This is a genomic window from Marinomonas transparens, assembly GCF_016463975.1.
In the GTDB taxonomy this organism is placed as follows: domain Bacteria; phylum Pseudomonadota; class Gammaproteobacteria; order Pseudomonadales; family Marinomonadaceae; genus Marinomonas; species Marinomonas transparens.
In genome coordinates this window covers 399,873-445,986 of the sequence record NZ_JAEMNX010000002.1, presented here as the reverse complement: position 1 = coordinate 445,986, position 46,114 = coordinate 399,873, and the positions used below count along the sequence as shown (strand labels likewise).

Here is a 46,114-nt window from a genome sequence, read left to right as displayed (position 1 = left end):
TTGCTCGTGAGGCTTGACCATATAACACCAAAGTGGTTTTTACTGGAGATTGTTCCAGACAATCCCAGCACTTCCTCCATCCATGGAGGTCGAGACATATAGAATTTACGAGAGAAACTGGTTTAACCTTGGTTATTGTTATTTCAAAAAAGAATTGTTAAAGATCCAAGCAACGTATTGGCGTGTTTTGGTTAACAGAGCAAAAAAGCTCATACCAGAACAATACGCAAAAAGAATTGCTTGACGATCATAGAGACGTTGAACCACCTGATCCCATCCCGAACTCAGAAGTGAAAAGCGTCATCGCCGATGGTAGTGTGGGAGATCCCATGTGAGAGTAGGTCGTCGTCAAGCTTTAAAATGAAAAGAGCCCCATCCTGCGAAGCAGGGTGGGGTTTTTTCGTTTTGGAACCACGATACCTAACTCTACACTACTTTTGGATCCATGTGATTACAGCATGTTCCGAAGGAACCAGTGGAAGACATCCGAAGTACCGCAAGGGTAGAAACCGATGCGATCCCATCTTCCTACATCTTGTCATTCAATTCGCTTACGCCTGTTTCGCAAGCTCAACGCGTCGGCGCGAATCAAATGCCAATGGTATATACATTACATTATCCAATGGACTCAGAAGTGACCCTTTATTCGCCGCTGGCGCTCGCCATCTCCGGTGGTAATCCCACAAGGGGATAAGCATAGGTCGTCGTTAAGTTTTATATTAAGAAAGCCCTGATAGCTATGCTGTCAGGGCTTTTTTTCGTTTGGAGGAAATTAATAAGTGCTCAATAAGCGACATATTGATGGTTTTATTAAAGGGCTAACAGCTTTTAGTTTGGTAAAGGGATAGAGCTGGCGTGTTTTATGCGATTTAAGACAACAGTCGAGGTTAGGTCTCTAACGCAAGGTAGGCTGGATAGGGAGTTGCTTAGGAATTCGGATAAAGAGGGGAGATCTTGGCTAATGACCCTTAACCAGTAGTCGGCATCTCCTGTCACTGAGTAGCATTCTAAAATGGTCGGTATGTTGGCAATGGCATTTTGAAATTCACCTCCTGAATCTTTTATGCTTTTATCCAATATGACACTAACAAAGGCGGTGACTTGATAGCCGAGTTCATTAGCATTTAACTGTGTTAAATACGCTTCGATCAGGTTGTTTTGTTCTAGTCTCTGAAGGCGTCTTGAGCATTGCGAAGGGGATAGGCTTACTTGTTCTGATAAAGCAACGTTGGAGAGTCTTGCGTTCGTTTGAAGCGCACGAAGCAGGCGCCAGTCATAACTGTCTAGTTCAATATTGTTCATTCGAGGTTCCTTATTAGCCCATCTTTGTGTGCTGTTTTTTCTTATATTGATAAGCTGATTTCGCTAGACCATTTAGAATAAGGAGTTTTTTAAAGTAAACAAGTTCAAATGCATCATATTTGCTTAAAATTAGACATTTGTTTGCATGATTTCTCTTTTTAGGGCATTTTTTATTTGATGAATTGTCTTTGGGGCTGATGATGTGCAAAAACCGTTAGAGAGTTACTTCTAACGGTTTTTTGGTTTATTAACTATGCGTATTTGTTTTATTACTTGGGTAGGTTTTCATTTAGCCAAGCGATTGCCTCTGGATAGGGGGCTGGCAGTGTTAGTTCTGCTAAGGCGCTTTTTAATGCCGCTAAATCAGCTGAGCAAAAGTTTAGGTGTCCTACTTTTCGGCCTGTACGGACTTCTTTTTGATACCAATATAGCTCGAGGCCTTTTATTTTTAACCATTGATAGTCTAGATCTACACCAATTAAGTTTACCATCATGCTTTGGCTTTTAATTTCTGCTGGCGCCAATGGTAACCCTGTGACTGCACGTACATGGTTTTCGAATTGACAAGTACTGGCGCCAGCTTGTGTCCAGTGGCCGCTGTTATGGACTCTTGGAGCCAGTTCGTTAATTAGTAAGTCGTTACCAACGCGGAAGCACTCCATCGCCATGACGCCAACATAGTCCAGAGCGTCCATGAGCTTTCCTAGCATCTCTTCTGCTTTACTCTGATATTGATCTAAACGTGCTAAAGGAGAAATGGACGCGTAGAGGATGCCGTTAATGTGTAGGTTAAGGGTCAGTGGGTAAAAATATTTCTGCCCATCTTTACCTCGGACGCCGACTAGGGAAATTTCTTCATCAAAGTTGATGGCTTGTTCGGCAATGGCATGGCCTTTCCAGTCTGTTGGGATTTCTGTGTTTTCTGCTTGCTTAAGCCAATATTGGCCTTTTCCATCATAGCCGCCTCTACGTCTTTTCATCAGGATACGAGGGCCAAGGGTTTGATAGGCCTTCGCGGCGGTAGAATTTTCTTCTACTGGAAACCAAGGGGCTGTAGCAAGGTCAAGACGATCTAACCACTGCTTTTGTGTAAGGCGATCAGCGAGTTGTGGAAAAGTTGACAAATTAACAAAGTTAGCATGTGTAGCTAGTTGTTTTGTTGCTGCGGTTTCTGGCCATTCTTCACGCTCTGCGGTAACGATATCATCTGCTTGGAGTGGAAGTTCTTCAGTCGTCTCGATGTCAACAGGACGAACATCCAAACCAAGAGGTGTGCCTGCTTGCTTGAGCATTGCGCCTAACTGCCCGGCGCCAAGGACCCATAGAGTTGACATTAGGCCTCCCTAGGGTCTGGATTAGCAAGTACTGTATCAGTTTGTTTCGCGCGAAAGGCTTCTATTCTTTTGGCGAGTTCTGGGTCTGAGTTGGCCAAAATCTGACAAGCTAATAAACCAGCATTAAAAGCGCCAGCGGTACCAATGGCGAGTGTGCCAACGGCAACGCCTTTTGGCATTTGAGCGATGGACAGTAAGCTGTCCATACCATTAAGTGCTTTGCTTTGTACTGGTACACCCAGCACAGGAAGGCGTGTATGAGCAGCGACCATTCCAGGTAAATGAGCAGCGCCACCAGCGCCACCAATAATGACTTGAAAGCCTTTCTCAACAGCACTTTCTGAAAACTCAGCTAGCTTTATTGGTGTTCTATGTGCAGAAACGACTTCTACATGGTAACTAACGCCAAGAATATCCATGATTTCGGCGGCATTTTCCATTGTCGACCAATCGCTTTTTGATCCCATAATAAGGGCAACTTTTGCAGACAAAACACTTCTCCTGTTGATGGTGTTCAGTTCAACGTATTGCATGGAGCATGGTACGTCGAAATACTAAATTTAATAGCCTGAGATAAATAATAGCGAGCGTTTTTATGGACGCGTCAAGTGGGCGCTAATATAGCCGATTTTGAGTGAAATCGCGAGTATTGTACGGGGTGTTTGAGGTGTCAGGAAAAAGAAAAGAGCGACTAAAGTCGCTCTTGAAGGTATTTTTCGTAATCAGGTATTCGTCTTTCAAACTCACTATCAAATAGCGGAGAAGTAATAAGAAAGTTTGCTGAAGATACGCTACAGGCAATGGGAATATTCCATACCGCCGCGACTCTCAATAAAGCTTTAATATCTGGATCATGGGGCATGGGTTCGAAAGGATCCCAAAAGAAGATCAAAACGTCTATTTTGCCTTCAGCGATGAGCCCACCGAGTTGCTGATCGCCACCTAAAGGGCCGCTAATAAGCGCATTAATTTCTACGCCGAGCTCTTTTTTAAGTAGGTTGCCTGTTGTTCCTGTCGCCATGAGCTCATGAGGAATGAGTTTTTCCTTATGATTACGAGCCCACTTAGTGAGTTCGCTTTTCATATTGTCATGAGCAACCAAAGCGATTCGCTTTTTGGCAGCCATAGTGACCAGTTTAGTTTGCAATATTGAATCCTCTAGGTGGATACTATTATATGATATCGCCAACTTTAACCACTTTCATGCTATTGGTTGTGCCATAGCTCACAAGATGGTCGCCTTTGGTAACAATAACCAAGTCACCATCTTTTATATAGCCAAGTGTTTTCACGCGATCCACTAAGCCTGTGAAGATGTTATCGACATTAAACTCTTGTGAAGAGAAGCTTACTGCCGTCACACCACGGTATAGCGCCGTTTTATTTAGTGTTGCTTGGTTTGGTGATAAAGCATAAATAGGTAAGCCAGAGCTGATGCGAGACATTAGCAAAGGTGTCGTGCCAGACTCAGTTAGGCTGATGATGGCTTTTACCCCCTCAAGGTGATTAGCCGCGTACATAGCCGACATAGCGATTGCTTCATCGATATTAGTGAAGGTGACATCAACACGGTGTTTTGAGCGTTTGATAGCAGGCTGTTTTTCGGCCCCTAAACAAACACGATTCATGGTGTGAATGACTTCTTCAGGATAAGCACCTGCTGCTGTTTCCGCTGACAACATAACAGCATCTGTGCCGTCTAGTACGGCATTGGCTACGTCAAATACTTCGGCACGTGTTGGCATCGCGCTGGTGATCATGGTTTCCATCATCTGAGTCGCGGTGATAACTGGGCGATTCAGTTGGCGACAACGTTTGATCATATGTTTTTGAACACCAATCAATTCAGCATCACCGATTTCAACACCTAGATCGCCACGGGCAACCATAACGGCATCAGACGCTAAAATAATGGCATCTAGTGTTTCGTTATCCGCAACGGCTTCAGCGCGTTCAACTTTTGAAACAATACCAGCTTTTAGTCCTGCTGCTTCAGCAAGCGCACGGGCTTCATGTAGATCATCAGCGCTGCGAGGGAAAGAAACGGCAAGGTAATCTGCTTGCAAAGCCGCGGCGGTTTTAATGTCTTCTTTGTCTTTTTCAGTTAGTGCTGCCGCGGAAAGGCCGCCGCCTTGACGGTTGATACCTTTATTGTTTGATAGATCACCACCAACAATAACCTTGGTGATGACTTCCATGCCTTTTACTTCGAGCACTTCAAGTACCACGCGACCATCGTCGAGGAGTAATATATTGCCGGGCTCAGAGTCGGCAGCAAGTTGTGGATAATCGATACCAACGCGGGTTTCATCACCATTGTTTTTATCAAAATCAACATCAAGAATGAAGGTTGCGCCGTCTTCTAGTTGAACTTTGGTATTTTTAAAACGAGCGATACGAATCTTAGGTCCCTGTAGGTCCCCAAGAATCGCCACGTGGCAATTGTTCTTTTTGGCCATGGCTCGAACCACATTCGCACGATCAATATGATCTTCTGGTTGACCATGAGAAAAATTCAGTCGAAAGACATTTGCACCAGCAAGAATCAGTTTTTCGATCATTTCTGGTGAGCTAGAAGCTGGGCCTAAAGTGGCAACAATTTTAGTTCTACGAGTCATTTTATTTACCAAAGATTAAAAAGCTTGAAGTGAAGTATATGAAACGACGAAGGCTGCGTCAGCAGCCTTCGAATATTCTGATTATTTCGCACTCATTAATGCGATGGTGTTATCGAGCATTCTGTTTGAGAAGCCCCACTCATTGTCATACCAAGCCATCACTTTTACCAATTTGCCTTGAACGCGAGTCTGTGTCGCATCGAAGTTTGAAGTGTAAGTGCTATGGTTAAAGTCAGAAGAGACAAGTGGATCATGGTTGACGTGCAATACTTCGGCAAGTACTGGGTCAGCTTTAATCGCATCTTCTATAATTTTGTTTACTTCTTCTGTGGTTGTTTCGCGAGGTGCTAAGAAAGTTAAATCAACCAAAGAAACATTGATCGTAGGTACACGTACTGCCATACCATCAAATTTACCAACTAACTCAGGAACGACTAGACCAACGGCTGCTGCTGCACCAGTTTTACTTGGAATCATATTCATCGCGGCTGCACGAGCACGATATAAGTCTTCATGGTAAACGTCAGAGAGGCGTTGATCGTTTGTGTAAGCATGGATGGTTGTCATTAAGCCGCTTTCAATACCTAGTTTGTCGCTTAATGGTTTAGCGATAGGCGCTAAGCAGTTAGTAGTACACGAAGCGTTAGAGATAACCGTCATAGCAGAAGTTAAAACATCTTGGTTAACACCGTAAACAACAGTGGCGTCTACTTCTTTGCCTGGGGCTGAGATGATGACCTTTTTAGCACCGGCTTTAATATGAGCGCTTGCCGTTTCTTTAGTCGTAAAGAACCCAGTACATTCATACACCACATCGACACCTAGTTCTGCCCAAGGAAGGTCGGCTGGGTTACGTTCAGAGAAGGTGCGGATTTTGTCTTGGTTGATATACAGTGCTTCGTCATCAAAAGTGACCTCTTCACCGAAACGACCATGAACAGTGTCATATTTAGTTAGATGAGCGTTGGTTTTGGAGTCACCAAGGTCGTTAATTGCGACCACTTGAATTTGATCGCGCTTCCCGGACTCGTATAAAGCTCTAAGGGTGTTGCGTCCAATGCGTCCATAACCGTTTATCGCTACCTTAATAGTCATACTCACCTCTAAGTCGTGTGTAAATTACAATATGCTCCATCATATAGAGCATTGCATCAATTAGTACAGTGCTAGTAAAAATACTACATAAGCATTTTTTGTAGCAAGAATTAGTATAAAGCTTATCTGATAATGCTTATTTTTTGATCATTAAATAAGCATTACTCGATGTTACCGTTAATAATGTTACATAGAGTCGGTCTATTCTAACTAAAAAAACAAGTTTGAGGGGTGGTTTTGTAAAAAAATTACGAAAAAAATGAAATATTTGATTTTTATTCGTTTTTCATGGATTAAAATGGATATAAATGTAGTAATATTACATAAATTTATTTCATGCCAGCTGTGATAGCAGTTGTGTAAAGCGGAGTTAAGTATGAATCCGATAGTAGTCAAAGTAACGAACGATATTATTGAGCGTAGTAAAACCTTACGCCAACAATACTTAAAAGATATGAAAAAGGCTCAAGAGCAGGGGCCTCATCGTGGAAAATTGTCCTGTGGTAACTTGGCCCATGGTTTTGCGGCCTGTACACCACAAGAAAAGCAAAAACTGACCTTAATGGAAGAAGCGAATATTGGCATCGTATCCTCTTATAATGATATGTTGTCTGCCCATCAGCCTTATGATGATTACCCCGCTCAAATTCGTGCAGCCGTTGAAGAAATGGGCTCTATCGCGCAATTTGCTGGCGGTGTTCCTGCGATGTGCGATGGTGTGACGCAGGGTCAAGATGGCATGGAGTTAAGCCTATTTAGTCGCGACAACATTGCTCAAGGTGCCGCGATTGCCTTGTCTCATAATATGTTTGATGCTGCCGTTTATCTTGGCATCTGTGACAAAATTGTCCCTGGCTTATTGATTGCCGCGTTGCGCTTTGGTCACTTACCCGCTTTATTTATTCCGGCAGGCCCAATGCAATCAGGCATTAGTAATGCAGCAAAGTCTGCTGTTCGACAGCGTTATGCGCAAGGTCAAGCATCACGAGACGAGTTGCTTGAAGCTGAGTCGGCTTCTTATCACAGTGCAGGCACTTGTACCTTCTATGGTACGGCCAACTCTAATCAGCTGTTGGTTGAGATGATGGGGCTTCAATTACCCGGTTCGTCTTTTGTTAATCCAACTGATCCATTACGTGCGGCATTAACAAAACATGCCTCTCAGTTGTCTACCAAGATTACCGCTTTAGGTCGAGACTACCGCCCACTTTACGACATTGTTGATGAACGCAGCATAGTGAATTCTATTGTTGGTTTGTTAGCGACAGGCGGTTCGACCAATCATACGATGCACATAGTCGCTTATGCACGAGCAGCTGGCATTATTGTGAATTGGGATGACTTTGCCGTGTTGTCTAAAGTTGTGCCCTTGATGACTCGTATTTACCCTAATGGACAAGCAGATATTAACCACTTCCATGCTGCTGGCGGTATGGCCTTTTTAGTGAATCAGCTACTTAAGGGCGGATTGCTTCACGAGGATGTGAATACCATAGTAGGTAAGGGGTTGTCTCATTACACCAAGGAACCTTTCCTTGATGGTGATAAAGTTGTGTGGCGCGACGGTCCGACTGACAGCTTAGATTTAGATGTAGTACGACCGATTGAAAACCCTTTCAGCGCAGAAGGTGGTTTATCTCTTCTAAAAGGTAATCTTGGTCGTTCTGTTATTAAGGTTTCAGCAGTCGCCGAAGAAAACCGTATTGTGGAGGCTCCAGCGGTTATTTTTCATAGTCAAAATGCTTTGGCAGAGGCTATTTCTAGTGGTGAGTTAAAACGTGACTGTGTGGCTGTAGTGCGTTTCCAAGGCCCAAAAGCACTAGGAATGCCAGAACTTCATAAATTGACACCTTATTTGGTTAACCTGCAGGATCAAGGTTATAAGGTAGCCTTAGTGACCGATGGTCGAATGTCTGGTGCATCGGGCAAAGTTCCCGCTGCTATTCATTTAACCCCAGAAGCCTTTGCTGGCGGTTTGATCGCTAAGATTAGGGAGGGGGATTTGATCCGTCTTGATGCTAATGAAGGAAGCTTGTCTGTGCTGGTATCTGATGAGGAGCTGGCGAATCGTGAAGCGGCAGAACAGGATTTGGGTAACTCTCACCAAGGTATGGGGCGTGAATTATTTAGCGCTCAACGAATGCTAGTGAGTGGCGCTGAACAAGGTGCTTGTAGTTTATTTAATGATTAAACTTTTCTCTGAATGCTAACGTTTGTTAGTAAATGGTGTTTAGGGGCTTATTTTAAGCCCTATTTTTTTGCCTGTGGTTTAGCTTTTCTTAAGGCCATTCATAAAAAAACCGGATCATTTTGAAATGATCCGGTTTTTTTTCAGCTCCTAAACTTATTTCTTTTCAACCTTTGGTAGGCGAGTGTCTTGTACGCTGAGTTTTAGCTTCTTAAGGTGAGCATTGAACTCAGGGCCACGTTTAAGTAAAACTCCCGTTGCTAATGCATCAATTAAGGTCAAGTAAACGATACGGGAGCTCATCGGAGTGTAGATGTCTGTGTCTTCTGTTTCTTCGATAGGAAGAACAATGGAGCAATGTTCTGTCAAGGGTGAACCAGGGTTCGTGATACCGATAACAGAAGCGCCAGCTTCACGAGCCACACGGGCCGTCTCGATGAGAGGTAAGGTTCTACCTGTGTAAGAAATCACAACAACAGCATCACCTGGGTGAGTTCCTGCTGCTGCCATTCTTTGTACTAAGATGTCTGTATAGGCGACAACAGGCATATTTAAACGGAAAAATTTATGATGGGCGTCTTTGGCGACAGGGCCAGATGCACCTAAACCATAAAACTCAATGCGACGAGCTTGAGCCAGTACATCGACAGCGCGACTGATCAAGGCTTCTGGTAAGATTTCTTGTGCTCGAGTTAAGTTGCTCTTTGCCGCTTCAAAAATCTTTGCTGTTACAGCGCCCGGTGCATCGTCTGGTTCAACGTTGAGGTTAACGTAGGGCGTACCAGTCGCTAAGCTTTGCGCTAACGACACTTTAAAATCAGGAAAACCACTACCGATCAGACTGCGACAAAAGCGATTCACTGTTGGTTCACTTACTTCAGCTCTTGCAGCAAGTTTGGCAATGCTTGAGTGAATGGTCGTTTTGGGGTCGGCAAGAATGGCTTCAGCGACTTTACGTTCGGACTTGCTGAGAGTGCTTAGCCTCTCTTGGATTTTACGAATGATGTCTTCGTGTTTATTCATTGATCTGCTTCAATCTATTGACTCGGATGATTCTGTTGTTCATTCTGACAGCCACTTTAGGTTCTGGCAATAAAATCATTAAAAATGACGTGTTTAACCAAGTATTTCGACAAAATGGCTGGTATTTTACCTAACTTAAGTCAAATTAAAGTAACTCCTTTTGATGAGGGCTTTTCAAATAAAGTTTATTTGCTGAGTTGGGAGAAAGCGCCTCGTTTAGTTCTGCGTGTTCCCTTTATTGATTGCCGTGCGTTTTATATTCGTCGTGATAGTGAACTCAAAGCATTACAAGGTGCCGCTGCTATTGGACTTTCTCCTCCTATGCTTTGGTGTGATGATGAGGGCGCTTTTGCTTGTCAGTATGTCTCTCAACCTTCCCTTGATTGGTCTGTTCTTCATACTGAACAAAGCATTAGACAAATTGCCCAAGCACTACAAAAAGCCCATACATTGCCCTTGGTAGATACACACTTTTCTGTTTTTGATGTAATCCAACATTATCTGCAAGGGATTCAAAAGAAGTCGCCTGAGAACTCTGCTTTTTATCAAGAGTGGCAATACCTTATTGAGCTGTTTCAAACTTTAACGCCGCCACCTCAACTTTTACCTGCTGTGCTTTGTCATAATGATATTAATCCGAAAAATATTTTAATGGATGAAGACAAGCTTTGGCTGATTGATTGGGAATATGTTGGGGTAGGTGATCCTTTGTTTGACCTTGCTGTGGTAGTGAAATCGCATAATCTTGATGAAGAACAAACGATTCAACTGCTTACTCTTTATGATGAAGGCTTGCCACTAAAAGCATCGTTATTAGTGTTAGAGACTTATGTGAAAGCCTATGCATTGCGGGAAATGGCGTGGCTATTACAGAAGCATTTATTAACGCCTGATGATGCTTTGTCCCTAGAGTATTATTACGAGTTTAAAGCCGCTCCTAAGTTAAATTCTTTTCTTATGAGTGAAAGTGGTCGATGAAAACAGTATTAGGTTAGGTGATGATGAATTTAGCGACTGATTGGCGTGAATTATTGGCGGATGAATTTGAGAAAGACTACATGCTTTCTTTGCAGGCCTTTTTGGACGACGCAAACAGCCAACAAAAGATTATATACCCTCAACCAGACGATTATTTTACGGCTCTGAATAGCACACCCTTTAATAAGGTAAAAGTAGTGATTCTTGGACAAGACCCTTATCACGGTGAAGGTCAGGCCCACGGTTTATCTTTTTCAGTAAAACCGGGGGTAAAAGTGCCGCCATCTTTAGTCAATATCTATAAAGAGTTGGAAGCTGACCTTGGTATCTCTCCCGTTCAACATGGCTTTTTGAAGTCATGGGCCGAGCAGGGAGTACTGCTGTTAAACAGTGTCTTAACGGTAGAGGCAGGCAATGCTGGGTCTCATCAGAAGAAAGGCTGGGAACTTTTTACCGATAGAATCATCGAACTTATTAACCAAGAACATGATGGTATTGTCTTTATGCTTTGGGGGGCTTATGCACAAAAGAAAGGTCGTCATATTGACCGTGAAAAACATTGTGTATTAGAAAGTGTTCACCCTTCCCCTTTGTCTGTTTATCGTGGTTTCTTTGGTTGTCGACATTTTTCTCAGGCGAATAGCTATCTTGAAAGCAACGGAAAAACACCAATCAATTGGAAATTAGAACCGTTATTAGAAACGAATGAACAAATTGAGTTGCTGCTTTAGTCACTGATGACGAAGCGAATCAGATAATAATGGCGTTTAAGCAAGCGTTATTGTTTTAGTCCTTAGTAACTTCTAGCCTATAGGGCAACGGGAGTAGGCTTATTTCTTTGTCATCTAATACAAAGTGAGTTGCGTCGTCTGGTTCTACATTCAAAATGACTTGAGCCACATAGGTATCCTGAACATACGCGACATTAAACACCTGCCCAATGCTTTTTCCTGCTTCGTTTAACAAGGCTTTTGAGTGGTCAAGATCTCCTTGCCAAGAGAAGAGAGCTAGCTGCTTTTTTGACTTTCCACGGTATTGCATGCGTGCAACGATTTCTTGTCCTGTATAACAACCTTTAGTGAAACTGATGCCACCCGTACGTTGCATATTTAGCCATTGTGGCAAGGTTTCTTCGCTCTGTTCTGATGTAATAAGAGGTCGAGCAGTGAGCAGTGATAAGACATCAGCTGATTTTGTATTTACTTCATCAATAGTATTTGAACTTGTCGCTTGAATAACCCAGCTTTGCTTACTTGGGAAGTCAGATATTTCAACCACTATGGCGCCGTTTTCTGTGTAAGAGGGTAGTATTTCGCTTAATGAGTCTGGTGTGGTTTCGTTGGCGGCTTGAAAATGGCTATAAATTTGAACGTCTTGAGTGGCATCGACGAGTTCCGTTTTAAAGAAAACGGCATATTTCTTCAGGTGGAGCAGCGTTTTTTCGACTAGATTTTTATCCATCAACATAAGAAGGTTTTCACCTTCTTGGAGCAGAAAAAAATTAGTAACGATACGGCCTTTTATGTTGCAAATGGCGCCATATAGGCTTTGTGAATCGGAAAGTTGCGTGATGTTGCAAGTTGTTTGTCCTTGAAGCAGCTTTTTCGCATCTGTGCCTGTAATCTGTAATACACCAATGTGTTTTTGCTGTGCGATGACGCCGTCTTGTAAAAGCTCAGAGGTAAGTGTCGATAGCGAATTCATAGGGTATTTCCAGACAAATCAAATTTGAGTAAAGAGTGCTAGATAGATATCTAGATGGTATTGATTTTGTGATTTTCAATGCTCGTTAAGGATCATAGCTTGTTTTCTTTTAGTGGTACTCAGTTTAAAGCCTATAGAGTTTAATGAGAAATTAACCCTTCAATATGTACATTGCTCTGGGAGCGAAAATCTCTAGGCGTCACTCCTTTGAGTTCGTGAAAACGACGATTAAAGTTGGCGACGTTATTGAATCCAACCTGAAAGCATATGGCAGAAATTTGTTGATCGGTTTCTGTTAATAGGCTGCAAGCACGACTAATACGTACACGGTTAACGAATTCAATAAAACGGTTTCCTGTCGCTTTTTTGAAAAAACGTGAAAAGTGACTGTCAGACATACTGATTAAATTCGCGGCACTTGAAAGGGTAATATCTTGGCCATAGTTTTGCGTTACATAATCCACCACGGTATTTATTTTTCGTTGTAGTGTATCGCTAGATTTGAGATCAATTTGTACTGTTGAAAGTAAGCGATAACTACGGCTTTGTGCGAGTTTTTGTAGCAAAGGAAGGACGGAAATTAATCTTGATAGACCGCTTGTATCTCTTACTTTTTCAAAAGTTTCTTTGAGGTATGCTTGTTCAAGGTCGAAGAATTCAATACCGGATTTTGCTCTAGCCAGCATAGGTAAGACTTCCGCCAATTCAGGGATTATTTTCATGCCATTAGAAAAGGTTTCATGATCAAATCGAATGGCCATGTCACGTAACTTAACGCTCTCCTGATCATTTTGGCAGATCCAATTGTGGGGCAGCCTTGGCCCTGTCAAAATTAGCTGTCCAGAAGAATAGCTACTGATGTAGTCGCCAACAAATACCTTTCCTTTGGTTGCGACAATGTAGTGTAGTTCGTAGTCATCATGGGCATGCCAACGGATAAGGTCACTTGGGTAACCGTGCTCTAAATATCGAATGGTCTCGTTATTTTCAGAAATTTCGTATTCTGGTGTGATACGTTTTGTTGTTTGCATTATCTGCTCCTCACCAAGTCGCCTTTACAGTATGGCCCTGATTTAACTCATTACATTACCACCGTCGATATTGTAGGTCTGTGCAGTAATGTAGTCGGACCCAGATGATGCGAGAAAAAGCGCTAGGGAGGCCACTTGTTCTGGGTATCCCATATAGCCAAGTGGTACCGCTTTACCAACCGCGGCTTTTTTCTCTCCAATGGCCAAACTCTCATATTTAGCAAACAAGCTATCGACTTCTTTCCACATCGGAGTGTTGATGACCCCAGGGGAAATGGCGTTGACGTTAATGCCATGGGAAGCCAGCGCAAGCGCAGCAGATTGGGTATAACTAATGACCGCAGCTTTAGTTGCGCAATAGTGTGAAACAAGCGGCTCGCCGCGCCTGCCAGCTTGAGAGGCCATATTGATAATTTTTCCAGAAAGGTTTTCTTTGACCATGTGTTTAGCGACTTTTTGCATCATGAAAAAGAATGCCTTGACGTTAATATCAAATAGACGATCAAAGCTTTCTTCTGAGGCTTCTAAAATGGGGGCTAAATCAAATACGGCAGCATTATTAACCAATATATCAATGGCACGAAAGTGCTTAATACTGGCCGCAATTAAAGCCTCGACATCTTGTTGATTACTGACATCGCAACCAATATAACGTGCCTTTTCAGAATAGTCCGATAATAGAATATTAAGCCCATCTGATGGTGTTTCTTGGTAGTCACTTAAGGTGACACTTGCCCCATTTTTCAAATATATTTGCGCAATGGCTTTGCCTATACCGCCTGCAGCGCCTGTTATGAGAGCGGCTTTACCTGTGAGGTCTTGGTTGCTTGTCGACATAGATTTGTTTCCATTCTCTTAAGGCCTTTGCTCGCGACTTCGTGCATGAGCTCTTAAATTGTTGTGATGGTATTTTTATTTGGCGTATTTATTTTGTGCTTGATAAATCGCTTGAGTTAAATGCATTTTAAAATCGGGAAACTCGCTAGGTACCCTTCCCCAGAGAAAACTGTCTGTGACAAAGGTTTTGATGCCGTCAGCATCATTAGTGAAGGGAATAAGCGCGACATTATTGGGTTCATGATATTGAACCTCTAACCTTCCTTGATTTACTAATTGTATGAAGGTAAACCAGTTGGCAATACCTTGAAGGGTTTTTTCAGGAGTGCGACCTTGACGATAAATACCTTCCAATGTTGGCAGCACAAATATAGGAAATTTTGCATAACCGTCGGTGCAAATACGTTCTACTGTGTCACCGATATTAGTATTGCTAAAACGCTGAGCAATGATGTCGGCGTAAGAGGTTAGATCAACAATAGATTCACCCAGAGCTGGAATAGCATCTTGTTGTATAAAGTCCTTAAAGTATTGATTGAGTTCGACATCTCTCATGGCTTCATCAAAGTAAGTTAAGCCTTTTAATGCCGCTTGATAAGTGATGCAGGTATGGCCTGCATTTAATATACGGATTTTCGCTTCTTCAAAAGGGGCAACCTGATCAACAAACTGTACGTCAACTAAGTCTAAATCTGGTTTTTCACCAGCAAACTTGTCTTCTACCACCCATTGAATGAAGTCTTCACCCATCACCGTCATTTCATCCGTCAGGGCAAAGCGGGCGTGAACATCATCAATGTGTTGTTGGCTTGGTTTAGGGGTGATTCGGTCCACCATGGAGCAAGGGAAAGAAACATTCTCTTTGACCCAGTTTGCCAATTTAATGTCTTTCTTCGCGGCTAAAAATTGCATAAGACCTGTTTCTAATAGCTCGCCATTATGGCGAAGGTTATCGCAGCAAAGTAACGTGATTTTAGCCTGTGAGGTTTCACTGCGTATTTTCAAACCTGCGTATAAAAAGGCATAAAGGGTATTACGTGCACCTTCTACATCCGCTTTGATAGCGGGGTTATCTAGCATCAAGGTGCGATTTTCATCAAGGTAGTAACCGCCTTCTGTGACGGTGGAGGTAACAAGCTGAATGTTTTCATCAGCCATCGCAAGATCTACCGCTTGAGGTTCTTGTGCGCCATCTATTTGGCGAATGATAGAGCGGATATGTTGATATTCAGTCGTCCCGTCAGCGGCCATAGTCTTTAGAACATATTCACCGCGTTGCTTGATGAATTGAGCAAAATATTCGCTGTCTTGAGGGCGAATATTAACCCCGATCACGCCCCACTTTTCACCATTAGGGAGAGCTAATAAGCGGTCAAAATAGACCGCTTGGTGCGCCCTATGAAAAGCCCCTACACCAAGATGAATGACACCGGCTTGGATGTTGCCTCGCAGGTAGTCTTGAACGGACAACTGGTCATTATTGAGCGACGCTTGCAAGTAATTGGCCATTTTATGCTTCCTCTGGAATCACAGAAATAACGCGGTCACTATCATTGAACAAAATGATTTCAGCTTCATCTATTTGGACATTAACGGCTTGTCCGTCTTTTAAGTCGCTACGTGCAGAGGCTTTTACGATAATGGTTTGATTATTAGCTAATTGAATGTGCGCATAAGCCTCGGAGCCTAAATGTTCCACTAATTCAACGCGTCCTGAAATCTGACCTCCATGTTCAACGAGTGCCATATGTTCTGGACGAATGCCCATGGTGACCGAGCTTGGTAATGGGCCATGTAAACGATTTTCAGGGAAAGCAACTTGGCTATTAAGCAGTTGCAGGTTTAGATTTTCTTCCTCACGTATGATGGTGTCGATAGGAATTAGATTCATTTTAGGTGTGCCAATGAATTCAGCTACAAAACGGCTGTTTGGTTGGCGGTAAAGCTCTAGTGGTGTGCCTACCTGTTCTATTTGCCCTGCATTTAAAATAACAACGCGGTCAGCTAAGGTCATTGCTTCGACCTGATCATGGGTAACATAGACCATGGTGGTACCAAGCTTCTTATGAAGGCGAGCAAGCTCTAAGCGCATTTGTACTCGCAGTGCGGCATCTAAATTTGATAGTGGTTCATCAAATAAAAATACTTTTGGTTGACGAACAATAGCGCGGCCTATGGCAACCCGCTGTCTCTGTCCCCCAGACAGTTCTTTGGGCTTGCGTTCTAAGAGCTCATCCAGTTGTAGAGAGGCAGAGGCAGCATGAACCTTTTGTTGTATTTCTGCTTGGGAAACCTTAGCTAGTCGTAGGGCAAAGGATAGGTTTTCGGCAACCGTCATGTGTGGATAAAGAGCGTAAGATTGAAACACCATGGCCAAATCACGCTTTGAAGATGCGACTTCTGTAATATCACGACCATCTAGCTTGATTGATCCGCTACTACAGGATTCTAGGCCAGCAATGGTACGTAATAGGGTGGATTTACCACAACCAGAAGGTCCAACGAAAACAATAAACTCGCCTTCAGAAATTGAAAGGTTTATGCCACGTAGAGCATGGTAGTTGTCGTAGTGTTTTTGTAGCTCTGTAATCGTTAAGTAACTCATAAAAATCTTCCTAATAATTATTTTACAGCGCCGAATGTTAGGCCTTGGACAAGTTGTTTCTGACAGAACCAACCGAATATGACGATGGGCGCACAAGCTAGCGTTGATGCGGCGGATAGTTTTGCCCAAAACAAGCCTTCAGGGCTGGAGTAGGAGGCAATCATCGCGGTTAAGGGGGCTGCGTCTGATGCCGTCAAGTTAAGAGACCAAAAGGCTTCATTCCAGCACAGCACGATAGATAAGAGAGCCGTTGAAGAGATAGCACCGACGGACAGAGGTAAAACGACTTTCACCACTTCATCCCAAGGTGTTGCACCATCCATTCGTGCTGCTTCTAAAATTTCTTTTGGTAAATCTTTGAAGTAGGAGAACAGCATCCAGACCACAATCGGCAAATTCATTAGCGTAAAGATGATGACCAATGCCGTGCGAGAGTCTAATAGCCCATAGTCTCTACATAGAATGTAGATAGGCACTAATACACCAACGGCTGGCAGCATTTTTGTAGATAGCATCCACAGTAAAATGTCCTTTGTGCGTTTGCCTGGAAAAAATGCCATTGAGTAGGCCGCAGGGATAGCAATAATCAGAGCAATGATGGTCGAACCAAACGAGGTGATTACCGAGTTCAGAGCGTGATGGACATAGTCGCTGCGCTCTTGAACGACTCGGAAGTTATCTACAGTGGGTTCAAAAAAGAGTGCTGGAGGTATGGATATCGCCTGTAATTCCGTTTTGAATGAGGTGATAAACATCCAAAAAATAGGAAAAAATAGTACCAATGCGACCGTCCAAGCGAATAAGCCGGTTACTAAGGTTTTGAGTTTGCGTTGCTGATTAAGAGTCATTGTATTTACCTCACACCGTTAAGTTTTTGCCAACGGCACGAATTAGGAAAAAGGCCACAATATTGGCAAGCAGCACGGCAAACAAACCACCGGCAGAAGCCACACCAACGTCATATTGAAGAAGAGCTTGGTTATAAATTAGGTAAGCTAAATTGGTACTGTCGTAACCTGGACCTCCACCAGTAGAGACGAATATTTCAGCGAAAATAGCCAGTAGAAAGATGGTTTCTATCATAATGACGACGGCAATAGGGCGTGCCAAATGGGGTATGGTGAGGTAGCGGAATATGTGCCAACCTGTTGCACCATCCATTTGTGCCGCTTCTTTTTGTTCGGTGTCTTGGGATTGCAGTGCGGTTACAAAGACTAAAATAGCAAAAGGTAGCCACTGCCAACTGACCATCATGATGACGGAGCCTAAGGGAAAGCTAGACAGCCAATCAATGGGTTCAAAGCCAAGAGTTTGGGAAATCCAAGCAAAGATGCCGTACACAGGGTTCATCATCATATTTTTCCAAATCAATGCGTTCACTGTCGGCATGATAAAGAAAGGCGAAATAAGTAAGACACGCACAATGCCTTGGCCGAAAAAAGGTTTGTCAATCAAGGCAGATAACATGACTCCCAAAACAACCGTGATGATCAACACAGAAAGCAGCAGTATTAGTGTGTTGGATACGGCTGGAATAAAGCCTGGGTCAGTAATAAAGAATTCAAAGTTCATCCATCCGACAAAATTATTTTGACCTGGATACAACAAGTTGTAGCGAATAGTGGAGAAGTAAATGGTCATGGATAATGGAATGACCATCCAAACCAAAAGCATGATGACTGATGGCGCCATTAATAAGCGAGTGATTGAACGCTTCATGTTGAGTTTCTCTTATTATAAGCGGGAGTAATTGTCCTATTAATAGGGGGAGCCAAAAGTGGGAAATAGGGCTAAAGCCCTATTTCTGTATTGGGCTAGACTAGTAGTAACCCGCTTGGCGCATCTGACGATCAGCTGCACGGTTAGCATTTTTTAGTGCCTGATCGACGCTCATGCTTCCCGCCAATGCCCCTGAAACCATTTGACCAGCCGTGGTTCCTATTGCTTGGAATTCAGGAATGGCTGCGAATTGAACGCCAACGTAAGGGGAAGGTTTTAGTGTGCTGTCATTTGGGTTGGCCGAGTTGATGGCTTTCAACTCGGCTTCTGCAAAGACGGCCGCTTTTTGAAACTTAGGGTTAGCATAAGTACTGCTACGCGTACCAGTTGGCACTGCAGCCCAGCCATTCGTATTGCCGACGAGCTGAATGTACTCTTTAGAAGTAGCCCAGCGCACAAACTTTTGCGCGGCATCGACATTTTTAGTGGCGACAGGGATACCTAGCGCCCAAGACCAAAGCCAGTTAGCGCCTTTTTCTGTTACTGAGATAGGGGATTGAGCAAAGCCGACTTGGTCTGCAACTTTACTTTGCTTAGGGTCTGTTACGAAAGAGGCTGCAATTGTCGCATCAATCCACATGCCGCATTTTCCTTCATTGAACAAGGCCAAGCTTTCGTTAAAGCTATTGCTGCTTGAGCCCGGAGGGCCATACTTGTTAACAAGGTTTACGTAGAAATTAACAGCCGTTTTCCATTCGTTAGATTCTAGTTGAGGTTTCCAGTTTTCATCAAACCAACGAGCGCCAAATGAATTTGCCATGGTCGTCATAAAGGCCATGTTATCGCCCCAACCAGCTTTACCGCGAAGGCAAATGCCATAGATGCCTTTGCTTGGATCGTTAACCGCAGCAGCCACATCTCGAATGTGGTCCCAGCTATCTCGGTCATTCATTTCCATTCCGGCCGCTTCCACTAGGTCTTTACGGTACATTACCATGGAGCTTTCACCGTAGAATGGAGAGGCGTACATAGTACCTTTGTAGGACAGTCCATCGCGAATAGAAGGAAGAATGTCCGCTTTGTCGTAGTTTCCGCTAGTATCAACTGCTTGCAGCCAACCACGCTCACCCCAAATAGGTGCTTCGTACATACCAATGGTCATGACATCGTATAAACCACTTTTGTTGGCAATATCCTGAGTGACATTTTGACGTAGTACACCTTCTTCCAGCGTTACCCATTTCACTTTAATGTCTGGGTTGGCTTTTTCAAAGATAGGTGTCAGTTTTTGCATTTCGATCATGTGGCCATTGTTGACCGTGGCGACTGTAATTTCAGTTTGTGCAGCCGCGTTCACAGCGATCACTGCGGCGCTTAAAGATACCGTTAAGGTCACGGCATTTTTGATGGTATTGTTCATAGGTTGCTCCCGTTTGGGTATATTTATTTTTATAGCAGTGCCTAGGGAGACCCCTAGCACTTGATAATTACTTATCAAGTGACCATTAATATAGGCTTGTCAAAATTGACTGGCTAATACATAAATAGCCAATAACGGTACTATTTTGTTCTTTTTTTTATATTCGATAGGTAAAACAGTCAAAATAATATGACTTTAATGACATCTAATACCCTTTTATTAAGGTGCAGATAGGGTTTTCTATGACAATTATCAGCGAATTGCCTGAAGCTGTTTTCGCTTTTGGCTGAAGTGTCTATAATGGCGGCATTCTTAATAGGGGACAGTTTCATGCTTGAAACATCAGAGTCAGTGAGTTTTAAACGTCTGAAATGGCATTGCCGCCGTGGCATGTTGGAATTAGATTTGCTGTTGGAGCCGTTTCTTGATGAGGTTTATTTGACCTTGGATGAAGACGATAAAGCACGCTTTTATAAATTAATTGAATGTGAAGACCAAGACCTGTTTCTTTGGTTTATGCAGAAAGAGGTGCCTGTAGATCCTGATCTCGCACGCATCGTTGATATTATTTTGACCCGTGTTCAGCCTGACAACCACCGCTCTTAAAACCTCTTGGATTGGCATAATGTTCTGGCTGATATTTGCTGGATGTTGTGCCTTTCTACTACAGCTTTTCTGGATGCCTATTGTCTGGAGGGTATCTCTCTTCATTTTTGTTTTTGTGCTCGTTTCTGCTTTTGCAATTTACCGTATGTATCAACCAGCAAGCCAAGTGGGTATTGATGAATTGGGGGCTTTCTGGTGTGAAGGTGAGCAGTATTTTAGGCTTAATTTTATACGAGTTAATGGGATTCAGTTGATTGCTCAATGTCCCAAAGAAAATCGTTTTTTGAATTATTTTTTACCTAGATTTCGAGTGATTTACCGAGATAGTGTCTCTTATGATACTTATCGGACGTTACGTTCTTTTGCATCACAACAAATATTGTTACGCCGCAGTAAAGCATCCAGCAAGCGTTTCAAATGAAAGGTTATTCCGAATTTTCCGGCGTTAAAATCGTCGGTGTGCTGGTGGCTTGTTTTTCTGGGTAGTCTAAGGTGAAATGCAAGCCACGACTTTCTTTACGCGACATGGCGGAGCGGATAATTAAATCGGCCACCACAGCCAAATTACGTAGCTCCAGTAGGTCGTTTGATACCTTGTAATTGGCGTAGAACTCTTGTATTTCTGATAGTAAAAGGTCGACTCTGTGTTTAGCCCTTAGTAGTCGTTTATCTGTCCTTACAATGCCCACGTAATCCCACATGAAGCGTCTTAGTTCTTGCCAGTTATGTGTAATAACCACGTCTTCATCTGAGTCAGTGACTTGGGACTCATCCCAGTCTGGAATATTAATGTTTTGCTTAGAAATCTTGCGGCTTAAAATGTCGTGGGCAGCGGAGCGAGCAAAGACAATGCATTCTAGTAGTGAGTTGCTGGCTAGGCGGTTAGCGCCATGAAGTCCGGTATAAGCGGTTTCACCAATGGCATATAGGTTATTTATATCTGTGCTGCCATGTTTGTTTACGACGACACCACCACAGGTGTAGTGGGCGGCAGGGACAACAGGTATTGGGCCTTTGGTCATATCATGGCCATATTCCAAGCAGCGTTTATAGATGGTAGGAAAATGCTCTTTGATAAAGTCTGGGTCTTTATGGGAAATGTCTAATAATACGTGGTGGACGCCGAGACGTTTCATTTCGTGGTCAATAGCACGAGCGACTATGTCCCGCGGTGCTAATTCTTCCCTTTTATCAAACTCCGCCATAAAGGGAGTGCCATCAGGTAATAAGAGTTTACCGCCTTCACCGCGTACGGCTTCCGAGATTAAAAAGGTTTTTGCTTTGGCGTCATAGAGGCAAGTGGGATGGAATTGATTGAACTCCATATTGGCGACTCTGCATCCTGTACGCCACGCCATAGCGATACCATCTCCAGAAGCCGTGTCTGGGTTGCTAGTATAGAGATAAACCTTGCTGCCACCGCCACAGGCTAGGGACACATAGCTTCCCTGAAAGACTTCAATAACATCATCATTCAAGTTGAGTGCGTAGACGCCAACGGCACGGTTTTCACCATCTAAGCCGAGTTTTTTGGTGGTCACGACATCAATCGCTACTCGGTCTGGGAAGAAGTCAATATTAGGATGGTCAGCAGCATTTTTAATCAGTGTTTTTGAGATGGCTAGACCAGTGGCGTCGGCACTGTGAATAATTCGTCTGTGGCTGTGGCCGCCTTCTTTAGTGAGATGATACTCTTCGCCTTCCCCGTATTTAGTAAAAGGCACTCCTTGGTGAATTAGCCAGTCAATGCTTTCTTTTGAGTGCTCTACAGTAAAGCGAATGGCATCAGGGTCGCCTAATTCCACTCCGGCATCTATGGTGTCATGGATATGAGAATCAATGGTGTCTTTATTGGATAAGACAGCGGCAACACCACCTTGGGCATAAAGTGTCGAGCCTTCACGGATATCGGCTTTGGTTAGAATTGCCACACTATGGGTGTTGGCAAGCTCAAGAGCTAGCGTTAATCCTGCGGCGCCTGCGCCTATGATGACGATATCGTGTTTAAAGTGTCGGCTCATGATGTTGTTCTAGTTAGACTATAAAAAATTAATGGTACTATTGTTGTCATAACATAGTGAAGACTTTCCGAAACAGTGCCCTGATATTTATTATACTTAGTTACTTAAGAAGAGGCTTTGAAAGCGCATTCTTTGTGTAACTTGGTGATTTACGTGAATTTCTAGGGGAACTCCGTTGATAAACAAATGTCTATGATTGGAATAATTAAGGGCGCAGATGATTAAGGTATTAGTACGAGGTGCCTATGCAGCATGAAACGTCTTCTGATCAGGCGTTAGTGGAGAGAGTACAGCAAGGCGATAAACAGGCCTTTGATCTTTTAGTCGCTAAGTACCAATACAAGGTAATAGGCCTGATTGGCCGTTATGTACAAGATAAACATGAAGTATTAGATGTTGCACAAGAAAGCTTTATCAAAGCCTACCGTGCCATTGGTAGCTTTCGTGGTGAAAGTGCCTTTTACACTTGGTTGTATCGTATTGCAGTGAATACGGCGAAAAATTATTTAGTGAGTCGGTCTCGTCGTCCGCCAGGCTCCGATATCGAATTGGATAATGAGGAAGTTTTTGCGGATTACGATGCCTTAGCGAATGTTGATACTCCTGAGGCAACATTGAACCGTGATCGGCTTGAAGAGGCAATTCATAATGCGATTAAAAATTTACCTGAAGAATTACGCAGCGCATTAACTTTACGCGAATTTGATGGTCTGAGTTACGAAGATATAGCGCAAATTATGGAATGTCCTGTGGGGACAGTTAGGTCAAGAATTTTTCGTGCGCGTGAAGCAGTAGAAAAACATATACGTCCATTTATGGGGGCAGGAGAGGAATCATGACAACACAAAATGATAACGCCCAAGAGGTATTAGCAAGCTTGTCAGCCATGTTTGATGATGAGGCTACAACACAAGACATTGACTGCTTGTTAGGCCGTGATAGCGCCTCTCTGAGTTGTCAGTTAGAGAGTTTTCATCTTATTCAGCAAACGCTACACAAAGAGGCTGCTGTTGATGTGGGGTTGGGGGATAGCCTAGTGTCACGGGTTCGATCTCAGCTGGACTTGGAAGCCCAACTTGATGATCAGCTGGGAACGGTTAGTGCTCAGAGATTGAGTAATGTGGTGCAACTGCCTTTAGTTGAACAGGCGTTAGCCGAAGAAACTAAGGCGACGCGCCCTGCGTGGTATGGCATGTTTGCTGGTGTCGCTGTGGCAGCCAGTGTGGCGTTTGTCATTGTCTTAGGAGGCAATGTTTTACAGGCGCCAGTGATGCTTGAGACGAATGTCGCACAACAGGCATCACCTGAAAACAATGCTGTGGTGACGCCTCTTGCTGATTTAAGTAAGGATACACTGCAAGCGGATAACCTGAGACTGCAGAACTACTTAAGACAACATGCAGAGCAATCTGCCATGACGGTAGGTCAAGGTATGATGCCTATGGCTCGCGTTGTTAGCTATCCGATAAAAGAGTAATACATGAAGCTGTCTTCTCTAGTACAGGTTGTTTTATTGACTTTAAGTGTATTTGTTTCTGCTATTGGCATGGCTAATACCGTAACACCTGATGCATTGCAGTTGTTGAGGCAAATGACCCAGTCTCTTTCCACCTTGAGTTATGAGGGCGTTTTTATTCATTCAGAATCCTCTCATATGAATAGTATGCGCGTACGCCATGATCTTATGGGCGGTGTAGAATATGAGAGTTTAGTGGACTTGGATGGCGATAAAGTAGAAGTACTGCGAATTGATAACAACGTCATTTGTGTTTACCCCAATGCGTCTATTGCTAATACCAGATCACCTTTACTTCCCCCTTTTAAACGCTTTAAAGACTTGGCAAGTGAGCGCTTAGAGCAAGGCTATGACATGGAGGTTGATGAAGGCATCAGCCGAATTGCAGGGCGAGATGCGATTGTTATTCGCTTGATGCCAAAGGACAATTATCGTTATGGTCATGAATTTTGGTTAGATGAAGAAAATCATTTTTTACTTAAGCATGACATGGTGACGGCTCAGGGAGAGCTACTGGAACGAATTCAGTTTACTTCAGTTAACTTTTCTCCTGACTTGAAACCACAAGACTTTGTCCCCAAAAAAGGCAGTTATTCACAACCTTTATTGGAAGCTCAGCCTAGGCGTATTAAAAACTTATGGAAGTTTGACTGGTTGCCGGATGGTTTTGTTCTTGTCTGGCCAGATGCTCGTGCTTTAAATCATGGTACCAGCATGCTGTTGTTATCCGATGGAATGAGTACCATATCTGTCTTTATTGAGCCGAGTATGAAAACGAAATCACTGTCTATTTTGAACATGGGGGCGACGATTGCTGGCGAGCGTAGCATTCGAGTTGGCGAACAAGTGTATTTGCTCACCATGGTGGGCGAAGTGCCAAAATCGACCGTTGAAAAGCTGATGTCCGTCTTTATGCCAAGGTCCTCTTCATGATCGAAGAGTCTGGAACCGTGTTAGCGGTAGAAGTTGGCTTTGCTGAGGTGGAAACCATTCGTACCAGCAGCTGTACTTCTTGTCGCGCTCGTCATGGTTGTGGTCATCATGCTATCGCTCAGGTTTCGGCAAGTAACCGTATGCTCATGCGGGCCATTGACCCCTTGACCGTTGAAGTTGGCCAAAAAGTAGTTGTCGGTATCCCCGAAGATACTTTATTACAGGCATCGTTATGGATGTATTTGATTCCATTGCTTGGCCTTATTGGTGGTGCCGTTTTACCTTCTATCTGGGGTGGCGAGTCTAATTTTGCTGTTGTTTTATCTCTTTTTGGGTTTTTAGCTGGTCTTTGGTTAGCGAAGAATAAGTCAAAAAAAGAGATGAATAATCCCAATTACTTCCCCAAAATTTTAAGAATTCAATCAGTCCAAAGTGAGCAAATACCCTTAGTATTTACACCTTGAACTTTATACAGTTTTCACTTGGCACTGTAATGAACTTGGTATGTCTTAAGGAGACCAATCAATGAACAGACTGCTTAAACAAACGAGCATGGTTGTCGTCAGTACTTTTATGATGTTTTCCATGCTTTCCCACGCGGCTTCACTTCCTGATTTTACTGAATTAGTGGAAAAAGCTTCTCCAGCGGTTGTTAATATCAGCACGGAGCAAGCGGTTACTACCAAAACAGCTAATGAGGGAAAAGGTCAGAATCTGGGGCCCAATAGCGAAGAGCTTAATGAGTTTTTTAAGCACTTTTTTGGGCAACAACCTCCTTTTAACCAAAGGAAACCGCAAAATCCTCAGGGGCCTCAAGGCGAGCGTCATTCGCTAGGATCTGGTTTTATTATTTCCCATGATGGTTATGTTCTGACGAATAATCATGTGATTGATGGGGCAGATGTCATTCATGTGCGCCTTAATGACCGCCGTGAATATATAGCGGAATTGGTGGGTACAGATCCTAGAACCGATTTGGCGCTACTGAAGATAGAAGCGGACGATTTACCTATTGTGAAAATGGGCGCTTCTGACAAACTGAAACCGGGACAATGGGTATTGGCAATTGGCTCACCGTTTGGTTTTGATTACACGGTTACCGCAGGCATTGTGAGTGCAATAGGTCGTAGCTTACCTTCTGATGGTTATGTACCTTTTATTCAAACGGATGTCGCAATAAACCCCGGCAACTCAGGTGGTCCATTGTTTAACCTAGACGGTGAAGTAGTGGGTATTAATTCACAGATTTATACTCGATCTGGTGGTTTTATGGGGGTATCTTTTGCGATCCCCTCTAAGGTTGCCATGTCTGTTGTTGATCAGCTTAAGTCCGATGGTAAGGTTTCCCGCGCTTGGCTTGGCGTGCTGATTCAAGACGTAAATAATGAATTAGCAGAATCGTTTGGCTTGGATCGTCCAAATGGCGCGCTAATCAGCCGTGTATTACCGGATTCACCAGCACAGAAGGCAGGTTTAAAATCTGGCGATATTATTATGACGTTCAATGGGAAAAACATCGAACATTCAGGTGAGCTCCCATATGTTGTTGGTCAAATGAAAGCAGGAACAGTGGTTAATGCCGGAATTTATCGTGATGGCAAAGAGCAAATCATTGAAATTAAGCTCGAATCACGTCCAACGGATCCTAAGGTTATTGCGCAATCACAACAAGACAAAAATCGTCTTGGTATGATTGTCGGTGACGTTCCTGAAGAGGTTGCTAAGGACTTGGAAGTTAAAGGAGGCGTTGTGATCAAGCAAATTTTGGGCGGCACAGCATCTCGTAATGGCTTACAACAAGGTGACATTATTACCATGTTAAATGGTCAGCATATTGAAGGTGTTGCCGATTTTACTAAGATTGCTAAAGCTATTCCTAACAATCGGTCAGTGCCTATGCGTGTTATTCGTCAGGGCTACCCAATGTTTATTCCTTTTAAAATAATGGATTAACAACGTAAGTTATTTAATAAACAGTAAGCGATAGATAGGAAAGGCGACCAATTGGTCGCCTTTTTATTAATGAATATTCCGTGAGACGTTTTTGGACTAGAGCGCTTTGGCAAAAATTTTGGAGTTACGTTGATAGTTATAAAGCGCTTGTTTTTTAGCTGGTAGGCTGGCAAGGGTTGTTTCGCTGAACCCCCGCTCGATAAACCAATGAGCAGTACGAGTGGTGAGAAGAAATATAGTGGACAGCCGCAACGTCTTTGCCGTTTGCTCAATGCCTTTTAATAAACGTTCTCCGCGATTTAAGCCGCGATAATCTGGGGAGACTGCTAAGCAAGCCAATTCGCCGGCGTTTTCTTGCTCAAATGGATAAAGCGCCGCACAGGCGACAATGGCACCATCTCGCTCAATGACGATAAAACGATTTACTTCATTCTCGAGCAATTCTCGTGAACGTCTCACTAGAACACCTTTTTCTTCAAGGGGGGTGAGTAATGCCATCATACCGCCGACATCGTCAATATTGGCTGAGCGTAGTTGTTCGTAGCTGTCTTCATCAACCATGGTACCCGCACCCTCGCGGGTAAACAGTTCTCTAAGTAGTCCACCGTTTTCGTTATAAGAGATTAAATGTGCTCGTGGCACATGTTGTCTTACTGCTTGTACACAAGCTGCTAAGGCAGAATGCGTTGTGCTAGAAAGAGAGTTTTGTTTTAAAATTGCTTCTGCATCTTTCGCTAATAGTTCGGAATAAAGCGCACCGTTATCACTCAAAATACCTTCTTCTTCAGAGAAGATGATCAGCTTATCTGCCTTGAGTTGAATGGCTGCTTGAACCGCTACCTCTTCGCCCTTTAGGTTAAATACTTCGCCTGTAGGGGAGAAGCCAAGGTGAGGTAAAAGCACCATATTGTCGTCTTCGAGCAGGCGAAAAATAGCTTCGGTGTCGATACGGCGCACTTCACCAGAATGGCCATAATCTATGCCATCAACCACGCCCAATGGGCGCGCAATAACATAGTTTCCGCTGCATACTTTTAGGCGAGCACCCGCCATAGGAGTATTGGATACTCCCATAGATAACTGGGCTTCAAGTTGCACACGAACAGCTGCAGACGCTTGAATAACATTTAACAGTTGGTCTTGCGGTGTGACGCGATAACCGTCTTCCATCAAACTGGTTAAGTGATGGTTGGACAATGCACGGTCAATTTGTGGTCGGGCACCTTGCACTAGAACTAAGCGAATACCCAATGAATCGAGTAGGGCGAGATCATGGATAATGCCAGAAAAGTGGGGGCATTCAATCGCCTCACCGGGAATTAAGATAACAAAAGTTTTTCCCCTATGGGCATTAATATAAGGGGATGAGTGGCGGAACCAGTCCACATAATTTAGCTCGTCAGGCACACTATTTCTCATTTTTTTGATGGTTTAGTTGAAGGCAAAAACGTTCTATGAGACCACGTATTACCTGCTGCATAGGTTGAATTTGATCCAACGCCATAAATTCATTGGGTTGGTGGGCTTGGTCGATAGAACCCGGTCCCAGAATCAGAGTTTCCATTCCCATTTGATTGAGGAAAGGGCCTTCTGTTGCAAATGCCACCGTAGTAGCACTGCGTTCTGTTAAGTTTTCACAAGCCTTAATAATATCTGATTCAATCGGTGTGTAAAAAGAGGGGACATCAGGGAATAAGCTGTTTAATTGTATTTTAGTGCCTGTTTTCGCCTCGATGCTTGGTAAACGCTGGGTGATTTCTGACATTAATTCTTTATTGCTCATGCCGGGTAGTGCTCTTACATCAAATTCCAATTCGCAATGTCCACAAATACGATTAGGATTGTCGCCGCCATGGATACAACCAAAGTTCATGGTTGGGTAGTCGATGATGAAATTTGCATCACGATATTGATTTTTTAGTTGCTGACGAAAGGTCATTAATTCCGACATAACCGAGTGCATCGCATCAAGGGCATTGTTGCCAAGTGCTGGATTAGATGAATGCCCGGCTTGTCCTGTAATTTGAATGCGCTCCATCATGATGCCTTTGTGGGCATGAATTGGAGTGAGCGAGGTGGGTTCACCTATTAAGGCGTACCTTGCTTTCAGTTTGCCTTGCTCGACCAAGGCTCGAGCGCCCGCCATAGAGCTTTCTTCATCCGCTGTGGCGAGAATGATTAAGGGCTGTTTTAGTTCGTTCAGCTGCATTTGACGGACAGTATCTAATACGATGGCGAAGAACCCCTTCATATCACAGCTGCCCAAACCATAAAGCTTTTGGTCCCTTTCTTCTAAAGCGAATGGGTCGGATTGCCAGCGTCCTTCATCATAGGGCACGGTATCCGTATGGCCAGAAAGAACCAAACCGCCATCGCCGCTACCAAGGGTGGCGATGAGATTAAATTTATTAGGTTGGTCTGGCAGCGGCATGACTTCACAGCGAAAGCCTTGGGAGCTTAACCAGCTTTCTAGTAATTGAATCACGCCTTTATTTGACTGATCCCAGCTGGCTTGACTACAACTGATAGAAGGCGCTGCAATCAGTTGTGACATCATGCTAATAAGCGATGGAAGTACTGGCATTAGGATTCTCCTTGAACCCGGGTTATTTCAGATATTACTGCTGGTAATTTTGGCATCTGACGCACATGTGTTTATATAGCATCAGATGTAAAAGAGGTTTATCTATTATGGCTACCGAGCTAGAACTTAAGTTAATGGTTCAGTCCGAGTATCTCAAGTCCGCAAGCGATTTTCTTGATGAAATTTGTATACTTTCTTCTTCGGATGAACAATCTCGTCAACCTACACTTTCGTTGATGAACGCTTATTTTGACACAGAAGAAGCTACTTTAATGCAGGCGGGTATGGCGTTGCGTATTCGTGCCGTTAACAATCAATATATACAAACCGTAAAAACGCGCGGCAGTAGCCGTATTGGCATGCATGCTCGTGGGGAGTGGGAATGGATTCTACCCCATGAAAACTTGGATTTGTCTCTCTTAACTGAGGTCCCCCTCCCTGAGGCATTGAAGAATATGTCGTGGAGCGACAAGCTCATCGAAGCTTATCGTACTGACTTTGAACGCCAAGTTTGGAATATAGAATCACAGGGCTCCCAAATGGAAGTGGTTTGCGACCAAGGGCTTGTGACGTCGCCTTATGGTGAAGACGTTATTTGTGAGCTGGAATTAGAGCTGAAAAACGGTGGCGAAGCGGGACTGTATGGACTGGCTTTGCAACTGGCTGATCGGGTTCCAGTACAGGTGAGCATTGTCTCGAAGGCTCAGAAAGGAGCGCGTTTAAAGCACGGCCAAATAGAGTTCCCTCAAAAGCCGATTAACCTTGCTAATGAAATCGAGTTAGCGGCCTATTGGTATGAGGTCTGGTTAGTGTATTGGGAAGCGATGCACTTTATGAAGGATGAAGTGCTGATGCAGCCACTGCGCCATTCTATGTCGCAATTGTCCCGTTGTTTATCTACTGAACTAAGGCAAGAGTTGGATCGATTGGGCAGTGATTTATTGAATGCTTTAGTCGAAGAGGAGGAGTTGCTGCTTAAAAAATTGGCTAGTATGAAGCAAATGGGTATTAGTATGCTTAGAATTGGGCAATGGCTGAATAAGCAGGCTATTTAGGTTTTTGCTTGGGAGCCGATTACATCAAAGAAAATAATAAGAATGCATTATTAAGGAAGCGCTTTGACTCCTCCAAACTTAAACCCAAGCTATAAACTTTTCTGTGAGCAATCTAGCGCTCGTTTATTATTGTTAGAAAATATTCAAGAGGCTCGACAGCAACGTAGTTTAACCGCTTTAGATGGCGATCAAATTGCTCAGCTCGAGCCCTTGTGGATATTAAGTGAGTATTTGCATCAACAGTTTATCCGCTTTCCCCATTGGTTAGATGAAGTGCTAATGCTAGATGTCTTACCTGAGAGTCCTTCAAAAGAAGCCTTGATGGCAGGAGAAGCATTTTTTTCTTGTGAAGCCGGTGCTTGCTCAAATGAGGTTTTAGAGCCTCTTGATGAAGTCAGTTTCTTAAAACGTCTACGTTTGTACCGCCAATGGTGGATGGTTAGGCTGATTGCCCTAGATATTCAACAGCGCCTTTCTTTAACTGAATTGACTGCTCGCTTGAGTGGTTTGGCAGATGCTTGCGTTAATGCTAGCTTGCAGTGGACAGAACAGCATTACTCGTCTTTATACGGTCAAGCGTTAGATTGCCAAGGCCTTCCTCAATCGATGATTGTGATTGGCATGGGAAAACTCGGTGGCAATGAACTAAACCTTTCCTCTGATATCGATTTGATCTTTGCTTTTCGTGAACATGGTGATACCCAAGGAGGAAAGAAAAGCCTGTCTCACCAAGAGTATTTTACTAAGCTTGGCCAAAAATTGATTCAGCATTTGGATCAGGTGACAGCGGACGGTTTTGTGTTTCGTGTTGATATGCGCCTGCGACCTTTTGGGCAATCAGGTGCCTTGGTTCTTAATATGGATTCTTTGGAAAACTATTATCAGGATCAAGGGCGAGATTGGGAAAGATACGCCATGATCAAAGCCAGAGTGATGTCTGGTAGTGATCAAGATAAACAGGCCTTTGAAGCGCTAAGACGGCCTTTTGTTTATCGTAAATATCTAGACTTTGGTGCCATTGGTGCTTTGCGAGATCTAAAGCAAATGATTGCCAAGGAAGTGCGCCGACAAGGTATTGAGCACAACATTAAGTTAGGAGAAGGGGGGATTCGAGAAGTCGAATTTATCGCCCAAGCATTACAGATACTGCACGGCGGCCGTGATCAAGGTTTACAGACGCCAGCCTTATTACAGGTGTTACCTTATCTAGCAAAACATCAATACCTTGCTCACCAAGAAATGGAAGCGTTACATGATGCCTATTTGTTGTTGAGGCGAACGGAGCACGCTCTGCAAGCGGTGAATGATGAACAAACTCAGCTTCTGCCTAGTGATGAGCAAGCTCGTGAGCGTATTGCTCTGATGGTCGGTTTTGATTCATGGCAAGCCCTTGATAAACGCTTATGGGAAGTGCGAAAACAGGTGCATGTTACCTTTGTTGATTTGATCGATGATGGTGACGATGAGTCGACAGGCGAGGTTAAAAGTCAGGAGGCTTGGCGTTTATTGGTAAAAAATCCTGATGACAAAGAAAGCATCGTGGATACGATTGCAGGGATTGATTGGCAAGACCAAGACAAGGTGGTGTTACGTATTTCCCAATTACTAGGGTCGCGTAATGTCGTCTTTATGCAACCGATTGGTCATGATCGTCTAGCTCAATTTCTTGCTGCCTTTATGTCCAAGTTAGCTGAGGAAGATAAGCCAGATTTAGTTTTAGAACGCATTATTCCCATCTTAGAAGCTGTATTACGACGCACTGCCTATTTGGTTTTGTTATGTGAAAACCAAACCGCTATCACCCATTTGATTCGTTTATGTCGAGAAAGTATTTGGTTTACGGAGGCGATTTCCACTACACCGTCTTTACTGGATGAATTGTTGGATGTTGAGACTTTGTTTTCACCGCCAGACAAGGCTATGTTAGAGGAAGAATTGCAACAGGTGTTGCTGCGTTTACCTGAAGAAGATGAAGAAGCGCAAATGGATGCCATGCGTCGTTTTAGGCGCTCCATTATTTTGCGTATTGCAGCTTGTGACATAACAAATGTCTTACCTATTATGAAAGTGAGTGATCACTTAACATGGCTAGCAGAAGTGTTATTAGAAAAAGTGCTACAGCAATCATGGCGCTATTTGACTCATAAACATGGTTTTCCAGTTAGCAAAGGTAAAACGGCGGATTCACCGCAATTGGCTATTATTGGCTATGGAAAGTCGGGGGGCTGGGAGCTGGGTTATGACTCGGATTTGGACTTGGTATTTATTCATGATGCACAGTCGAATGGTGCTACCAATGGTGACCGTAGTATTGATAACCTGACGTTTTATACTCGGCTTGGGCAGCGTGTTATTCATATGTTGACCAGCTTTACCGCTGCGGGTCGCTTATATGAAGTGGATATGCGCTTACGTCCTTCGGGTAACTCTGGTTTGCTGGTATCAAGTTTAGAAGCATTTAGCGATTATCAGCACAACAAAGCTTGGGTTTGGGAGCATCAAGCTTTAACAAGAGCACGAGGTTTAGCGGGCGACTCCTTGTTGCTGTCACGATTTGAAGAGTGTCGTAAAGAGATTGTTTCTATGACGAGAGATCGTCAAGGATTGAAAGCTGAAGTGATTAAAATGCGTGAAAAAATGCGTACACATTTAGATAGTGGAAGTAAGGCAAAGGGTTTTGATTTGAAGCAGGGGGCTGGAGGCATTATAGACATCGAGTTTATGGTGCAATATTTAGTGCTTGCTTGGTCCCATCGTTACCCTGAGTTGATGCGTTTTTCTGATAATGTCCGTCAGCTAGAAGCGGCAGCAGAGGTAGGGTTATTAGCGACAGAGAAGGTGCAAAGAATGATCGACACCTATACCTTTTATCGAGCTCGAACTCATCGCTTGACGTTACAGCAGCAGGGACGTGTCGTGCAGGATGATACTTTGCTTGCTGATCAGGAATGGGTAAGTCGATATTGGGATGAATTTGTTGATGGAAAAGACATTTGTTAATCTGCAAGTATTGCTGTAGGTCGCAAATTGATCAAAGGAAGGCTATACTTAATCAGTTGTCGAATTTTTGAGCAACAGGTTAAGTGTTATTTATTAACCTAAGCAAATGTTTGAAGAGTGCTTTATGAATAGGAGAGTGCTTTATGAATAGGAGAGTGCTATGTCAAGTGTAAGCGGTGTAGGTGGTAGTGAGGCAATGGCGTACGCGAAAGAAGCGTATAGCGCAAACTTATCTAAAGTCGCACAAGAGCAAGAAGCTCAGCAAAACTTGCAACTACTAAAAAGTGCTACGCAGAGCGTAACACCGACAGCAAGTAGTGGCGGACCACAAACAACAACCGACGTATTAGGACAGAATATCAACATCAATGTTTGATAATGTCTGACCTGAGTCTAAAAAGCCCCAATGCTTATTAAGTGTTGGGGCTTTTTTATGTTTCATCTCTTAACCCTTTATTGGTCGCCAGAAGCCGCCAAATAATCTTGATCTACTTTAGGAAGAGGTTGGTCTTCTATTGCGGCTTCGAATGCCTTTAAACGTTTGTAGATGGATAGCAGTTCAACAATGGTTGTCCAAGAGTTGACTAAAAACTGGAATGAGTTCTCAACTTGATCAAATGCGTTGGTTATTTGTCGGAATATACCAAAAGTGATAGTGCCTGCAACAATGGTTGGGGCCAGTGCAATAAGAGGAACTAAAACGCCTGCTTGTAAATATCCATAGCGAACTACGTTAAAATATAGGTAGTTTACATAGAGTCGGAAGTAGTTTTTACGAACATTAAGGAATAACTCCGATAGAGTTGCTGGCTCCGCTCTACCTTTATCATCCTCACCATAAACTAATTCTTTTCGATAGGCCGCTTCGACGCGTTGATTTTTAAACTCTAGTCCAGGTAGTTTTATACCTGCTAAGGCAAGTAATGTTGTACCGAAAATAGACCAGATAATGGCAACAAATACTAAAGCTTGGGGGACTTCACCTACGAAAGGAAGTTCTTTCACATAACCAGATAATCCCCAAAGAATGGGTAAGAACGCGATTAATGTCATGATGGATCTAAGTAAGCTTATTCCTAACCCTTCAACAATGGAGGCAAAACGCATAGTGTCTTCTTGGATACGTTGAGAAGCACCTTCAATATGGCGTACTTGTTGCCATTTAGACGAGTAATAACTTGTCATTGCTGTACGCCATCGAAAGACGTAATGACTAACGAAGAAGCTATTTAATACTGCGACAGTGATAAAAATAAAGGCGATACTTGCAAAGGAAAACAGTTGATCGAAATATTCATTGAGAGTAATAGAGTTGGGCTCAGAAAGTGCTTTTTGAATTAAATTGTAGAAATTTCCATACCATGTATTCAACATGACATTAAGTTGTACGCTGAACCAAGTGACAAATATAATGATGGCTGAGCCGATAACAGACCATTTGGCCCATTTTTGCCCACCATAGATCATCCATGCGCCAATGAATGCCCCGTAACAAAGAGCCATGTATTGATAAAGCCAAGCATTTAGAGCTGTTTTTTGAGCGCTCTGAAAAGCCGCTTGTGCTGCAGCGTCAGCATCCGCTGTTAAAGCGTCAGGAAAATGTACGCCAAATAATGACCCTAGGCTTAAAGTGTCGCCTAAGTCTTGAATGATCAGGTACCAGCCTAAAATACAGGCCAATGCCCAGAAAGCAAAACTAAGAAAGAATAACTTCGGTTTGGGGAAAAAGGATTGGAACACAGGATTATTTCTCTAATTAAGTGAAGTTGTGTAAGCCATTGATCTGTACGACTTGTTTGAGTATACGGATCTAGCTTAAACCAGTGAAGCGAGAAGAACAATCAAGCAGGCCTTAAGGAATCTGTAAAAAAGACGATAACAGGGAGGTAACAAGGCAAATATTGTTTCTGTTGAGAGCGAGTGATAACAAAAGGAGGGCCGAGTGGCTCAGGTTGAAGTTCATTTAGTCCGCGCTTTTTCTATTTCTGAAAGTGGCGGCAATTTGGCCGGAGTGGTGTTGAATGCAGATACTCTGACTAGGCAACAAAAACAGCATATTGCGATGGAAGTGGGGGTATCCGAAGTCGCCTTTATTAGTCAAAGCGAGAAAGCTCATTTTCAAGTGTCTTTTTATACTCCTACCGGAGAAGTGGGCTTTTGTGGTCACGCTACTCTAGGGGCTTTTTGGTTATTACATCACCTAAAACTTATTTCCGTGGGAAGGTTTCAGCAAGAAACTAAAGCAGGCATTTTGGATGTTGAAGTTTTATCTCATGGTGATATTGTCATGGATCAGAGCTTACCAGTCTGGCTGACTGAGTTCCAAGCTTTTGAGGTTGCGCCTTTGTTAGGGATTGATGCGCAATTAATCGATCAAACTGAGTTGCCAGTACAAGTTATTTCTACTGGGTTAGCGGATGTCATAATTCCGGTGCCTTATGGTGTCTTGGACCTACTTGAGCCAAATGATGCAGCCATATCAAACTTTTGCCGACAACATAAAGTCGTTGGCTTTCATGTTTTTGAACTAAACCCTCCGACGGAATTTTATACTGCTAGTTGTCGTAACTTCGCACCTCTAGTCGGCATACCCGAAGAGTCGGCCACAGGCAGCTCTAATGGTGCTCTTGCTTGTTATTTGAATAAACACTTTGGTTATCTTGAGCCTGTGTTTGAGCAGGGCAGAGTGATGGATATGTCTTCGCGAGTTATGACTAAGTTAATGGAGCGAAATGGACAGGTGATGCGTGTCCAAGTAGGTGGAGAGGCAACCTTCGAGAAAAGGCTACTGATTAATACGGATGACTGTAAAGGGTAAAAAAATCGGGCGAATGCCCGATTTTCTGATATTAACCTTGCTTAAGCTGCTTTACTGTTTGCAATGACTTTAGTTATTGCTTGTTCTAAACGTACTAGACCTTCGGCAAGCTCTTCTTCTGGAATAACCAGAGAAGGGGCAAGACGAATAACATCACCACCTGCTACTAGAATTAATAAGCCTTCTTCTGCAGAAGCCGCCATGAAAGCTTTTGCATTGCCTGCAAAAGGTTCAACCACTTCCGCGCCAATTAATAACCCCATACCGCGAATATCTTTGAATACGTGGTGTTTTTCATTAATGGCTTTTAAGCCTTCAACAATAATATCGTGACGTTTTTGTACTCCGCTTAGGACCTCTGGCGTATCAATAGTATCGATAACCGCCTCAGCAATAGCGCAAGCCATAGGGTTGCCGCCATAAGTGCTGCCGTGTGTGCCAAAAGCTAAGCTTTTAGCGACTTCTTCAGTAGCAAGCATAGCACCGACCGGGAAGCCATTGCCGAGTGCTTTTGCGCTTGTGAGTATGTCTGGTGTGACGCCAATTTGCTCGTAAGCGAAGAAGGTTCCTGTACGGCCAACACCAGATTGCACTTCATCAAACACTAAAAGTGTATTGTGTTGGTCACACAGCTCTCGAACTTGCTTGGCAAACTCTATATCGGCAGGAATGACACCACCTTCTCCTTGAATCGGTTCCATCACAACAGCGCAAGTTTTGTCAGAAATAAGCGCTTTTAGTTGTTCAATATCGTTGTAATCACAATGCTTGATCCCACCTGGAGTAGGTTCAAAGCCTTCTTTATATTTTGGCTGTCCACCAACGGAGACGGTAAATAAAGTACGTCCATGGAAGGAGTTGTAGAAGGAGATTATTTCATGCTTTTCTGGCCCAAAATGGTCAAAAGCATAACGGCGAGCCAATTTGAATGCCGCTTCGTTGGCTTCCCCTCCACTGTTGGCAAAGAAAACTCGGTCAGCAAAGGTCTTTTCGGTGAGTTTCTTGGCTAGGCGTAATGCTGGTTCATTGGTCATGATGTTCGACAAATGCCAAAGTTCACCGGCTTGTTTGCGCATAACCTCGACTAATTTGGGGTGAGAGTGCCCTAATGCGGTAACGGCAATGCCACCTGCTAGGTCAATATATTCTTTGCCTTCTTGATCCCATACGCGAGAGCCTTCACCACGTACAGGGATAATTGCTACCGGTGCGTAGTTAGGAACCATTACTTCATCAAAGGTTGCTCTCGTTACTTCTTGTGTCACTTCATATCCCTCTTAATTAATAGGCGGTCAGGTTGCTGACCGCCTTTTGGTTTATATCAGATTTCTTAGTTCACGAATAGCAACAGTAACCATGGCAAGGGTCAGTTCACTGCCGGCTTTTATTTCGCTAAACGTCATACGGTAATGCCTGATGTTATCGCTATTCAGATCACGCCAATGGCTCAAACGTTGCTCTAGGTCTTGTACATCAACACTAGATTGAATGACTTCTTGGGTAAGGGTTCTTAAGCTGTTATCCACTTCGTCGCCAAGACCTGCTTTAGCACGTCGTTGCCACATATCTTCTGCAGATAATGTATGCACACTTTGACGTAACCAATGCAGCTCCAGATCCATTTCAAGAGCAAAATAGGTTTGTGCCACATCCAAGACTTCTTTTTCAGTATTAGCTGCAACACGTATGATGTCTAACCCGTAGAAAAGGTAAGGCAAGGCAGATAACCTTTCTGCCACGCTAGTCGCACCTTTTGCCGTTATGTCTGACGTAATTTCAACTAAATGCTCTTTACTTGGCTCGGTGAGGATCGCTTGCAGGTTCGCGCGAATGATCTCCACCCCAGGTTTGTAAGTGTCTTTTAGACGTTGAATCGATAAGCTTTCACGAGTATTACGTAAGAGCCAAAGAGTTGCACGCTCAAGCAATGCTTGGACCTGAATTAATAGTTCATTCAGAGTTTTGTTCGGTACTTTAAAGTCGAGGTCATTGATAGCATCCCATAGTGCTGGAACATCAAAGATGTCTTCAGCGGCCATGTAAGCTCGCACAACGTTTAAAGCCGATGCACTGGTCTCTTCTTGCATATAGGTGCCAAAAATTGACCCCATGCGGTTACCAATGTTGTTGGTGACATGTCCCGCGATGATTTCTTGGGCTAATGGGTGTGATGCCATTTTGTCAGCAAAGCGTTTGGTTAATTCCGTTGGGAAGTATTCGTTGATTTGAGACATCAAATCTGGATCTTCACCAATGCCGTCTTCTACAAGTTCTTCCGATAGCTTTATTTTCGAGTAAGCGAGCAAAACAGAAAGCTCTGGGCGTGTTAAACCGATGTTTTTGTTCATGCGCTTTTTGATCTGGCTATCGCTCGGTATAAACTCGATTTCACGGTTTAAGCGACCTTCACGGACCAAGGATTGTATTAAGCGCCAATGGTCTGCTAAGCGTTCTGGGGCACGAGCATTAGCCAACGACAGCATGTGGCTTTGCTCAAGGTTATGGCGTAATACTAAGCCACCGACTTCATCTGTCATTTCTGCTAGCAAGGTATTGCGTTGCTTTTCAGTCATGTCGCCATCTTCAACCACACGGTTTAACAAGATCTTGATATTTACCTCGTGGTCAGAGCTGTCTACACCCGCAGAGTTATCAATGGCATCCGTGCTAATCAAACCGCCGTTTAAAGCGAACTCAATACGACCAAGCTGAGTTAAGCCTAGGTTGCCGCCTTCCCCAACGATTTTACAGCGAAGTTCTTTACCATTCACACGTAGGCTGTTATTTGCATTGTCTCCGGCATCCGCATGAGATTCACTTCCTGCTTTCACATAGGTGCCGATGCCGCCGTTCCATAGCAGATCAACTGGCGCTTTCAAAATGGCATTCAGTAAATCCGTTGGTGCCATGGATTTAATATTGCCTTCAATACCTAAGGCTTTACGGATATCGGCATTGATTGGGATCGATTTTGCTGAGCGGTTGAATATACCACCACCTTTGGAAATCAGTTCTTTGTTGTAATCTTCCCAAGAGGAACGAGGAAGGTTAAACATGCGTTCACGTTCCACAAAAGATGTCGCCGCATTAGGTGTTGGGTCGATGAAAATATGCATATGGTTAAACGCAGCGACTAGGCGAATGTGTTTAGATAACAGCATGCCGTTACCAAATACGTCGCCGGCCATGTCACCTACACCGACCGCGGTGAAGTCCGTTGTTTGGCAATTGATGCCAATCTCTTTGAATTGGCGTTTAACGGATTCCCATGCACCACGTGCTGTGATGCCCATTTTTTTGTGGTCATAGCCGTTAGAACCACCCGATGCGAAGGCGTCACCTAACCAGAAACCGTATTTCTCAGAGATGCTATTGGCTAGGTCAGAAAAAGTGGCTGTGCCTTTATCGGCTGCAACTACCAAGTATGGGTCGTCTTCGTCGTAGCGTTCAACGGAAAGGGGAGCGACTACTTCGTTTTGTACTAAATTGTCGGTGATATCCAGTAGGCCGCTGATGAAGGTGGTATAGCAATGTATGACTTCTGCTTGCACCTCTTCACGGGAAGCGTTTTTCTTCAGCTGTTTAGCAACAAAGCCACCTTTGGCGCCGGAAGGTACGATAACCGCGTTTTTCACCATCTGAGCTTTTACTAGACCAAGTACTTCGGTACGGAAGTCTTCCATACGATCAGACCAACGTAGACCCCCACGAGCGACTTTACCACCACGCATGTGAATGCCTTCTACCCATGGGGAGTAAACGAAGATTTCGAATTTAGGGCGAGGGAGAGGAACAGCAGGAATCAAAGATGGATCAAGTTTGAAAGACACATAATCTTTGATATCACCCTGAGCATCCAGTTGGTAGAAGTTGGTACGCAACATCGCCTGAATCACGGACAGGTAATGTTTCAGAATGCGGTCTTCATCCAGGTTAGCAACCTGATCCAGTTCTAGGTCGATTTTTTCCAGAATTTTTTTCGTTTTCTCAGCACGTTTTACGCCTTGGCTGGGGTCGAAGCGCTGTTCGAACAGTTGTACAAGTAGGCCTGTGATGGCTGCGTTTTTCTCTAGAGTTTGTTGCATATACGACAGAGAGAAAGGCACCTGTACTTGCATTAAGTACTTGGTCAATGCTCGTAACATGGTGATTTGGCGCCAAGTCAAAGAAGCATTGAGAACCAACCCATTGAAGCGATCATTTTCGACACGACGGCTAAATACTTGGTTGAAGGCATCTTGGAAGGCTTCACGCTGAGTGTTTTTCTCAAGGTTAACGTCTGCATCAACTATGATGGCAAACTCGACAACCCAAGTATTGGCTTGGCCGTCACCGTTTTGGTCTAGTTCGTATGGGCGAGCCTCTAAGACACGAAGTCCCATGCATTCAAGAATAGGCAGTACATCAGATAGGATTAGGGTTGTTCCAGCTCCGTAGACTTTAAAGAAGTAGTTATTTTTTGCTTGGCCAACTTGACGGTATATATGGGTCGAAATATCGCCTTCACCACCTAAAAGGTTTAGACGTTCGATATCCAATACTGCGGTATTTGGCGCGAAATCTTCACGGTAAGCGGCAGGTAAATAAGGCACGTATTCATTGTACAGGGCATTGCCTTTTTCTTCGCCATTGCTGGTGTGTAGTGCATTGAGCAATTTGTCTTCCCATGAGCTCATAGCATCCTGCATTTTTCGCTGAATGTCTTCTGCATCTATGGTTGGGCTTTGCTTAGGGTCGGCAATTTGAATGGTGAAATTGACGCGTGCTAGAACAAGTTGAGAGAACTGCACATTGAATTCTGAACTGGTGCCATTGCAGGCTGCCATTAAGATGTCTTGCATCTTCAGACGAAGCTCAGTGTTGTAGCGGTCTCTTGGCACATACACTAAAACGTTTAGGAATCGACCATAGATATCCTTGCGGAGAAAAGCCCGCAGCTGACGACGCTCTTGAATTGCTAGAATACTTTCGATGGTGTGGTAAAGCTCTTCAACAGGCGCTTGGAGCATTTCATCCCGTGGATAGCTGTTCAAGATGTGCTTAAGGTTTTTCCCCTTGTGGCTATTAGGATCCACGTTGGCCTGCTCAACAATGTGAGTAAGCTTTTTACGTAATAAGGGAATGTCTTGCAGACGAGCGACGTAGGCAGCGGAAGAATACAATCCGAAGAAGCGCCATTCACCGACGACCTTGCCTTTCTTGTCAAAACGTTTTATCCCAAGGTAATCAAGGTGAGCTGGACGATGAACGGTAGATACTGCCGTTGATTTGGTCAAAATAATCGCGTTGCTTCCGTCAACTGCCAATTTTGCGAGACGTTCATTGAGTACAATGTCGCGTTTTACTTTTTTATCGTCGATATCGCGGAAGGTACCTAGGCCTGAACCATTGACGAGCTTTAAGCGGGTTTCATTTTTTTCCACAATGAGATCATAGGCGCGAAAACCAATAAAGGTGAAGTGGTTGTTGGCAACCCAGTTTAGGAAATCAAGGTTTTCTTGGTGTTCCTCATTGCCTTTTAGATGGGCAATTTTTTCCGATTCGCTAATGATGGCTGAGAGTTTCTCTTCCATAATAGGCCAATCATTAACGGTTATTTTTACATCCACTAGGCTTTTCAGTAGTTCTTCTTTGATTTCGTCCAGTAAATTGATATCGGAAAGGCGATCAATTTCGAAACGCATCAATGCTTCTTTTGTTGAGCCGCTATCGTTTATGTTTTGCAGTTCCCCTTTCTTGTTTCTTTCTACCGCAATCGAAGGATGTGCGGTCATATGAATAGTATGACCTAGGCGAACCAGTGCCATATTGAAAGAAGAGACAAGGAATGGCATATCATCGGTCAGAATTTCGATAACAGTGTGGGTAGATTGCCAGCTGTGTTCTTCATAATTTGGGTTATAAACACGAACTTTTGGGTTGTCGATAGTGCGCTGTTGAAGGAAATCCCATAGGCAAATAATAGTGCCGTATAGGTTTTCGATTGTCTCGTTTACTAAATCTTCCGTGAGAGAGTCCTGGAAGTAAAGGTGAGCAAGTTGAATAAGATTTTTTGCTTCGTTAGCACTGAAATTTTCGTTAATTTCTATTTCAATGCGTTCGATTAGTTCATTTTTTTTGTAATCAGCCATTAGAACCTATCCCTCAAGAAGTTGTGTTCTTTATAAAACTAGTTGTGTGTAGCAAATTTTGAAAGTATTCGTTCAGGACTCGCATTAGATTATTATGAAAACTTTTATCTTTTAATAGTCTATAATTTTTCTAATTACGACATTTGGTTTCCATATCTGCTTAAGTGAGCTGAAAAAGCCTTGCTTAGAACAGAAAAAACCTTTGTTATCCATTCTAGACGAAATAAACTTCTTTTTTACTCTCTATTCGCAGGATAATAATTTGGACAAGAGCGCTTTTGCCTCAAGAGAAATCATGAAAGCGAGTAAAAAACCTCAAAAGTATGGTTTTTTACTTCTACCTAACTATTCTATGCTTGGTTTTTCATCTGCCATAGAAACACTGCATATGGCGAATTGGGTAACTGGGAAAGAGTTATATCGCTTCTGCACTATTAGTCATGAAGTTCGTGAAATGCCTTCTAATACAGGTGTTATAACGGTTTCAGATCACTTAACTAATGATGCTCCAACAGATTTAGATGCGGTTTTTGTCTGTGCTTCTTCTCCTGTGACAAAAAACGAAAATATTACTTTAGAAAATTGGTTGAAAAAACAAGCGATAAAAGGCGTTAATTTAGGCGGAATTTGCACTGGAAGCTATTTATTGGCCAAGGCCGGTTTGTTGGATGGCTATCGAGCGACAGTACATTGGCGGAGTATTGCCAATCTAAGGGATGAGTTTCCACAGGCGATAGTGTCTAATCATTTGTTTGAAGTAGATAAAGATCGTTATACCTGCAGTGGTGGTACTGCTGCCATGGATATGATGTTGTTTTTAATTGGTAAGCAGCATGGTATGACCTTGGCGAGCAGTATTTCAGAGCAATTTGTGTGTGAACGTATTCGGACACATGAAGACCCGCAACGAATTCCCTTGCAGGCGCGTATTGGTACAGGGCAGCCTAAGTTGGTTGAAGCGGTGCAGCTGATGGAAGCGAATATTCGAGAGCCTCTTTCATCCGATGATATTGCTTATCATGTTGGGGTATCAAGGCGGCAATTAGAGCGGCTTTTTAAGCAAAATTTAGACATAGTGCCATCACGTTATTATTTAGAGCTGCGGCTCCAACACGCAAAACAGTTACTTATTCAGACAGATAAAGCGATAACCCAAGTGGGAATTGAGTGTGGATTTGGCTCGGCAGCGCATTTTAGTACGACTTATAAAAGCTTTTTTGATGTCACTCCGAGGGACGAGCGCAAGCTGGTTGCTAATAAAAAGGTGGTTTCTGTTCAATCTGATAGGAAGAGACGGCAACTTTGGCGCAAGTGATTGGTAAAGTGATGGTTTATTTTATATCAGTATTTAAAAAGAGACCTAGATCTCTTTTTAAATACGATTTTATTTACGTACTAGAGCTCGCTAAATGACTAAATAGCATCCGCTCCTGTTTCACCAGTACGAATACGGATAACTTGTTCTAAGGCGGTAACGAAGATTTTACCATCGCCAATTTTGCCTGTGTTAGCGCTGTGTTGGATGACTTCAATTGCGCGCTCTACTTGGTTAGTTTCGACTGCTAATTCGAGTTTCACTTTTGGTAGGAAGTCGACCACGTATTCTGCACCACGATACAATTCTGTATGGCCGCGTTGACGACCAAAACCTTTTACTTCTGTAACGGTAATGCCATTAATGCCTATTTCCGAAAGTGCTTCCCTTACTTCGTCTAGTTTGAAAGGCTTCACAATGGCTGTAATCAATTTCATTTCTTTTTTCTCCATAGCAATAAATTATTATTTTAAGTAAAAGTAACACTCTCTAGTAAAACTCGCCACCGACTCCGTCATTATGATCTATTATTTAATAAGTGGGTAAACAGATATGGGAGAGTCAAAATGGAAAATAAGACTTTATTTAAGCACTTTACGGAAACAATGAATGTTTTCTTCGTCGGCTTGAACCATTTTTTGTCTAACCGATCAAGTGCGCATTTGTTGCATGTGTCACCTGCTCAGAATTTAGCTTGCTATCAAGTTGATGATACGGGAAGGTGTATGCACCTACGACTGGTTTTTATTCCTCAATCGAAAGGTATGATGTTGGGGCGTTTATCTTGGTTAGATAAGCGTGGTCAGGATCATGTGTGTTGTTATGTAGATGAAAGGTTAAATTGTCTTGAGAGACAGGCCGATGGCCACTGGGGCGGGAATAATAAGCAAGCTTATCAGGCTTGTTTAAATTGTTTAGAGTCTTTGGTCGCTTAAACAGACGCCTTGGCAATCAACTTGCTAAGACGTCATAATTTATAGCTCTAGGACGATTGATTTTTGTTTAGTCTAGGCCGTTAAGTGCATCAAGGTCATCAAATTGAGGCTCGTGATATTTTGCCCCCAATCTATGTACTGCGTCGATCAAGTATTTCGGGTGGTCAGGGTGAACGAATTGATGGATACCATGGCCAAGGTTAAAAACATGGCCAGTGCCATGACCAAAGCCAGCTAAAACATTTTCTACTTCTCGTTCAATCACTTCTTTATCAGCATAGAGTACACAAGGGTCTATATTGCCCTGTAAGGCTACTTGGTGGCCAACTCGAGCTCGGGCTTCTCCTATATCGGTTGTCCAATCTAGTCCCAAAGCGTCTGGGCCAGCTGCAGCCATATTTTCTAACCATTGGCCGCCATTTTTAGTGAAGACAATGACTGGGATTTTTTGGCCTTGATGCTCACGAATCAAGCCGCTGATAATTTGTTTCATGTACAGCAAAGAGAATTGTTGGTACATGGGGCCGCTTAATATGCCGCCCCAAGTGTCAAAAATCTGTATGGCTTGAGCGCCTGCCAGGATTTGTCCATTTAAGTATTCAGTTACCGACCTAGCTAGTTTATCTAATAATGCTCGAAGGACTTCTGGGGTTTGGTACATCATGGCTTTTATGTGTCTAAAATCTTTACTTGAACCGCCTTCAACCATATAAGTTGCTAGGGTCCACGGGCTCCCTGAAAAACCAATTAAAGGTACGTGGCCGTTTAGAGCATGGCGAATGGTTGTCACGGCTTTCATGACATAATCTAGATCATCGGCAGTGGTGACTGGTAAGGCATCTACATCCGCTTTACTACGAACTGCATGCTTAAATTTTGGGCCTTCACCAGCTTCAAAGTACAAACCTAACCCCATAGCGTCAGGGATGGTTAAAATGTCCGAGAATAAGATGGCAGCATCTAGCTTGTAACGCTTTAGTGGTTGCAGTGTGACTTCACAGGCGAAAGCGTCATTTTTACATAGGCTCAAAAAATCTCCTGCGTTGGCGCGGCTTGCTCGATACTCAGGTAGGTAGCGACCAGCTTGACGCATCATCCAAACAGGGGTGGTGTCGACAGGTTGTTTGAGTAAGGCGCGCAGGAAGCGATCATTTTTGAGCTCTGGAAACATTCGTACTCTCCGATGTGAATTTTATTTTGAGCGTATTTTACCTAACTTGCCGATTAAAAGCAGAGGAATAAGTGCAATTTATGATGCGGGTTAAAGAAAAGACGAATACCGTTTATTTATAAAGGGGCATGGTGGTGACCAAGATGAGGTTCTATTAGTCACCTAGGTAACGCTTTAAACTGTATTTTTGTACACGTAGGGCCGCGTTTTCTATTTCCCCCC

40 protein-coding genes and 1 rRNA gene (1 of these 41 running past the window's edge) are annotated in these 46,114 nt (G+C 43.4%); 17 read left to right on the top strand and 24 right to left on the bottom strand.

What is annotated here, in order from left to right:
• The first annotated feature begins 239 nt into the window (after positions 1–239).
• Positions 240–354 (top strand): 5S ribosomal RNA (rrf, locus tag I8J31_RS04515).
• Positions 355–828: 474 nt separating this feature from the next.
• Here rrf and I8J31_RS04510 read toward each other — a convergent pair.
• From I8J31_RS04510 to gap, 6 genes are all read right to left on the bottom strand, one after another.
• Positions 829–1,302 carry an Lrp/AsnC family transcriptional regulator gene (locus I8J31_RS04510; RefSeq protein ID WP_199467095.1) on the bottom strand — a complete coding sequence of 158 codons (474 nt, stop codon included), beginning with the start codon at positions 1,300–1,302 and terminating at the stop codon, positions 829–831.
• Between the two features lie 269 nt (positions 1,303–1,571).
• Positions 1,572–2,636 carry a 5-(carboxyamino)imidazole ribonucleotide synthase gene (gene purK / locus I8J31_RS04505; RefSeq protein ID WP_199467094.1) on the bottom strand — a complete coding sequence of 355 codons (1,065 nt, stop codon included), beginning with the start codon at positions 2,634–2,636 and terminating at the stop codon, positions 1,572–1,574.
• Positions 2,636–3,127 carry a 5-(carboxyamino)imidazole ribonucleotide mutase gene (gene purE / locus I8J31_RS04500; RefSeq protein ID WP_325101170.1) on the bottom strand — a complete coding sequence of 164 codons (492 nt, stop codon included), beginning with the start codon at positions 3,125–3,127 and terminating at the stop codon, positions 2,636–2,638. The genes purK and purE overlap by 1 nt, the downstream gene beginning before the upstream one ends.
• Before the next feature lie 200 nt (positions 3,128–3,327).
• Complete coding sequence (locus tag I8J31_RS04495) at positions 3,328–3,762, bottom strand: methylglyoxal synthase (RefSeq protein ID WP_199467118.1); 435 nt, start codon at positions 3,760–3,762, stop codon at positions 3,328–3,330.
• A 46-nt stretch (positions 3,763–3,808) separates the two neighbouring features.
• The gene (pyk, locus tag I8J31_RS04490) at positions 3,809–5,254 is read right to left on the bottom strand and encodes a pyruvate kinase (RefSeq protein WP_199467093.1); all 1,446 of its coding nucleotides are present in this window, start codon (positions 5,252–5,254) and stop codon (positions 3,809–3,811) included.
• 81 nt (positions 5,255–5,335) lie between these two features.
• A complete protein-coding gene (gene gap, locus I8J31_RS04485; protein ID WP_199467092.1) occupies positions 5,336–6,349 on the bottom strand; it encodes a type I glyceraldehyde-3-phosphate dehydrogenase in 1,014 nt (337 codons plus the stop codon).
• A gap of 376 nt (positions 6,350–6,725) precedes the next feature.
• Here gap and edd point away from each other — a divergent pair, with 376 nt between their 5' ends.
• On the top strand, positions 6,726–8,540 hold the full coding sequence (gene edd / locus I8J31_RS04480; protein WP_199467091.1) for a phosphogluconate dehydratase: 1,815 nt from the start codon (positions 6,726–6,728) through the stop codon (positions 8,538–8,540).
• A 153-nt stretch (positions 8,541–8,693) separates the two neighbouring features.
• Here edd and hexR read toward each other — a convergent pair whose 3' ends face one another.
• Positions 8,694–9,560: a transcriptional regulator HexR gene (hexR, locus tag I8J31_RS04475; protein ID WP_199467090.1), complete on the bottom strand. Its 867-nt coding sequence runs from the start codon at positions 9,558–9,560 to the stop codon at positions 8,694–8,696.
• Between the two features lie 84 nt (positions 9,561–9,644).
• Here hexR and I8J31_RS04470 point away from each other — a divergent pair, with 84 nt between their 5' ends.
• Together I8J31_RS04470 and ung are read left to right on the top strand one after the other, a co-directional pair.
• Positions 9,645–10,538: a phosphotransferase gene (locus I8J31_RS04470; protein WP_199467089.1), complete on the top strand. Its 894-nt coding sequence runs from the start codon at positions 9,645–9,647 to the stop codon at positions 10,536–10,538.
• Between the two features lie 20 nt (positions 10,539–10,558).
• On the top strand, positions 10,559–11,269 hold the full coding sequence (ung, locus tag I8J31_RS04465; RefSeq protein ID WP_199467088.1) for a uracil-DNA glycosylase: 711 nt from the start codon (positions 10,559–10,561) through the stop codon (positions 11,267–11,269).
• A gap of 55 nt (positions 11,270–11,324) precedes the next feature.
• Here the strand turns inward: ung and ygfZ are convergent, their stop codons facing one another.
• The 8 genes from ygfZ to I8J31_RS04425 all read right to left on the bottom strand — a co-directional run bounded on the left by ygfZ (position 11,325) and on the right by I8J31_RS04425 (position 19,854).
• A complete protein-coding gene (gene ygfZ / locus I8J31_RS04460) occupies positions 11,325–12,242 on the bottom strand; it encodes a CAF17-like 4Fe-4S cluster assembly/insertion protein YgfZ (protein WP_199467087.1) in 918 nt (305 codons plus the stop codon).
• A 140-nt stretch (positions 12,243–12,382) separates the two neighbouring features.
• Complete coding sequence (locus I8J31_RS04455) at positions 12,383–13,273, bottom strand: helix-turn-helix domain-containing protein (protein ID WP_233402573.1); 891 nt, start codon at positions 13,271–13,273, stop codon at positions 12,383–12,385.
• A gap of 42 nt (positions 13,274–13,315) precedes the next feature.
• Complete coding sequence (locus I8J31_RS04450) at positions 13,316–14,110, bottom strand: L-iditol 2-dehydrogenase (RefSeq protein ID WP_199467086.1); 795 nt, start codon at positions 14,108–14,110, stop codon at positions 13,316–13,318.
• Positions 14,111–14,185: 75 nt separating this feature from the next.
• Complete coding sequence (locus tag I8J31_RS04445) at positions 14,186–15,619, bottom strand: mannitol dehydrogenase family protein (RefSeq protein ID WP_199467085.1); 1,434 nt, start codon at positions 15,617–15,619, stop codon at positions 14,186–14,188.
• A gap of 1 nt (position 15,620) precedes the next feature.
• Positions 15,621–16,715, bottom strand: a complete 1,095-nt coding sequence (locus I8J31_RS04440) for an ABC transporter ATP-binding protein (RefSeq protein WP_199467084.1) — start codon at positions 16,713–16,715, stop codon at positions 15,621–15,623.
• Positions 16,716–16,732: 17 nt separating this feature from the next.
• The gene (locus I8J31_RS04435) at positions 16,733–17,563 is read right to left on the bottom strand and encodes a carbohydrate ABC transporter permease (protein ID WP_199467083.1); all 831 of its coding nucleotides are present in this window, start codon (positions 17,561–17,563) and stop codon (positions 16,733–16,735) included.
• Positions 17,564–17,573: 10 nt separating this feature from the next.
• Positions 17,574–18,434 carry a carbohydrate ABC transporter permease gene (locus I8J31_RS04430; protein ID WP_199467082.1) on the bottom strand — a complete coding sequence of 287 codons (861 nt, stop codon included), beginning with the start codon at positions 18,432–18,434 and terminating at the stop codon, positions 17,574–17,576.
• A 100-nt stretch (positions 18,435–18,534) separates the two neighbouring features.
• Positions 18,535–19,854: an ABC transporter substrate-binding protein gene (locus I8J31_RS04425; RefSeq protein WP_199467081.1), complete on the bottom strand. Its 1,320-nt coding sequence runs from the start codon at positions 19,852–19,854 to the stop codon at positions 18,535–18,537.
• A gap of 330 nt (positions 19,855–20,184) precedes the next feature.
• Between I8J31_RS04425 and I8J31_RS04420 the strand changes: the two genes are divergently transcribed.
• The gene (locus tag I8J31_RS04420; protein ID WP_199467080.1) at positions 20,185–20,460 is read left to right on the top strand and encodes an FAD assembly factor SdhE; all 276 of its coding nucleotides are present in this window, start codon (positions 20,185–20,187) and stop codon (positions 20,458–20,460) included.
• Positions 20,461–20,479: 19 nt separating this feature from the next.
• Entirely contained in the window at positions 20,480–20,881 is a 402-nt protein-coding gene (locus I8J31_RS04415; protein ID WP_199467079.1) for a hypothetical protein, read from the top strand.
• 4 nt (positions 20,882–20,885) lie between these two features.
• Here the strand turns inward: I8J31_RS04415 and nadB are convergent, their stop codons facing one another.
• Positions 20,886–22,481, bottom strand: coding sequence for an L-aspartate oxidase (gene nadB, locus I8J31_RS04410; protein ID WP_199467078.1), 1,596 nt, complete (start codon positions 22,479–22,481; stop codon positions 20,886–20,888).
• Positions 22,482–22,726: 245 nt separating this feature from the next.
• Here nadB and rpoE point away from each other — a divergent pair, with 245 nt between their 5' ends.
• From rpoE to I8J31_RS04385, 5 genes are all read left to right on the top strand, one after another.
• Positions 22,727–23,320, top strand: a complete 594-nt coding sequence (rpoE, locus tag I8J31_RS04405; RefSeq protein ID WP_199467077.1) for an RNA polymerase sigma factor RpoE — start codon at positions 22,727–22,729, stop codon at positions 23,318–23,320.
• Complete coding sequence (locus I8J31_RS04400; RefSeq protein WP_199467076.1) at positions 23,317–23,958, top strand: hypothetical protein; 642 nt, start codon at positions 23,317–23,319, stop codon at positions 23,956–23,958. The genes rpoE and I8J31_RS04400 overlap by 4 nt, the downstream gene beginning before the upstream one ends.
• A gap of 3 nt (positions 23,959–23,961) precedes the next feature.
• Positions 23,962–24,930, top strand: coding sequence for a MucB/RseB C-terminal domain-containing protein (locus tag I8J31_RS04395; protein WP_199467075.1), 969 nt, complete (start codon positions 23,962–23,964; stop codon positions 24,928–24,930).
• Positions 24,927–25,394, top strand: a complete 468-nt coding sequence (locus I8J31_RS04390; RefSeq protein ID WP_199467074.1) for a SoxR reducing system RseC family protein — start codon at positions 24,927–24,929, stop codon at positions 25,392–25,394. Before I8J31_RS04395 ends, I8J31_RS04390 begins: the two co-directional genes overlap by 4 nt.
• A 61-nt stretch (positions 25,395–25,455) precedes the next feature.
• Positions 25,456–26,883, top strand: a complete 1,428-nt coding sequence (locus tag I8J31_RS04385; protein WP_199467073.1) for a DegQ family serine endoprotease — start codon at positions 25,456–25,458, stop codon at positions 26,881–26,883.
• A 96-nt stretch (positions 26,884–26,979) separates the two neighbouring features.
• On the opposite strand, the gene argA is transcribed toward I8J31_RS04385, so the two are convergent.
• Entirely contained in the window at positions 26,980–28,302 is a 1,323-nt protein-coding gene (gene argA / locus I8J31_RS04380) for an amino-acid N-acetyltransferase (RefSeq protein ID WP_233402572.1), read from the bottom strand.
• Entirely contained in the window at positions 28,292–29,467 is a 1,176-nt protein-coding gene (gene argE / locus I8J31_RS04375) for an acetylornithine deacetylase (protein WP_199467071.1), read from the bottom strand. Before argE ends, argA begins: the two co-directional genes overlap by 11 nt.
• A 107-nt stretch (positions 29,468–29,574) precedes the next feature.
• On the opposite strand from argE, the gene I8J31_RS04370 reads away from it, so the two are divergent.
• The 3 genes from I8J31_RS04370 (at position 29,575) to I8J31_RS04360 (ending at position 33,898) form a co-directional block, all read left to right on the top strand.
• Entirely contained in the window at positions 29,575–30,522 is a 948-nt protein-coding gene (locus I8J31_RS04370; protein WP_199467070.1) for a CYTH domain-containing protein, read from the top strand.
• Positions 30,523–30,585: 63 nt separating this feature from the next.
• The gene (glnE, locus tag I8J31_RS04365) at positions 30,586–33,522 is read left to right on the top strand and encodes a bifunctional [glutamate--ammonia ligase]-adenylyl-L-tyrosine phosphorylase/[glutamate--ammonia-ligase] adenylyltransferase (RefSeq protein ID WP_199467069.1); all 2,937 of its coding nucleotides are present in this window, start codon (positions 30,586–30,588) and stop codon (positions 33,520–33,522) included.
• Between the two features lie 160 nt (positions 33,523–33,682).
• Positions 33,683–33,898, top strand: coding sequence for a hypothetical protein (locus I8J31_RS04360; protein ID WP_199467068.1), 216 nt, complete (start codon positions 33,683–33,685; stop codon positions 33,896–33,898).
• A gap of 77 nt (positions 33,899–33,975) precedes the next feature.
• Here I8J31_RS04360 and sbmA read toward each other — a convergent pair whose 3' ends face one another.
• Complete coding sequence (gene sbmA, locus I8J31_RS04355; protein WP_199467067.1) at positions 33,976–35,262, bottom strand: peptide antibiotic transporter SbmA; 1,287 nt, start codon at positions 35,260–35,262, stop codon at positions 33,976–33,978.
• A gap of 202 nt (positions 35,263–35,464) precedes the next feature.
• Here sbmA and I8J31_RS04350 point away from each other — a divergent pair, with 202 nt between their 5' ends.
• Positions 35,465–36,340, top strand: coding sequence for a PhzF family phenazine biosynthesis protein (locus I8J31_RS04350; RefSeq protein ID WP_199467066.1), 876 nt, complete (start codon positions 35,465–35,467; stop codon positions 36,338–36,340).
• Between the two features lie 41 nt (positions 36,341–36,381).
• On the opposite strand, the gene I8J31_RS04345 is transcribed toward I8J31_RS04350, so the two are convergent.
• Positions 36,382–37,605, bottom strand: a complete 1,224-nt coding sequence (locus I8J31_RS04345; protein WP_199467065.1) for an aspartate aminotransferase family protein — start codon at positions 37,603–37,605, stop codon at positions 36,382–36,384.
• 51 nt (positions 37,606–37,656) lie between these two features.
• Positions 37,657–42,471 carry an NAD-glutamate dehydrogenase gene (locus I8J31_RS04340; protein WP_199467064.1) on the bottom strand — a complete coding sequence of 1,605 codons (4,815 nt, stop codon included), beginning with the start codon at positions 42,469–42,471 and terminating at the stop codon, positions 37,657–37,659.
• Between the two features lie 295 nt (positions 42,472–42,766).
• Here I8J31_RS04340 and I8J31_RS04335 point away from each other — a divergent pair, with 295 nt between their 5' ends.
• Positions 42,767–43,786, top strand: coding sequence for a GlxA family transcriptional regulator (locus tag I8J31_RS04335; protein ID WP_199467063.1), 1,020 nt, complete (start codon positions 42,767–42,769; stop codon positions 43,784–43,786).
• Between the two features lie 98 nt (positions 43,787–43,884).
• On the opposite strand, the gene I8J31_RS04330 is transcribed toward I8J31_RS04335, so the two are convergent.
• On the bottom strand, positions 43,885–44,223 hold the full coding sequence (locus I8J31_RS04330) for a P-II family nitrogen regulator (RefSeq protein WP_199467062.1): 339 nt from the start codon (positions 44,221–44,223) through the stop codon (positions 43,885–43,887).
• A 129-nt stretch (positions 44,224–44,352) separates the two neighbouring features.
• Here I8J31_RS04330 and I8J31_RS04325 point away from each other — a divergent pair, with 129 nt between their 5' ends.
• The gene (locus tag I8J31_RS04325) at positions 44,353–44,721 is read left to right on the top strand and encodes a hypothetical protein (RefSeq protein WP_199467061.1); all 369 of its coding nucleotides are present in this window, start codon (positions 44,353–44,355) and stop codon (positions 44,719–44,721) included.
• Positions 44,722–44,788: 67 nt separating this feature from the next.
• Here the strand turns inward: I8J31_RS04325 and hemE are convergent, their stop codons facing one another.
• Both hemE and I8J31_RS04315 read right to left on the bottom strand, forming a co-directional pair.
• Entirely contained in the window at positions 44,789–45,892 is a 1,104-nt protein-coding gene (gene hemE, locus I8J31_RS04320; protein WP_199467060.1) for a uroporphyrinogen decarboxylase, read from the bottom strand.
• 154 nt (positions 45,893–46,046) lie between these two features.
• A protein-coding gene (locus tag I8J31_RS04315; protein WP_199467059.1) for a DUF2927 domain-containing protein crosses the window boundary here: on the bottom strand, positions 46,047–46,114 show its 3' end. Its footprint extends 742 nt past the window's final position; only the last 68 of its 810 coding nucleotides appear in the window; its start codon lies beyond the right edge, outside the window; its stop codon occupies positions 46,047–46,049.

Excerpts from the sequence above, each read along its gene's own strand:
- I8J31_RS04510 (WP_199467095.1), bottom strand. The coding sequence starts at position 1,302 with ATGAACAATATTGAACTAGACAGTTATGACTGGCGCCTGCTTCGTGCG.
- purK (WP_199467094.1), bottom strand. The coding sequence starts at position 2,636 with ATGTCAACTCTATGGGTCCTTGGCGCCGGGCAGTTAGGCGCAATGCTC.
- I8J31_RS04495 (WP_199467118.1), bottom strand. The coding sequence starts at position 3,762 with ATGGCTGCCAAAAAGCGAATCGCTTTGGTTGCTCATGACAATATGAAA.
- pyk (WP_199467093.1), bottom strand. The coding sequence starts at position 5,254 with ATGACTCGTAGAACTAAAATTGTTGCCACTTTAGGCCCAGCTTCTAGC.
- gap (WP_199467092.1), bottom strand. The coding sequence starts at position 6,349 with ATGACTATTAAGGTAGCGATAAACGGTTATGGACGCATTGGACGCAAC.
- edd (WP_199467091.1), top strand. The coding sequence starts at position 6,726 with ATGAATCCGATAGTAGTCAAAGTAACGAACGATATTATTGAGCGTAGT.
- hexR (WP_199467090.1), bottom strand. The coding sequence starts at position 9,560 with ATGAATAAACACGAAGACATCATTCGTAAAATCCAAGAGAGGCTAAGC.
- I8J31_RS04470 (WP_199467089.1), top strand. The coding sequence starts at position 9,645 with ATGACGTGTTTAACCAAGTATTTCGACAAAATGGCTGGTATTTTACCT.
- ung (WP_199467088.1), top strand. The coding sequence starts at position 10,559 with ATGATGAATTTAGCGACTGATTGGCGTGAATTATTGGCGGATGAATTT.
- ygfZ (WP_199467087.1), bottom strand. The coding sequence starts at position 12,242 with ATGAATTCGCTATCGACACTTACCTCTGAGCTTTTACAAGACGGCGTC.
- I8J31_RS04455 (WP_233402573.1), bottom strand. The coding sequence starts at position 13,273 with ATGCAAACAACAAAACGTATCACACCAGAATACGAAATTTCTGAAAAT.
- I8J31_RS04450 (WP_199467086.1), bottom strand. The coding sequence starts at position 14,110 with ATGTCGACAAGCAACCAAGACCTCACAGGTAAAGCCGCTCTCATAACA.
- I8J31_RS04445 (WP_199467085.1), bottom strand. The coding sequence starts at position 15,619 with ATGGCCAATTACTTGCAAGCGTCGCTCAATAATGACCAGTTGTCCGTT.
- I8J31_RS04440 (WP_199467084.1), bottom strand. The coding sequence starts at position 16,715 with ATGAGTTACTTAACGATTACAGAGCTACAAAAACACTACGACAACTAC.
- I8J31_RS04435 (WP_199467083.1), bottom strand. The coding sequence starts at position 17,563 with ATGACTCTTAATCAGCAACGCAAACTCAAAACCTTAGTAACCGGCTTA.
- I8J31_RS04430 (WP_199467082.1), bottom strand. The coding sequence starts at position 18,434 with ATGAAGCGTTCAATCACTCGCTTATTAATGGCGCCATCAGTCATCATG.
- I8J31_RS04425 (WP_199467081.1), bottom strand. The coding sequence starts at position 19,854 with ATGAACAATACCATCAAAAATGCCGTGACCTTAACGGTATCTTTAAGC.
- I8J31_RS04420 (WP_199467080.1), top strand. The coding sequence starts at position 20,185 with ATGCTTGAAACATCAGAGTCAGTGAGTTTTAAACGTCTGAAATGGCAT.
- I8J31_RS04415 (WP_199467079.1), top strand. The coding sequence starts at position 20,480 with ATGTTCTGGCTGATATTTGCTGGATGTTGTGCCTTTCTACTACAGCTT.
- nadB (WP_199467078.1), bottom strand. The coding sequence starts at position 22,481 with ATGAGCCGACACTTTAAACACGATATCGTCATCATAGGCGCAGGCGCC.
- rpoE (WP_199467077.1), top strand. The coding sequence starts at position 22,727 with ATGCAGCATGAAACGTCTTCTGATCAGGCGTTAGTGGAGAGAGTACAG.
- I8J31_RS04400 (WP_199467076.1), top strand. The coding sequence starts at position 23,317 with ATGACAACACAAAATGATAACGCCCAAGAGGTATTAGCAAGCTTGTCA.
- I8J31_RS04395 (WP_199467075.1), top strand. The coding sequence starts at position 23,962 with ATGAAGCTGTCTTCTCTAGTACAGGTTGTTTTATTGACTTTAAGTGTA.
- I8J31_RS04390 (WP_199467074.1), top strand. The coding sequence starts at position 24,927 with ATGATCGAAGAGTCTGGAACCGTGTTAGCGGTAGAAGTTGGCTTTGCT.
- I8J31_RS04385 (WP_199467073.1), top strand. The coding sequence starts at position 25,456 with ATGAACAGACTGCTTAAACAAACGAGCATGGTTGTCGTCAGTACTTTT.
- argA (WP_233402572.1), bottom strand. The coding sequence starts at position 28,302 with ATGAGAAATAGTGTGCCTGACGAGCTAAATTATGTGGACTGGTTCCGC.
- argE (WP_199467071.1), bottom strand. The coding sequence starts at position 29,467 with ATGCCAGTACTTCCATCGCTTATTAGCATGATGTCACAACTGATTGCA.
- I8J31_RS04370 (WP_199467070.1), top strand. The coding sequence starts at position 29,575 with ATGGCTACCGAGCTAGAACTTAAGTTAATGGTTCAGTCCGAGTATCTC.
- I8J31_RS04360 (WP_199467068.1), top strand. The coding sequence starts at position 33,683 with ATGTCAAGTGTAAGCGGTGTAGGTGGTAGTGAGGCAATGGCGTACGCG.
- I8J31_RS04340 (WP_199467064.1), bottom strand. The coding sequence starts at position 42,471 with ATGGCTGATTACAAAAAAAATGAACTAATCGAACGCATTGAAATAGAA.
- I8J31_RS04335 (WP_199467063.1), top strand. The coding sequence starts at position 42,767 with ATGAAAGCGAGTAAAAAACCTCAAAAGTATGGTTTTTTACTTCTACCT.
- I8J31_RS04330 (WP_199467062.1), bottom strand. The coding sequence starts at position 44,223 with ATGAAATTGATTACAGCCATTGTGAAGCCTTTCAAACTAGACGAAGTA.
- I8J31_RS04325 (WP_199467061.1), top strand. The coding sequence starts at position 44,353 with ATGGAAAATAAGACTTTATTTAAGCACTTTACGGAAACAATGAATGTT.
- hemE (WP_199467060.1), bottom strand. The coding sequence starts at position 45,892 with ATGTTTCCAGAGCTCAAAAATGATCGCTTCCTGCGCGCCTTACTCAAA.